This is a genomic window from Lacinutrix mariniflava (genome assembly GCF_001418015.1).
GTDB classification, from domain to species: Bacteria; Bacteroidota; Bacteroidia; order Flavobacteriales; family Flavobacteriaceae; genus Lacinutrix; species Lacinutrix mariniflava.
This window is the reverse complement of record NZ_LIQG01000026.1, coordinates 807402-865072: the sequence shown is the minus strand read 5'-3', so window position 1 is coordinate 865072 and position 57671 is coordinate 807402. Positions and strand designations below refer to the sequence as shown.

Below are 57671 nucleotides of genomic sequence, written 5' to 3'. Positions count from 1 at the left end.
TAATAGTGGCGAAATTTTCATAGAAAGCTAATATTTCTTGTTCCAAAACGTCTTGATCCATATCTGTTAAAACTTGAGAATGACTCCAACCTTCTAATGTATAAGGAACCTCTGCATTAAAAGTAATGGTCTCTTCAAAATAAGGAACACTCGTTTTTATATCCACCTTGTGTTCTTGTAAAAAATCGTAATCGAAAGCTTTGTAGGGTTTTTGTTTATCGCGAGAAAACATTTTTAATCTAAAGCTATCGTCTGGATCTATAGTAGTATAATTTTCGCCATCTATTTCTCCTAGCGGAAACAGTTTAATAGTGACTTCTTGTAAACCACTTTTTAAAATATTATCATTTATTGGTACCGCATGATTTGATAAACCCAAATTTTCGTAGTGTTTAAATACCATTATTCCATTAACGTATAACTCGTAATAACAACCACTTTGGTAGCCTTCTATGTAATATTGCGGCATTGCTGGGTAGTCTAATTGTTTTGCGTTTTCGTAGAGTTGAGTTATTGGTCTTATTTTCATAGTATCTGTATTTTTTTTATCTTGACCACAAGCTATACACATTATAGAAAGACTTAGTATGGTCAATATTCTTTTTATTTTATTCATATCATTATTTTTTTGCAAAACTAAACATTTCAAATAAATAGGCTCTACCTAAAGAAGCAGTGACATATCCAAATTTAGGAATATTTTTAGTTTCGCTGCTAGGATTAGAATTATACAAATCTCTATCACTATCAACTACTTTCACAACTACTTTCTGAAAATACTCACCTTTTAAACCATCGAAAAATAAAGTGTCTTCCATAAAAGGCCCTCTAACATTATCGACTCCTAACTTACGTGTAATTCCTGCTGCAGTTTGCAACTTTATTTTACCATGTATTGTTGTTTTAACTATAGGTAAAAATTTCCATTTAGATTTAAACTCTTTTTCCAGTTTACCTTCCGCTTCAATTTCCATACCAACAAGGCCTTCCATTTGTACAATATCACCATTTTTAAAAACATTTTCTCCACCACCTTTTTGTTGCTTAGCATTGTTAGTTAAGCTAAACTCGCGAGTTAGCGTGTTATATTTAATGTTTATATCGAATTTAACAACACCTTCTAATTTGGCTATTAACTCAAATTTTTTAAGTGCTGAAGGTAACTGCTCTGGCGCAAACTTATATTCTGTGTCAATGCCTAGAAAAGGATCTGCTTTTAAATTGTACTCAAAAATAATAGCTATTCGTCCAAAATCTTGCTGTTCTTTGTAAATACCAGCATTCATAGTTATTTTTGGCATTTGAAAACTTAAATCGTACTTATCTTTAAAGTTGTTTAATTGTTTTTGTGCCTTTTCTATTTTTCTAGCCACTTTTGCAAACTTAGCCATACCAGGTGAAACTTTGCCTCTTGTTAGATAAATCATTAATAAATCTAACACTAGGGTTAAAAGTGCTACCTTAAAAATCTGGTAATGCAATATGGCTTTATAAGGTTGAATATCAGCATAATTTATCACTTCTTCTCCATCATAAACGGCATGAAATCCTACGGCAATAATGGTATTCGAATCTTCAACAAAGTCATTGATAATATCTTGTACAACTTTCCAACTCTTCTTTGCTTCTGCATTATTTTTTATTACAAATTCTTCTATAAAAGGTTTTACTTTTTTATTAATCCAATCTACACCTTCACCAATGTATGACATATATGTACCATGCCCTTCTACTAATTTTATATTTTCTCCTTGAAAATATAACCTTTCGGCTTCAACAACATCGTAGTTAAGGTGCATTGCCCATTTTACATCTGGATGAACTAAAAATTTAGGAGTACGCACATAACGACAACTCTGTATTGAGATATCTAAAGGCTCTGGCTTTAATTGGAACGTTAAATACCTTAATAAAAAAGTGGTATTACTATACGAATTATAAGGATAGGCTATTGTAAATTTTAATTGATCTTTTGTTCTAGTTTCATTGCTATAAGGTTGCACATTACCAAAAATATTATTTTTAGTATTTGCTATTTTTTTTATCTTTCCCCAGATAGTATCTTCGTAATCTTTTTTATAATCGTATATTTTTACGCTTGTGGTGTTAAACACGTTATTAGGATGTGTGTCGTGGTCTTTGTGAGAGTATTCGTTTACACATTCATCTACACCAGTAAAATCTTCTCCACCAGATGAAACATCTATAATTATTTCCTTTGTGTTTTTGTTATTTCCAGCAACAAATTGATAATATGGTGTTTTATTATCTGTTAGAGCACCGCTATTACTTTCTTGTAATAAATATTGAGGGTTTGGTTCACCTTGCAGCGTAATTTTTATTTCTGTATACTTACACATTTCATAAGATTGAGAAACCACTGGAGGCTGCTTAACCTTAACTATATTGGTTAAATATTGTGGTTCGTGCTCGTCTGGACTAAAATTTTCTTTGTAATTTACAGTAAAGCTAATCTCGCGTGTGAGTACTTTTCTAGTGTCATGGCTTTTATATACAACGCCAGCCATATCTCTACGCTCTCTATTAGAATTAACAGGCGTGAGCTTAAGCTTCATTTTATATTCTTGTAAAGAATCTTGGTTGTTTTCACCAACAGCATGATTGCTTTTATTTGCCCAACGAAAATCGGCTATAAGCTCGTCTATAATTTCAAGATTATAATATAGCGATGGATTTTCAATTTTATATTGGTCTAACAAAGAAATTACTTTTACATAATTTTCTCCTTCGCTATTAACATCCATACTTTTGTCGCCGCAAAAAATCTCTAAATCTGCAACATAATCGAATACATTATGCAAACAGATATGTAAATCCATAACGTCTCCATAAATTAATTCTCCTTCTACTTGGTCGCAGTTTTCTTTTTTAACGCCTTTAGCGTCTACTTCTGCTTCTTTCATCACTCTTTTTTCTGCAAAAAATGAAGTGATTTCTGGTTCTCCTACAGCTACAATAAAAGCACCTTGCGATAAAAACTCTGCTGAAAAATTAACACCTTCAATCCAGATGCCATGTCCAATTTTATCTGTTTTGTAAACTAGATTACCCAAAAGAATATCGTTTTCAAGTACTCTTTTAGTGTCATTATCTAAATAAGGATTGGTTGCTCTATATTTAAGTCCAACGTAATTTGTAGTTTTTAAGGTGTGTAAACTAAATTTAGTTTCATCAAATCTAGGATTTGGTTTGCCGTCTTTTAAAAACGGTGGGCCATAAGCAGTCCCTTCGTTTAAAGAATTCAAAAACTCGTGTAATTGCAATTTATTTTCAGTGCCCTTAAACTCTAAGAAGTTTCTAGTTCCAAAATCTTTATAATCTTGCGCCACCCAATAGACATTATCTCTAGTAGCCTCTTCATTACTCGCTTTAAATACTTTTAAACTAAAATAAGCCTTTTTGTTTACTTCAATTTCGTAAAAATAGTAGCCACCATAGTTGGTACGAAACATGATACTATCTTCTGGCTTTGGCGTACGTTTGGTACTTGGAACAATTTCTTTTTGATAGGTTCCTCTACTTCTCTTAATTGGAACAATTTCTTTGTCCTCTTCTATGTCATTATTAGGTATTGAGTTTGGCATAGTTTAAGTAATTTGGATTGTATGAGTTGCTTCTTGCTCTGGAGCACCTTGAGGGTTTGCTAATGGGTTTAGTTGTGCGTGCACTTGCTCCTCTGCTTGTTGCATTTGCGAAGCACCAGGTACGGCAACTTGCCCATGAAATGTAATTTCTACACAAGGAGCACCAGCAATGGCACAAATAGCTTTACTATCTTCTGTTAAAATTTTACCCATGTTGCTTAGGGTTACTTTATCGTAAAAACCTTGCCATTGTGTAATGGCTGGTACACATGGTAAAAAACCTCCAGTTGTTGGTTGCAGCTTGCACTGCCCAAATGTTTTTACTAAAAAAGGTTGACCAATATCCATGGTTGTTGCAATCATTTTTTGGCTACCACTTGTTTCGTTTACAAATTCTTTATGAGTACTTACAATTTCTATTTGGTCTGGTGTATTACCAAACTTGCATTTACAAAGTGCTCCTTTACATACTATAGCTACATCACTCATAATTTATACAGTTTTAAAATAACCACCATTTTTTCTTCTTCTTTTTAACTTTAACATCAATTTCTTCCTCTTTAGGCTCTAAGTAAAAGTTAGAATTACCATCTTCCCTCTCTTTTAGCCTAATTAACGTATAATTTACATTATTTTGTGTAGAAACACATTTATAACTCGCTTTTATTTGTGCTAATGAAGCATCATTACTATAGTGCCATTTACTAACTTCTAGCGTGTTCTTTTGATCATCTTCACCTTTAAAATAAACACCTGCCATTTGTGCCTTTCTCTCTAAGTTACTACACGTTCCATAAAACTTGTTTAATGGTTTAAATGGATCGGTTGGAAAGCTTATTACCATTTCTTCCTTACTTAAAAATAAACCCATAAAAAGTAAACTATATAAGAAGTCGTTTTTTAAAGCTTCTGAAAATTGCTCTTTACTTTCCAAATTCACTGCCATTTGCGCTAAATAGGCATTGACTTGATCTCCTTTATATTCTTGTCTAATTTTAGGAATTCCTTGTTGCCATCTTTTCCGCAAGGCTTCAAACCCATAAAAACTAATAAATTCTCCTTTTCTTGTAACCAAACATTCAATTGGATATAACACTTTCATGCAAGCATCTGCCAATTGATCTACTACTTTTTTAGGCTCCACGCCGTTTATAAAAAACTTTTTCCTATTAATTTTTACTAAAAACTGTTGTTCTGTAAATTCGTTATAAGTACAGGTTGCTATATAATTTACACTTTTTTCTTGCTCAATGCCATAAGTGGTTTTAACTCCGAAATAGAAGGTTTTTCCAGCAAAATCGTATGTTGAAACATTTTCATTCATATAACTATCTAAAGATATCTTGTTAAATTTAAAATATTTGCTTTTTTTTTAAGGAATTAAAGTTTCTAAACGAGGTATTGTATTTTTAAATTTCACTCTACTTAATGTATACTTTTAAAGGTTCCTAATGTTACTTTTTGTAATTGTTTTTGATTACTTCCTACTTTTAAAAAGACATCCACATCTTTTTTTGCGTTGTACTTAAAAATAAGTTCACCTTGTTGTGTTTCAGGCTCAGTGAATAACTCATTAAAAACGTCGAACATTTCTTTTTCATCGAATTCAAATTCAGATTTTAATCTATAACCATCTGGACTTCTTGCCCAATTAATATAAATACTTTTAGGGATGGTTCTATTTCTAAGAGTAAAATTATTTGCTAGTTTCTTTACTAAAATTTCTAAATCATTATTATAATATATTAATTCCGTAAAGAAAGCGTGATCAACAATATCTCCTTCAATTTTAGGTTTCCAATTAAACGTTTTCGCTTTAGTTTCCCACGATTTAAAATCTATAGGTTTTGCAAGTTCTTGTGGAGACACTCTTCCTGCCGTAATTTCTGTGACAAAACGATCACGATCTTTTATACCATTAGGGTTAAAAGAAGCAAAATCTACTTCTGTTTCTTCTCCGTAAAATGTTGCTATTTGAATATTAAATCCTATACCATTTAACCATATACCTACAACTCCACCAGGCCCAACACCAACGACAATTTCATCGTAAGTTTTTTTTATTTTTTCTTTAGACTTATCTGAAATATCTAAAAAACCTTCTTCAAAAAGCTGTTCCATTTTAGCTTTAGGCAATTCGAAACTACCTCCATAAAATTTATCTTCTCTTAAAGACAACCACACAATATCTAATCTATGAGGTACTTCTCTTGATGTTGCTCTGGAATATACTGTTCCTCTATTTCCCCAACCATTATTAATAATTTTTCCATTTGGAACGGCAGCTCCACTTTTATCTCCGTAATGTAAACTCCCTCTATATATGGATGCTGGATAATTTTGTGGAGCACAATCGGAAACTGCCCATTCAAATTTTTTCGTTTTTTGTGAATTACAGGCGGTTATATTTAATTGAATAGCAGCGCATATAATTACAATTCCTATTCTGCGAAAAACGTGATTTGAAAAGAAATTAACTTTGAAAAAACTAGGTATTGTATTTTTAAATCTCACTCTACTTAATGTATACTTTTAAAGGTTTCTAAGGTTACTTTTTGTAATTGTTTTTGATTACTTCCTACTTTTAAAAAGACATCCACATCTTTTTTTGCGTTGTACTTAAAAATAAGTTCTCCTTGTTGTGTTTCTGGCTCAGTGAATAACTCATTAAAAACGTCGAACATTTCTTTTTCATCGAATTCGAATTCAGATTTTAATCTATAACCGTCTGGACTTCTTGCCCAATTTATATAAATACTTTTAGGGATGGTTCTATTTCTAAAAGTAAAATTATTTGCTAGTTTCTTTACTAAAATTTCTAAATCATTATTATAATATATTAATTCCGTAAAGAAAGCATGATCAACAATATCTCCTTCAATTTTAGGTTTCCAATTAAACGTTTTCGCTTTAGTTTCCCACGATTTAAAATCTATAGGTTTTGCAAGTTCTTGTGGAGACACTCTTCCTGCCGTAATTTCTGTGACAAAACGATCACGATCTTTTATACCATTAGGGTTGAAAGAAGCAAAATCTACTTCTGTTTCTTCTCCATAAAATGTTGCTACTTGAATATTAAATCCTATACCATGTAGCCAAACTCCAATAACACCTCCAGGACCAACTCCTATAATAATTTCATTATAAGTTATTTTTACATTTTCGTTAGATTTATCATAAAGATCTAAAAAGCCTTCTTCAAAAAGTTGTTCCATTTTAGCCTTAGGTAATTCGAAACTGCCGCCATAAAATTTATCTTCTCTTAAAGACAACCACACAATATCTAATCTGTGAGGCACTTCTCTTGGTGTTGCTCTGGAATATACTGTTCCTTTGTTTCCCCAACCATTATTAATAATTTTTCCATTTGGAACGGCAGCTCCACTTTTATCTCCATAATGCAAACTCCCTCTATAGATGGATGCTGGATAATTTTTTGGAGCACAATCGGAAACTGCCCATTCAAATTTTTTCATTTTTTGTGAATTACAGGCGGTTATACTTAATTGCAACAGCCCTATTATAAGTAATCTTATTATGTTAAAACCTGTTTTTTTAACCATGAAACACTTTTCTTTTTCGTTTACCATTTTCTATATTTGGGCTCATACCAGGACTTAGTACACTATAATCTGAAGAAAAATGTAAAAATTGATTTCGTAAAACAAATAAATTATCACTATCTTTTTTCATGTTTATATACTCTAGGTCATTAGCACGTTTTATCAATTCAGATTGACTATAAAATTTCATAGGAGTATCATTTTTTAAAACGTAGTCACTTAAACGTCCTTTTACATAAGTCAAAAGTTTTTTTTGTTCGGCTTCAAGCTCCTTTACTTTTTTATTATCAGCATCTCTGTTTGGATCCAACGCGTGAATATTATAAATTTTTTCAAGTTCATCTAGTTTAATAATAATCTCAGTCTGGGCATCACTTAATTTACCCATAAGTTCTAAAGGTATAAAGCTGTAATTCTTAGATAGTAATCTAGTACCAGAAAGCATGACTTTTTTCACCTTAATTACTTTACCGTCTTTATCTTTTTCTTTGCTTATGACAGTAGTCTCAAGTTGTGCGCTTTTATACCAACCTTGAGTTTCAAGGCGCGTTATTTCATTTTTAATTATAACTGGCGTATCGCTTAAAATAACACCTACCGATTCTTTACTATTAGTGTAACAACCTCCAACATCTGAATGGACACCAGGAAAATATTTTTGTATTCCTTTAGAAGTAGTTGTAAGCGCAAAATTTTTACGATGCTCATCTTCTGCAACAAAATGGACTACTTTTTTGGCTTTATTAATTGCTTTTAAATGTAGCTCTTCTACATCATCGTGCGCGTCTTCAAATATACCTTTATCGATACCGTCCATATCATGTGCAGAAACTGTGTCAAACAAGCCAGCAAAATTAATTGTCATTTTTTCTACTTTAGAAGTATCTATTTCCTCTCCTAATAAGCCAAATTTATTATCGAAATTTACATTTTTTGTAAAAAAATTTTTTTCTTTTAAAGCCCCCTTCTCTTGTGTTACTTCATGCACAAAATTTCGTGCTGTAGCTGCTCCTCTACTAAAACCGTAAACATTAAAGGTGAGTTCTTCAATTATTTTCCCACCTGAAATATCTTTTATATTAGTGCCTATAGTCGTTATACTACTTTTTATTTTTTCTCGTATTCCTGAAACTCCTTCTCCGTCTTTTGCACTTGTAAGATCATCATTATCTCCATCTTGAGTCCCTACGCCCTCAACATAAACCTTAGACACGAAATGTGTTGGTGAAATTTTTTGAATATCATAAAATTTTTCTAAACGAGCGACATTAGACAAGTCATTTTGAAAACTCCCACCCCAAACATTACCCATTGTACCATAAATCATTCCCTCATATTCATCGGCATGCTCATTTTCGAGATCAGATAACACTTCTTTGTCATACTTCCGTTTTTTGTAGAACCAACGTGCTCGAGTATTGTAACCATTATTTCCTGTACCATCAAAAAATACTGCTACTGTTATTTTTACTTTATCTTTGTTACTGCCAGATTCCTCCTCATCAACTTCTTCTGTTGGAGCATTTTGGTTCTGTAATGCATTAGGTGTATTTGAAAAATTGTTTTGCGGCAATACTTTTTCATAAGACGTTGAATAATCAGGAAAATCAACATCAGGCATTTCCCAAGATGCAGATTGTGGTCTTCCAAACACAACACCACCATCACCGGTTTCACCTACACTACCACCAGCGTTAGTGTTAATATTTTTTGCATAATAGCTAATGTCATTTTCCGCTATTTTATGCAAACCGCCTTTGGCTATTTTAACTATTCTATTTGCCATACTTTAAAATAAATTGCCTTGTTCTCCACTATTATTATTAATTTTTCCACCTGCTTGCTTATTTACATTACCGGAGGCACTGCTAATACTAATATCTGCAGCGGCTTGGTTTACAATGGCGTCTGCTTTACTTTTAATTTCTGCAGATGCCGATTCGAAAATATTAGTAGCCTCTAACATATAATTACCACCAATTTGGTTTATTTTATTTTTTCCTGCAGCCACACGAATATTTTCCGTTGCTCTTATGTCGATATTTTTAGCTTGTAAGATTAAATTTTCTGGTGCAGAAATAACAATAGAACTTCCGTTTGTATCTAATTGAATAATATTACTGTTTTTATCTGAAATGGTAATCATTTCACCACCTTCAGTATCTCTTAACTCGATACTGTGACCGCTTTTAGTGGTTATTCCTTTAAAATTATTTTTATCACTTTGCCAATGACTATGTTTGTTTGTATTTGTGTATAAAGAAGATTGCACAAAAGGACGTTCTACATTACCGTTTTCGAATGCGATTATTACTTGATCTCCAATTTCTGGAATAAAATGCAACCCTCTATCTCCGCCAGCATAAAGTGTAGCTACTCTTAACCAAGGTGTCGTTTTACTTTCTGCTTTTTGCCAAGGAAATTGTACGGTTATACGACTCATACCTTCTGGATCGTTAGTATCCATTACGGTTGCTATTTGCAACTCAGATTTATTTGTCCAACCAATATTAGTAAGTGGATAAATATCTATTTCTGTAGGTACTGCGACAAAAGTATTTGTGTATTTACCGTGTTTATCGCAGTGATGCAATACTTTGGTTATACGAAACTCTCCAAAAGAGTCTGACTCACTTTTTACATTTATTAATTTACCTAGCGTAACTCCCGTATTTGTGCTTAATCCTTGTAAAGTAACTTGACTTTGCTCTTTAACTTTTTTCTGTAATTGTACTGCTTTATCCAAACGCTCTTGCATATGTGCATCTTCATATGTTGGAAAAAAAAACTGTGATGCTTCAACTTGAACTTGCTGGCTAATTCCAGAAGCAAAAGCACTATAACCAGAACCAGATGATCCCGAACTAGATGATGCCGTTGTTTGGCTGTCTGAGTAATAATCATTATTACTATACTCAAATTTTAGAGATTGTGTTTCTAAGCCTAATTTAAAATCCTCTAAGTCATACCCATATCTTAAGTTAATAGGTTCACCTAAATTTGGCTTGCCAAAATAAAGCGTTTGGCTATTATATAGTAAATACTCTCCGTTAGTCGCTGCTAAATATTGAAGATATTCGAAAGCACTTTGTCCGTTTTGAACGCTGTAAAATAGGTTTTTATCATCTTCTGGACTAATATCTACTTCTAGTGCAGCTCTATCATATTGGCTTAGCACTCGATCTATAATATCTCCTAAGGTTTGCCCATTATATGAGTTCATGAGACTAAAATTATCTAAAATAAAGCTAGCACTCTTGCCTGTAATTACGATATAGTCTGCCAAACCTTTTTCATCATCTCCTTTTCTACCTTCAACATTCGTTATAATACCCTTAAAATATAAAACGTTGTTACCTCTATCTTCTACATCTTCAATCTGCAAGCTACAATTTCGTCCTAAAAACTCTTTAGAACTATTTAAAATAGATGTTTCGGAGCTATTATTTTCTAAATAATCTCCACGAACTTTAAAAGAAAAACTAGCATGTTCTCCTACTTTTTCATTGAGATAGAAATCATCTACGTGTAAAACATTTGTTTCACCTATAATAGCAGTAATATTAGCATGTAATGACATAGTATTTATTTTTTAATTTTGAATACACTTATTGTTTTCGAGGCCAATTATTTGTAAATTTAGTTCCCCTCACAATTAATTCTCTAGATGAAATTACCACTTTACATTTTAGAGGGTCAGTATTTTCTGCATCAAAAATCTCTCTAAATTCAATACAATACGCTTCCTTAAATTCTAATATTTTAAAACTAGAAATATTATCACGCTTAAAAAAAGTAACTTTACCATCTTTAGTTTCTTTACTTTGTGCTGCCCAATCGAAGAAATCTACGTCTATGGTAGATTCTATTAAAAGATCAATTTGCCCTCCTTGTGGCCGGCCGTCTGGAGCACCTCTTGAATCAATACTCTGCTTTACATAATATTCAGCTTTTAGAATATTAAAAGTTTCACCGTCTACTTCTAATTTTGCTATAAATGACATACTTTTAAGTAGTTTTAAATTAGTTTATTAAACTAATATACGTACTAAAGCACTAATTTCGATGTCGTGTAAACAAAAAAATCTAACAATTACTGTTATATTAATAGTTAAAGGCCGCTTTTATAAATTCATAAGTTTATGAATAAAACATACTATTAATTAATAAAATATTAACCTCTAGATTCAAGTTAGAGCTGCAACCTAAATATTTAAAGCCACTGGTTTTAAAATCAATATTTATATTCGCCTTGTATAAACAATTCACCTTAAAACAAAGGTGTCAAATTCAAAAGCCTACTGCAACCGGTGATGGATCACATTAGTTGATATTAAGAATTTAAAGCCTTCCGGTTTTTTAATAATTCGCTAGTAAAAGTGGAGATTAATTTCAATATTATGCTTTTTAAGATTAAAATAATTTACTGGCATCTTATTGAATTTATACTAAAATTTAAAAATTGCTGCACAAACAAACTGTTGTAAAACAAAAAAGCATCCCGATTTTCTTTTCCGTAAACGGAAGAAAAAAGGAAAGCTTCTCATCGGTTCAAGCTATTTAACTAGCTCTCTACCAGCTTGATGGACTACTACACCCATCAAAACAACACAACTAAATTTTTCGCCAAAAAAAGCTTCAAATTTCTTTGAAGCTTTTAAGCAATTTGCGGTCTGGACGGGACTCGAACCCGCGACCTTCGCCGTGACAGGGCGACATTCTAACCAACTGAACTACCAGACCGTTGCGTATTGCGAGTGCAAATATAAGACGCTTTATCAATACCACAAACATTTTTTTTGTTTTTTTTCAAAAAAAAATCAAATAAATTTTTGACGCTCTAACATATAGCTAGTTAGGATTGCATCAAAATTTTTATTTATATCTGCTTCAACGTACTTTATACGGTTTTGACCGCATTTTATTCGCAACTCATTAAAATAGTCACCAACTAAAGCTTCATAATTAGCTTTTACTTGGTCGCTATGCAAATTAATATACTCTCCAGTTTCAACATCAACAAAACGTTTTGGCTTATTATCGAAATCGAAAGCAAGTTCTTTACTTCTATCAAAAACATGAAAAAGCACTACTTCGTGTTTATTATGCTTTAAATGTCTTAGAGCTTCAAACAACTTTACCTCATCGGTAGACGTTTGAAACATGTCTGTAAATACAAAAATTAGAGAGCGTCTGTGTATCTTCTCTGCTATTTGGTGTAAGTATTGGTATGTTTCCGTTTGCTTGTTCTTAGACTTGCTTAAAGCCGCGTTGCTCAACTGTGCTAAAAGCATTTGATGATGGCGCTCACTTCCTTTTTCGCTAGAATAAAAATCATAAGCATCACTATAAATACTTAAACCAACAGCATCTCGCTGCTTTTTAAGAATATGCATTAACGAAGCTGCTGCTAATGCAGAAAAAGCAATTTTATTTAAATGGTCTATCGAGAAATTTTTCATTTCAGGATAATGCATCGAACTACTATTATCTAAAATAATATGACAACGCAAGTTTGTTTCGTCATCATAACGTTTTGTATATAACTTATCTGTTTTTGCGAAGAGTTTCCAATCTATATGACGCGTACTCTCTCCGGGATTATAAATTTTATGCTCGGCAAATTCAGCTGAAAATCCATGAAACGGACTTTTATGCATACCAGAAACAAAACCTTCAACAACTTGTTTTGCCAAGTGTTCAAGATTTTTAAATCCGCCTGCTTTATTTAATTCGTCTTGTAAATTCATATATCTCACTGTTGCTTTAAAGAGTAAAGAGCGCTTCGCTTATAGAAACAAGAACAAAGACTTGTTTGCAACTATTTAATAACCATAAGAGTTTTAACTCAATCTTTTTCCACTTATGCATGTATAGCTTAAAGAGCGCTTCTGTTGCAAATTCAAGAACATATACTTGCTTATAACATTCCATCAATTAAAAAAAGAGACAAGACAAAAAGTAATATTAACCTTTTACGCTCATCTCTTTTATCTACTCTCTATCTTCTTAAGTCTTGCAACTTGGTTCTTGCATCCTTCATCTACTCAATAATACCATCTACAATTCCGTAATCTAAAGACTCATCTGCTCCCATCCAATGGTCACGATTAAAATCTTTCATTACTTCCTCGTATTTTTTCCCACAATTATCTGCTAAAATTTTAGCACTTAATTCTTTTGTTTTAACAATTTCTTTAGCAGTAATCTCAATATCACTTGCTTGCCCACGAGCTCCACCACTTGGCTGGTGAATCATTACTCTTGCATGAGGCTGGATAAAACGTTTTCCTTTAGTTCCTACAGATAATAAAATAGAACCCATAGAAGCTGCCAGACCAGTACACACCGTAGACACATCACTTTTTAAAGATTTAATAGTATCGTACATAGCGAAACCAGATGTTACATAACCTCCTGGACTATTAATATATAAAGTAATGTCTTTAGTCTCTAAACTATCTAAATACATTAATCTATCGATAACGTGCTTTGCACTCTTATCATCTACCATTCCCCAAAGAAATACTTTTCTTTCGTCTAATAATTTACTATCTATTGCGTCTTGCGCTTTTGTTATTTTGCTCATTATAATTTACTTTTTTACTAAAATAAAAAAAGGTTTGCTATTACAGCAAACCTTTATCAATTCTTTATGAAAATATATTTCTATAGTAAAGCGTCGATAGCTTCAGCATATGCTGTTTTTGGTGCTACACCAACCTGCCTTCCAACAACTTCTCCGTTTTGAAAAACCAATACCGTAGGTATGTTTCTTACTCCGTATTTAGCTGCAAATTCTTGATTTGCATCTACGTCTAGTTTACCTACAATAGCTTTACCTTCGTACTCATCGCTAATTTGATCAATAATTGGTCCAACCATTCTACATGGTCCACACCAAGCTGCCCAAAAGTCAACTACTACTGGCTTATCGCTCTTTAATACTGTCTCTTCAAAATTTGCATCTGTGATTTCTAATGCCATAATATTTATAATTTAATTGTGTGTATTCACTGTTAATATACAAACTTAGTCAAAAATTCTGCCAAACCTTACAACCTTGCAATTTGTTTAACTTATGGCAGTATTGATAGTGCTTATTTTAGTTGGGCGCATAAACCAGGCTTTCACTACTCGCTCTCTGCGAGGAGCTCAAACATACCGTTCAATCCTTTGCGCGAGCATCCTGATGGCTTAAAAAGATTCCTACGCTTTTTTTTCTATTGAAAAAGCTCTGAATGACATTTCTATTTTTATTTAAGTATTCAACTTATAAAGCACCTGATCTTCTTCCAAAGCGCCCAACAATTCTTGAGTCACTTTTACTTTCTGCTTTCTACTTGGCATTTCTAATTTAATTTGTTCTCTATTATCGTACACCACAAAATCAAGCAAATGATTTCCTGGATGCATAGAAATTAGATCTTTTAAATTTCTAATTTTATCAGCATCTAATTCTTTAATATTTAATTGTATCGTTAATTTCCTAACATACTTATCCATGACATCATGCAACAACTGAAAACTATTAAATTGCAATCTAGGATCACTCTTTTTACCCGTATCTCTATTCACCCAACCATCTCTCACAAAACTCTTAACGTGTACAAAAGTATTTTGTAATAAAAACGGACGGTGTTTTAAATAGTCTTCTCCAAAAATTCTAAACTCGTAACTATCTGTATAATCCTCGATAGTAAATAGAGCCCAACCTTTTCCTTGTTTACTTACGCGATGTTGCACATCTGTAACTACACCTCCAAACGTTATATCTTTATTTACATGTGCTGCCAAGTCATAGAAATAACTAATGGTTCCTGTACAGAAACTCTTCATTTCTGTTTTAAAATCATCTAAAGGGTGACCAGAAATATAAACACCAACAACTTCACGCTCTTGTGCTAGTTTTTCCATAGTTCCCCAAGTTTCGCAAGGTGGCACTAATGGCTCATCTATTTGCACTTCGCTTCCTCCACCAAACAAACTCACTTGAGACGAATTTTCATTCTCTTGATGCTTTGCACCATATTTAATAGCCTTCTCCAAGAAGGTTAAATCACTACCTTCTTTTTGAAAATATTGTGCGCGATGCACATCTTCAAAACAGTCAAAACCACCAGCTAAAGCCAAGTTTTCGAAAGCTTTTTTATTAGCGGCACGCAAATCTATTCGCTTAGAAATATCGAAAATAGACAAATAAGGCCCATCGTCTTTTCGGTTATCAACAATCGTCATTACTGCTCCATGTCCAACACCTTTTATAGCTCCCATTCCAAAACGCACAGCATTGTCTTTGTTTACCGAGAATTTATAATAACTCTCATTTACATCTGGTCCAAGTACTGGCAACTTCATACGTTTACACTCCTCCATAAAGAAAGTAACCTGCTTAATATCGTTCATGTTATTAGACAATACAGCAGCCATATATTCTGCAGGATAGTGCGCTTTTAAATACGCAGTTTGGTATGCAATCCAAGCGTAACACGTAGAGTGCGATTTATTAAAGGCATAACTCGCAAAGGCTTCCCAATCCTTCCAAATTTTTTCTAATTTTTTAGGGTCATGTCCTTTTGCACTTGCTTGCTCGACAAACTTAGGTTTCATTTTATCAAGTACAGCAATTTGCTTTTTACCCATAGCTTTACGCAAGACATCGGCTTCACCTTTGGTAAAATCTGCCAGTTTTTGAGACAGTAGCATTACTTGCTCTTGGTAAACCGTAATACCATAGGTTTCTTTTAAGTACTCTTCCATTGCTGGTAAATCGTACTCAATATCTTCGTCACCATGTTTTCTTCTAACGAAACTTGGAATATATTCCATTGGTCCCGGACGGTACAAGGCATTCATGGCAATTAAATCATCAAAAACAGAAGGTTTTAAATCCTTAAGGTGTTTTTGCATTCCAGGAGATTCATATTGGAATACACCAACCGTTTCTCCGCGTTGGAATAACGCATAAGTCTCTTCATCATCCAACGGAAAACTATCTGGATCAAGCAAAATATCATGTTTTGCTTTTACAAGTTTTACAGTATCCTTAATTAAAGTTAGTGTTTTTAATCCCAAGAAATCCATCTTTAATAAACCTGCGTCTTCAACGACAGAGTTATCAAATTGGGTCACATATAAATCGGAATCTTTTGCTAAAGCAACAGGTACGAACTTGGTAATATCGTCTGGTGTAATAATTACACCACAGGCATGAATTCCTGTGTTTCTAACCGAACCTTCAAGCGATCTTGCAAGGTTTACTGTTTCGGCAGATAAATCGCTTCCTTCAGAAATATTTATAAGCTCGTTTATTTTTTCTAAATCTTCAGCTCTAAACTTTGCGCCTAATTCTTTTTCAGATAAACCAAAAATCTTACCCAACTTAGACATTGTCGGAATTAGTTTGGCAATTCTATCTGCATCAAAAAGCGGCAAATCTAAAACACGAGCAGTATCTCTAATCGATGACTTTGCAGCCATTGTTCCATAGGTAATAATCTGTGCTACTTGACTACTTCCGTATTTATCAATTACATAATCCATAACACGACTTCGACCTTCATCATCAAAATCAATATCAATATCGGGCATACTTACACGATCCGGATTCAAGAAACGCTCAAAAAGTAAATTATATAATAAGGGATCTATATTGGTAATCCAAAGGCAGTATGCAACTACAGAACCTGCTGCAGATCCACGACCTGGACCAACCGAAACATCCATTTTTCGTGCTTCACGAATAAAATCTTCAACAATTAAAAAGTAACCAGGATATCCTGTTTTTTCTATAACGCTTAACTCGAAATCTAATCGTTCTATAACAACATCAGAAAGCTCCTCGCCATAACGTTTCTTTGCTCCAACGTAAGTTAAATGACGTAAGAAAGCATTTTCTCCACGTTTACCTCCATCTGCTGTATCTTCTACGTGAACAAACTTTTCAGGAATATCGAACGCAGGCAATAAAACATCTCTAGCCAGTTGATATCCTTCAATTTTATCGACTACTTCTTGAATATTACTTATAGCTTCTGGCACATCTTTAAAGATGTTTTTCATGGCTTCACCAGACTTGAAATAATACTCTTGGTTTGGCAAACCGTAACGATAACCACGACCACGACCAATTGGTGTCGCTTGCTTTTCACCTTCCTTTACACATAATAAAATATCGTGTGCATTCGCATCGCTTTGCTTTGCGTAATAAGTATTATTTGAAGCTACAAGCTTTACATTATGTTTTCGAGCGAGTTTTATTAATACTGGATTAACACGGTTTTCATCTTCCTGATCATGGCGCATTAACTCCACATACAAATCGTCTTTAAAAGTGTCTTTCCACCAAATTAAAGCTTCTTCTGCCTGATTCTCTCCTACATTTAAAACTTTACTTGGCACTTCGCCATACAAGTTTCCTGTTAAGCAAATTAAATCCTCTTTGTATTGTTCAATAAGTTTTTTATCAATTCTTGGCAAATAATAAAATCCACTTACGTAAGCATGCGATGACAGTTTTGCTAGATTATGATATCCATTTTTGTTTTTTGCCATTAAAACAATTTGATAACCATTGTCTTTTCGACTTTTATCTAAATGGTCTTCACAAACAAAAAACTCACAACCAATAATTGGCTTTATTTTTTTAGCCGAACTTGTATTCCCTAATAGCTCAGCTTCTTTTATTTTTGCCTCAACGCCTTTATTATGCTTATTTGCTGCATTAACAAAGTGAAAAGCACCCATCATGTTTGCGTGATCAGTTAAAGCAACTGCTGGCATACCATGCTTTGCAGCTACAGTAATTAAATCCACAACACTCATTGTAGATTGTAATACCGAAAACTGTGAGTGGTTATGCAAATGCACAAAATCTACAGATTCTAAATCTGCTATATTTTCTTTTATTTCTTCTGAAGACAAATCGACTGCTTGAGCCTTTTGTAATCTCTCATTAATTTTAGCACTCTCCTTTTTAAGGTTAATATGCTTTAAACCTATTAATTTTATAGGCTGAGGATTCGCTTCAGAGAAATTTTTAAAATAATCTAAATCAACATCAAGCTGCTCTTTTGTAAATTGATGTCTTCTTATTAACTCTAAAAAGCAACGCGTGGTTGCCTCAACATCTGCAGTTGCGTTGTGCGCTTCACCAAAAGGCTGGTCAAACAAATACTGATGTAACTCTGTTAATGTTGGTAATTTAAACTTACCATAACGTCCTCCTGGAAGCTCACATAATTTTGCAGTGTGCTCTGTACAGGTATCTAAAACTGGTAGTTCTTGTAATTGGTTTGTAACGTCTCCACGCACAAACTCTGCTCCCATAATATTTAAATCGAACTTTACATTTTGTCCAACTACAAACTTGGTTTTACCTAATGCAATATTAAATTTCTCTAAAACTGTACTTAAAGCAACACCTTGCTCTTGAGCTAATTCTGTAGAAATACCATGTATTTTCTCAGCATCATAAGGAATATTAAAACCTTCTGGTTTTACTAAATAATCTTCGCTCTCGATACAGTTTCCCATCTCGTCATGCAATTGCCAAGCAATTTGTATACATCTAGGCCAATTGTCTGTGTCTGTATATGGTGCATCCCAACGTTTAGGTAAACCTGTTGTTTCTGTATCAAAAATTAAATACATAAGTAGCTGTTATTAAGTCGATTTAATGATAAATCTATGAGAAATTACTAGCTTGTAAAAGTACGCAAAATTGGTAGTTTTAAAAGTTAAAAATCACAAAATATTACACGCATAAAAATAGCAGCCCAAGGAGGCTGCTATTTTTAATATCTAAAATTAGTTAATGATTATGCAATCAATTCTAACTGAGCTTTCTCTGTATTAATGGCGGCTTGAATTGCATTTCTATGCTTCGCTATTAAACCGTCTATAGTCGGTGGCAAATTTCTTGCTGTTATTAAAGTGTTGTACTCTTCTAGACTTGCTTCTTCTCCACGAATTGCTTCGTTTAAGATAGCTTTTTCATCGTTAGACGTAAAAGTAGTCTTTAGATTCATCCAATTTCTGTGAAGCGTTCCTTTTAATGTACCCGAATCTGTTGGAATTTGTCCATATTGTAAGATTTCGGTACGTAACTCTTTAGCAAATTCACTCCTCTCGGTAGCTCTTCTTTTAAAGAACATTTTTAAATTATTACTCTCTACGTTTTGGGTAGCATCTATATAACCTTTTTCAGCGTCATAATTCTTTTCTAATAATTCGTTTAACTTGTTTGAAATTTCTTCTGTGTACTTCATAATATCGTTGATCATTTAAATTTCAATACCTTCTTTTAAGATGTGTATTGTTTCGCATCTTCCTTCTCAATATACAAGAAACAAGAAGCTATGTCAAGCGATTTAACAGACTTTATGAGTATTCACAGCTAGTTTAAGAGTTTTTAACAAAAAAAAGCGCAGACTAAAATTTAGTCTGCGCTTTATAATATGTTATAAATATGTTTACATACAGCTTAAGCCGTCTATAGTTGCTTGAATAGAACCGTCTCCATCACCACAAGCCGCTTTTTGAGTTGTAAGTGCTGTTTTATACGCATTACAAATATCTACATAACTAGCATCTCCCGGCCCAACACTATTAAAATTAACCAAAGTTGCCGCTACCACAGCAGAAGCTGTAGAACATGGCACACCAACGCTTCCTGAACCAGCCGCTGCACCAATTAGAGGTACTCTATGAAAAAAACCTTTATTTATATTTACTGAAGTTAATCCAGAACTATTATATGCATTAAAATAAAATTCTCCAGAAACATAACCAGCCTCAGTGCTCACTTCTTTAAGATCTATTTGTCCTGCAGCAGGATATAATGACACACTTGGATCTGGAAAATTATTTGAAGAGTAAAGAACATCGTCTATATCTAATAATGATCCAGCTGAAGATGACTCGGTAACATCATGTATACCTAAAGTTAAAGAATTAACTCTTAAACTAATAGTTTCAAAATTATTTGATCCCACAATTGTTAACTCACCAGCACTATTTACATTAGCTCTAAAAGTTACAGCTTCCCATAGGTTACCATCTTTCTCACCTTGAAATGAGGGCGTATTAAATTCTAGGTCTTCTCCACATCCAAAAAAGGTAAAAGTCACTAGAATTAGAGCAATAATTTTTTTCATAGTTTTTTTGTTTCGAGAACTCAAAAATAAAATAAAAAATCACAATGACATACAATTACATTAAAAACTTGGTGTTTAAATAAAATTTGTATATTTGCGCACTTATTAATAATAGAGGTCGCGAACCTCACAAATTAATTTTTATGCCTGTAAAAATAAGATTACAAAGACACGGTAAGAAAGGAAAACCTTATTACTGGATCGTAGCAGCAGATGCTCGCGCGAAAAGAGATGGTAAATACCTAGAGAAATTAGGTGCTTACAATCCAAACACTAATCCTGCAACTATCGAATTAGATGTTGACGGAGCAGTAAAATGGCTACAGAATGGTGCACAACCAACTGATACTGCCAAAGCATTATTATCTTACAAAGGAGCTTTATTGAAAAATCACCTTGCTGGTGGTGTTCGTAAAGGTGCTTTAACTGAAGAGCAAGCAGAGAAGAAATTCGCTACTTGGTTAGAAGAAAAAGGTGGTAAAGTTGATGCTAAAAAAGATGGTTTATCTAAAGCGGAAGCTGACGTTAAAGCAAAAGCATTTGCAGCTGAAAAAGCAGCTAACGAAGCAAGAATTGCAGCTAACGCTCCAGTTGTTGAAGAGGAAGCTCCAGCTGAAGAAGCAGCAGCAACAAACGAAGAAGAATAGAAAATTAATTTTTTATACTTTTAAAACTCCGATAATTTTTTATCGGAGTTTTTTTATGTGAAATAGTATTCTGAAATTGCAGAACATACCATTACACATATCCTGTTAGAAAATAGGATCTATATACTAATAAGATTTCCGTCTACGCGGAAACAATAAATAAATTTTTAGATGACTAAAGAAGAGTGTTTCTTTTTAGGTAAAATTGTAAAAAAATATAGTTTTAAAGGCGAATTGCTAATAAAGCTAGATACAGACGAACCTAATTTATACGACGATCTAGATGCTATATTTATAGATTTACGTGGTAATTTAATTCCGTTTTTTATTGAACGCTCTCAATTACACAAAAGTGAATTACTTCGAGTAAAATTTGAAGACGTCGATACTGAAGCAGATGCAGATGCATTAATGAAATGTGAATGCTACTTACCTCTAACTTTTCTTCCGGAATTAGAAGATAATAAATTCTACTTCCATGAAATTATTGGTTTTAAAGTAGAAGACAAAAAATTTGGACATGTTGGTGTAATTAAAGGCATTAACGACTCTACTTCTCAGTCGCTTTTTGAAATAGATAGAGATGGTATTGAAATTTTAATACCAATGAATGATGAGTTTATCTCGAAAGTAGATAAAGTGAATAAAATTATATATGTTGACACTCCAGAAGGACTTATAGATTTATATTTAGAAGAATAATCCCATACTAAATCCTTCCCAAAAGGAAGGACTTACACGCTTATGAATAAACCTTTCACATTCAAACAATTTGCAGTAAATCAAGACCAATGTGCCATGAAAATTGGTACAGATGGCGTTTTACTTGGCGCATGGGCTTCTATAGACAAACAACCTTTTGCTACGTTAGATATTGGAGCAGGAACAGGCATTCTTTCTTTAATGCTGGCACAACGCTGTGACGCAGAAGTTATAGATGCATTAGAAATAGATGAATTGGCTTACGAGCAATGTGTCGAGAATTTTGAAGGCTCACCTTGGAGCGATCGCTTATTTTGCTACCATGCGGATTTAGCAGAATTTACGGAAGAAATTGAAGATGAATACGATCTTATTATTTGCAATCCACCTTTCTATTCTGAAGATTACAAAACAGAAAATGAACAAAGAGATTTGGCACGTTTTCAAGATGCCATGCCTTTTGAGCATTTGGTTGCTAGTGTTTCAAAACTATTAATAGAAGATGGTACCTTTTGTACTATTATTCCGTTTAAGGAAGAAGCCAAATTTATAGCATTAGCTTCGGCTGTAAATCTAAAAGCAAATAAAATTACTCGCGTTCGAGGCACTAATACTTCTGAAATAAAACGGTCTTTAATCGCGATGTCTTTCCGCGAAAGCGAGATAGAAATTAACGAACTTATTATTGAAAACGCACGACACGACTACACTGAGGACTACATAAACTTGACTAAAGATTTTTATCTTAAAATGTGATATTTATATTGGGCAATGCAATGGTTTTCGTTATTTTTGTTAAACTAATAAAATAACACCTTCATTTTTGAGAATCCTCTAATTGTGAAGACATAAAATATATTTATGAAACCAGATTTATTCGAAGCACCAGATTATTACAATCTTGACGAACTTTTAACAGAAGAACATAAATTAGTACGTGATGCTGCCAGAGAATGGGTAAAGCGTGACGTATCGCCTATTATTGAAGAAGCAGCCCAAAAGGCCGAATTTCCAAAATCTATTATTAGTGGATTAGCAGAAATTGGAGCTTTTGGTCCTTATATTCCTGAGGAATATGGAGGTGCTGGATTAGACCAAATTTCTTATGGTTTGATTATGCAAGAGATTGAACGTGGAGATAGTGGCGTAAGAAGTACTGCCTCTGTACAAAGTTCTTTAGTGATGTATCCTATCTGGAAATACGGAAACGAAGAACAACGTAATAAATACTTACCAAAATTAGCTAGTGGAGAATGGATTGGAAGTTTTGGTTTAACAGAACCAGATCATGGCTCTAACCCAAGCGGAATGGTAACAAACTTTAAAGATATGGGTGACCATTATCTTTTAAATGGTGCTAAAATGTGGATCTCGAATTCGCCATTTTGTAACATAGCTGTTGTTTGGGCAAAAGATGAAAGCGGTCGTATTCATGGTCTAATTGTAGAACGTGGAATGGAAGGCTTTACAACACCAGAAACTCACAACAAATGGTCTCTTAGAGCAAGTGCTACAGGAGAACTTATTTTTGATAATGTAAAAGTTCCTAAAGAAAACCTATTACCAAACAAATCTGGATTAGGAGCACCGTTAGGCTGTTTAGATTCTGCTCGTTTTGGTATTGCTTGGGGCGCCATTGGTGCTGCTATGGATTGCTACGATACTGCTTTAAGATACAGTAAAGAGCGTATTCAATTTGGTAAGCCAATTGGACAGTTTCAATTGCAACAAAAGAAACTTGCCGAAATGATTACCGAGATTACAAAAGCACAATTGTTAGCTTGGAGACTTGGTGTTATGCGCGAAAACGGAACAGCGACTTCTGCGCAAATTTCTATGGCAAAACGTAATAATGTGGATATGGCTTTAACTATTGCTCGTGAAGCAAGACAAATGTTAGGTGGTATGGGAATTAGTGGAGAATACTCTATTATGAGACACATGATGAATCTTGAAAGCGTTGTTACTTATGAAGGTACTCACGATATTCATTTACTAATTACAGGTTTAGATATTACAGGTTTAAATGCCTTTAAATAAGACTTAACTAGCGATTTCCAAACGGAGTGGTTGCGTTAAATTAAACGGTATTTTGAAACTTAATTTTATTAATACAATATCTCTAAGTTAAACTGAAAACCAAAGACTACAAAAATGCGTTTCTATATGAAACGCATTTTTTATTTATGAAAAAAACCTTTTTAATATTTACCTCTATTTTGTTTTTCTGTTGTGGAAGTTCGAATAAACTAACTATAGAAAAACATAATGATTCTAGAAAAACATATTCAATTTTAGCGCTAGGAGACAGCTACACCATTGGAGAAAGTGTTTGTGAAACTTGTAGATTTCCAGAGCAACTTAAGAAGCATTTGGAAAACGATAATACTATCAAACTTGATATTATTGCAGAAACAGGCTGGACAACAAGTGATTTAAAACTTGCAATTACAAAAAAGAAGCCTGCAAATAATTTTGATTTAGTGACTTTACTTATTGGTGTTAATAATCAATATCAAAAAAAACCTTTTGCTCTTTATAAAAGCGAATTTCCAGAATTAGTTCGTACCGCAATAATAAAAGCAAATAACGATAAAAATAAAGTTATTATTATTTCTATTCCAGATTATGCTTTTACACCTTATGGAAAAGAGCGCACTCAAATTTCTAGAGAAATAAACCTCTACAATGCTTTCGCAGAAAACTATTGCAAACAAAACGACATCTCGTTTATTAATATTACAGACATTACAAGACAAGGTATTATTGAGCCTAATCTGGTAGCAAATGATGGTTTACACCCTTCACAGATTGCTTACCAGAAATTTGTAGAACGCTTACTACCTAAAGCAAAAGAAATACTTAAATAAGTTAAGTTTTTTCGCTAATTTCGTTTAAACTCCTTATATGTTTTCAGCTAAAAAGAAATTAGATCGCGCGTACAGAGAAGCTAAAATTGTCGATTTTGATAATGATAGTAAGATTGTACTTTTTAGCGATTGCCATAGAGGTGACAATAGTTTTGCTGATGATTTTGCGAATAATAGAAACATCTATTTTCATGCCTTAAAACAATATTACGCAGAAGGCTTTACTTACTGTGAAATTGGTGATGGCGATGAACTTTGGGAAAACATCTCTTTCGAATCTATTTTAAATGCTCACAAAAACGTCTATATGCTTTTGAAACTGTTTCATAAGGATAATAGATTACACATGATTTGGGGAAACCACGATATGGTTTACCGTGATCCAGAGTATGTGAAAAAACATTTATCTACTTATTTTGATCCTAAAACTGGTGAAGATGTCGAATTGTTTAAAGATATTAAATACCATGAAGGCATTATTTTAAAACATTGCCATACAAACCAAGAACTTTTTTTAACACATGGCCATCAAGCCGACTGGTGGAATTATACGTTTTGGAAATGGAGTAGGTTTATGGTTCGATTACTTTGGAAACCGCTAAATGTTATGGGTATTGCAGATCCAACTAGTCCTGCAAAAAACTACAAAGAACTTATAAAAGTAGAGCGTAGAACAAAAAAATGGATTACGGAAAACAATAATTTAATGACTATTGTTGGACATACACACAGACCACGTTTTCCAGAACCTGGAGACATTCCGTTTTTTAATGATGGAAGCTGCGTACACCCAAGAAGTATTACAGGAATGGAAATTGAAAATGGAGAAATCTCTCTTATTAAATGGCAAATTTCTACAAGTGATGATGGTAATTTAAAGATTGTTCGCGTCTTGCTAGAAGGACCTATTGCCTTAGTAGACTACAAAATTAACTAAATAACACATGCTTTTTACTCACATATTCTGCTCTAGCCATACTTAATCTAACTCTATTTAATTTTTCTTCCACAATAGATTTATCAATATATGTTTTACTTCTTCCAAGTACAGTATTTGTATTAGGATTTTTTAGATAAAAACACCAACTACCGCAGCTAAGTTGTTGCAATTCGAAAGCCGTATTTTTAACACTATTTTGTCTAATAGATGCTATTAATCTAAAACACAAGTTTTTTGAAACACAGGCTACACTGGTAAATTCGGTTGCGTCTGTACTATTGTACAGCACTCTAAAATCTGTAGATTTAAAGGATATAATTTCGAACGAGGCCATAATATTTAATTAGACCTTATTTACGAAAAAAAGATAGTTATGGTTTTGAAATGATTTAAAAAATTAACTTTCAGGAGCCAACACAACCTCCAAGCCCTCCATTTCAGGAGTCATTTGTATTTGACAGCCAAGACGTGAGTTGTCTTTAACATCGAAAGCCTCTGAGAGCATCGCTTCTTCGTCATCTTGCATTTCTGGAAGTTCTGTATCACTTGTAACATAACATTGACAAGAAGCACACATGGCCATACCTCCGCAAATACCTATTGTACCTTCTGGAGCAAGCTCGTAAGATCGAACAACCTCCATTAAATTCATAGCCATATCTGTTGGAGCTAGAATTTTATGTACTGTTCCTTCTCTGTCTGTTATTGTAATATTTATGTCTTGTTCCAAATGTTTTATTTTTAATCCATTAAGACTAAAGCAAGTTTTATGCCTTTTACTCTATTTTTTTAACCACTGCCTTTGGTGATTCTTTTCTTGTACCATCAAAACCATCGACTCCTGCAACTGTTGTGTATTTCATAACATAACGTTTTCCTGGATTAATAATTTTATAAGCCGATTGACACATTAATGTTGCTTCGTGGAAACCACATAAAATCAACTTTAACTTTCCTGGATATGTATTAACATCTCCAATAGCATAAATACCAGGAATATTGGTTTGATAATCTAAACTGTTATCTACTTTAATCGCATTTTTCTCGATCTCTAATCCCCAATTTGCAATTGGGCCTAATTTAGGAGATAATCCGAATAAAGGAATAAAGTGGTCGCATTCCAACTCAAACTCTTTTTCTATATGTTCGGCTTGTTTTACAACAACACCTTTTAATTTATCGGTGCCAAGGATTCCAACTATTTCTGCTGGAGTTACAAGGTTAATTTTACCTTCATTTTTTAGTTCTTGAACTTTATCTACAGAGTCTAAGTGTCCACGGAATTCATTTCGTCTGTGTACTAAAGTTACCTCTGAAGCTACATCACTTAAAAAGATACTCCAATCTAAAGCAGAGTCTCCACCACCTGCGATTACAACCTTTTTATCTCTATAAAATTCTGGATCTTTAATAATGTATTCTACACCTTTATCTTCAAATGCTGCGATGTTATGAATTAGAGGTTTTCTTGGCTCAAAACTACCTAATCCACCTGCTATTGCTACAACTGTCGCTTGGTGTTTTGTACCTTTATTTGTAGTGACAATAAAACTACCATCCTCTTGCTTATCTATTGTTTCTGCACGCTCTCCAAGCGTAAAACCTGGCTCGAATTGCTTGCATTGTTCAAGTAATTTATGCGTTAAATCTCCGGCAAGAATTTCTGGATAAGCCGGAATATCGTATATGGGTTTTTTAGGATATATTTCTGAACATTGACCTCCTGCTTGAGGTAATGCATCTATTAAATGGCATTTTAATTTTAATAAACCTGCTTCGAAAACGGTAAATAAACCTGTTGGTCCGGCACCAATAATTAGGATATCTGTTTTAATCATATTTTCCTGCGTAGGCAGGAATCTCTTGATTGCTACCTATTATTTTAAACCCGTATAAACAGGTATTCTTTAATATTTTTTGAAGATTACAAAGGTCTAATAATGATTTATGACATTACATGACAATTATCACCATTTTAGAAACTCATTAATTTTTACCAATACTATAATTAACAAGATTCTTGCTCTCGTATTAATTAAGCCTCGACATTAATAACTTGTTCTATTTGAGGTGCATACTTTTTAATTGTCATTTCTACACCAGATTTTAGTGTCATTTGGTTTACACTACAACCAACACAAGCACCTTCTAATTGTACTTTAACTACTTTATCCTCCTCGATAGATAACAATGAAATATCTCCACCATCGCTTTGTAAAAACGGACGAATTTCATCGAGCGCTTTCTCTACATTTAATCTTAATTGTTCACCTGTCATATTTACTTTTTTACAGCTGAACATCCAGCCATTGTTGTAATTTTTATTGCTTCAGTTTCTGGTAAATTTTCGTTTCTATTTACCACTTCTTGCACTACGTTTCGAGTAATGGTTTCGAACGCTTTTTCTAAAGGTGTTCCTTCCTGCATAGCTGCTGGCCTACCCACATCTCCTGCTTCACGAATGCTTTGCACTAATGGTAGCTCTCCTAAAAGTGGTACATTTAAATCTTCGGCTAAATGTTTTGCGCCTTCTTTTCCGAAGATATAATATTTATTATTTGGCAACTCTTCTGGTGTAAAGTAAGCCATGTTTTCTATAATTCCTAAAACAGGAACATTAATACTGTCTTGTTGAAACATTGCAACACCTTTTTTGGCATCTGCTAATGCTACATTTTGCGGTGTACTAACTACAACGGCTCCTGTAATTGGAAGCGACTGCATAATACTTAAATGTATATCTCCTGTCCCTGGAGGCAGGTCTAATAATAAGAAATCTAGTTCTCCCCAAGCAGCATCGAAAATCATTTGATTTAATGCTTTTGATGCCATTGGACCTCTCCAAACGACTGCTTGATCTGGTTTTGTAAAGAAACCTATTGATAATATTTTAACGCCGTAATTTTCTACAGGCTTCATTTTAGACTTACCATCTACTGTTACAGATAATGGTTTCTCTAATTCAACATCGAACATAATTGGCATTGATGGCCCATAAATATCGGCATCTAAAACACCAACCTTAAATCCCATTTTTGCTAATGTTACAGCTAAATTTGCTGTAACTGTAGATTTTCCTACTCCTCCTTTTCCAGAAGCAATAGCTACAATGTTTTTAATACCAGGAATCGTTTTTCCTTTAATTTCGTTTGTAGCAGCCTTAACTGGCGCATCTACTTTTATGTTTATTTTTACCTGCGCTTTTTCATACACTTTTTCGTGAATGGCCTTAAGTATTTCTACCTCGGTTTTTTTACGTGCTTGTAACGCTGGATTAGTAATGGTAATATCTACTATAACCTCATCGGCAAAAGTAACAACATTTTTAACTGCTCCACTATCTACCATATTTTGTCCTTCGCCAGGAACTGTTATCGTTTTAAGTGCGTTTAATATATCTTGTTTTGTAATTTTCATATTTTATTATAGGCAATAGAGAAGAGAAAAAAGAAGACATACTTCATTTTCTTATTCTGAATTTTATTTTTACCAACCTCTTATTCAGATTGATTCTAAGAGCAAAGATACTATTTAAAGACTGAAGAATAAAGTAGTTGATTTGAAGAATTTTATATGATACAATAATTAAAAACAATTATAAAAAACATCTAAAATTTGTAAGTTTTGCAACTTTTATAAAATAATAGCTAACATTATGCTATAGCAACTCTTTAGACGGATCCCAATACACCGTTTTTAAATCTTGAATTTGATTTTCGATAACAACTATTCCTTCACTCTCTAAGAGCTGTTGCATTAAATTTGTACCATCAAAATGATGCTTTCCTGTAAGCAAACCTTTTCTATTAACCACACGATGTGCAGGCACGTCTTTTTCGTGAGAACCATTCATGGCATAACCAACCATTCTTGCACTTCTTGGTGCTCCAAGATAATTACCAATAGCACCATAACTTGTAACTCTTCCATAAGGAATTAGCTTTGCTACTTGATACACTTTTTCGAAAAAATTGAGAGTTTCAGGCTTCATTTTGGCGGTTAATAATGTTATATAATTGTAAGTTGGTATTCCTTTTAAATAGACTTATAGTCCAAATTCACTTTTAAGGAATGGTACTTTAGATTACATTTCTTTAATAATATTAACTAAAGTAATTATAGAAATTACACCTGTAATCATACCAATAGTTAAATTCATTCCTTTTTGAGATTTTATTCTCTTACTATTTATTTTTTCGAAAAAGAAAACATAAATATAAAGCATAACAAAAGTTCCTGTTGCAGCTCCTGCTACGTATGCCGAAATACCTACTGGATCTAACTTAATCCATGTAAAAGACACAAAGGTAATAGCCATATAGGCTTGATATGGAATTGGAAATACATTTAATGCAGATAACAAAATACCTTGAAAAAAGCGACTCTTTTTACTTTTAACGTTAGTCTCTACATTAGGCTTATCGGTTTTTTTTGCAACAACCAAAAAGTAAACAGTAAGCAGTACAAAGAGTACAAAAGCCACGCGCTGCATAATATCTACAACATCTGGATGGTTACTTAAATACCTAGCAAAAACCAGTGCTATTAGTGTTTGCAAAACAACAATTACACAAACACCAGCAGAGAAAACCAAACCTCTGGTATGCCCTTCTTTTATGCTAACTTTAGCCGCAGTCATGTTTAGTAATCCTGGTGGAATAACACCAACAAAAGCTACTAATAATGCAATACAAAAAGTAATTGTTATCTCCAATTCTTATTTAATTTTGAACCTAATATACGTAATTGGTTTGTTTTGTTCCAAATAGATACTTTCGTAATGCGTTTGTATGCTTGTTACTTCTTCTGGACTTCCTTCTTGTTTATACACATTATGGTTTGCATATAACACCTCATGTCCAGCACCATGTAATAACCCAAGTGTATAACCGTGCATAAACTCGCTATCGGTTTTTAGGTTCATAATACCATCTGCTTTTAAAATCTTTTTATAGCGTTCTAAAAACACAGCATTCGTCATTCTATGTTTTGTACGCTTATATTTTATTTGAGGATCTGGAAAAGTAATCCAGATTTCGTCGACTTCATTTTCTGCAAAAGCATGATCGATAAGTTCTATTTGCGTTCTTAAAAAAGCAACATTAGGAATGTTTTCTTCAATTCCTGTTTTTGCGCCTCTCCAAAAACGTGCTCCTTTTATATCGACACCAATAAAGTTTTTGTTTGGGTATTTTTTTGCAAGATTTACAGAGTATTCTCCTTTACCACAGCCTAATTCTAAAATTAACGGATTGTTATTTTTAAAATATTTTTCGTTCCAATGCCCTTTCATTTCGTAATCTGGACCTACTAATTCTTCTCGTGTTGGTTGAAACACATTAGAGAACGTTTCGTTTTCGTTAAATCTCTTAAGCTTATTTTTACTTCCCACTGCTGTAAATTAATTTTTGGCAAAAATAAAGAATTTTTTGAAACCAACTATCTTCTAGGCAGAGCAATAAAGGGATTACTTGGTTTCACATTTATCTACAGTCAAAAAAAATGGCTTTATATATTTTAGAGCCTCAATTTTAAAAGCATACGATAATCATTATCTTTGATATTTATATATGAAGAAAAGAATTCTAGTCGCTCCACTAAATTGGGGAATAGGCCATGCCACAAGATGTATACCTATAATTAACTGGCTTTTAGATTGTAATTTCACTCCCATTATTGCGAGTGATGGTGACGCTTTACTTCTACTTCAAAAGGAATTTTCTAGTTTAGAATCTATTACACTCCCTGCTTTTAATATCCAATATCAAAAAAAAGGAAAGAATTTAGATTTAAAACTCTTTACGCAATTACCACATATTTTAAAAACACTTAGGGCCGAAAGACAAAGTATTAAACACATTATTAGCACTCATAAAATTGATGGCATAATCTCCGATTGTCGTTTTGGTATTTACAGTAAAAACATACCGTCTGTAATTATTACCCATCAACTAAATGTATTAAGCGGCAGCACTACTTATTTTAGTTCGAAATTAAATCAGCTTCAGCTTAAAAAATTTAAAGAAATTTGGGTTCCCGATTTTAAAAATGAACCCAATTTAAGTGGACGACTTGGGCATCTTTCAGAAAAAACGAAACTAAACATTACGTATTTAGGACCTTTAAGCAGACTTAATAAAACGGAAGCTAAAACGGAGTACAATCTTATGGTATTATTATCTGGCCCAGAACCACAGCGGTCTTTACTAGAGAATACACTAATAAAAGAATTACACTATTATAAGGGTTCCGTTTTGTTTGTAAAAGGAAAAATTGAAGCAAAACAAACTATAAATACCACTGGAAACTTTACTATTTATAATTTTATGACTTCTGAAGCATTAGAAAAAGCGATAAATAGCAGCGCTATTATTATCTGTCGTTCTGGTTATACAACAGTTATGGATTTAGCCAAATTAGGAAAAAAAGCTTTTTTTATACCCACGCCAGGACAATTTGAACAAGACTATTTGGCCAAACGTTTTAAGGCTTTAAATCTTGCACCTTCTTGCCATCAAAAAGCATTTAATTTATCTGAATTAGAGAAAAACGAAAACTTTAAAGGACTAAATTTGGAATACAACACTCCAAACCTCGATACTTTATTCAGTCTTTTCTAGCGTAAAAGAAAACTCGCTACCAACACCAAATTCACTTTCTATATATATTTTTTCGTCGTGTGCTTCTATTATATGTTTTACAATAGCTAAGCCTAAACCAGAACCTCCTTCTTTTCTTGAGCCACTTTTATCTACTCTATAAAAACGCTCGAACAATCTTGGCACATTCTCTTTAACGACACCCTCGCCATTGTCGGTAACACGAATAATTACTTTATTTTTAATAAGGTTTTCTACACTAATTTCTGTAGTTCCTTTTAATCTGCCGTACTTAATAGAGTTTACAACTAAATTTGAAAGCACCTGTTGTATTTTCTCTTTGTCGGCTTTAACCATAATAGGTTTTAAATAATCTCTATCGAAGGTTAGTGTTATTTTCTTTTTTGCAGCCTTCATCTCGAACAAATCGAACACATCTTCTATTAACTCAATAATATTAAAAGACTCTATTTCAATTCTAACATCACCTGCTTCGAGCTTAGTAATCATATCTAAATCTTTTACAATATAGATTAGTCTTTCTACACCTTTGTTTGCTCTATCTAGATATTTCTCTCTTATTTTTTTATCCTCTGCGGCACCATCAATTAACGTTTCTAAATAACCTTGTACCGTAAATAATGGTGTTTTAAGTTCGTGAGAAACGTTTCCTAAAAATTCCTTTCGGTATTCTTCTCGAATTTTAAGCGTTTCAATTTCTATTTTTTTATCTCTTGCAAACCTATCAATTTCTTGAGTAAGCGTTGCCATATCTGTAGTAACAGGTCTTTTTCTAAATGTAGTAGATTCTAAAAGCGTAAGATCTTCGTATATTTTATTTATACGTTTATAAATAAAATTTTGAGCACGGTATTGTATTACACAAAAAGCCAAACCGTAACAAAAACAGATAAATAATAAAATATGAAACCAGTTTATTCTATAAAAAGTATAAAGAAAAAGACACATTGCCAGTGCTAGTACAACTGTAATGTATAACGATGTTTTAAAAGCAAATTTATAAGTCTTTTTAATTTTCATTTATTCTACAAACTTATACCCAACACCCTTAACGGTTTTAAAAGAGGCGTCTCCAATTTTTTCTCTAAGTTTTCTAATATGCACATCTATTGTTCTTCCTCCAACAACAACATCGTTTCCCCAAACTTTATCAAGAATATCTTCTCTTTTGTAAACTTTTCCAGGCTTAGATGCTAATAAAGACAGTAATTCGAACTCCTTTCTTGGTAAAATAATTTCTCGTCCTTTAATAGATATTTTATACTCTTCTCTATTAATAATAATATCTCCAATTTTTAATACAGGAATACTAGCATCTTCAGTTTTTAAGCGTCTTAATAAAGCCTTTACTTTACTAACTAATACTTTTGGCTTAATGGGTTTGGTAATATAATCGTCTGCTCCGGCATCGAAACCTGCAACCTGAGAATAATCTTCTCCTCTAGCCGTTAAAAAAGTAATTATTGTATGTTTTAATTCTGGAATCTTTCTAATAAGTTCACAAGCTTCAATACCATCCATTTCTGGCATCATAACATCTAAAACAATAAGTTGAGGCTTTTCGGCTTTAGCTTTTGCAACGCCTTCTAAACCGTTATTTGCTGTAATAACTTGGTAACCTTCTTGCGATAAATTATACCCAACAATTTCTAGAATATCTGGCTCATCGTCAACAAGTAATATTTTAATGTCTTTTTTATTCATTGAAAATGTTTTAGTATTAATTATTATTCATGCCAAAGATAAAAATATTAAAATACTTCTATAAAAATTACAAATTAGTAACATTATAATAACATTGAAAAAAATTTCACTTCAAACGCAACACATTATTTTATTTTTACGTTATTTAATGGTTAACCCAAACACATAACTACCTATATATTAGAACGAAACAATAAATTATTTTTAGACTTTCACCTTAATATAATCATGAAAACAATTTACTATTTATTATTCGTGATTTTAACAAACTAACACTTTTTTTAGATAGGCTTTAGCCGAAAATTTTAATTACGGTACAACCGCCATAAATTTAACCGAAGCTAATACCGTTGCATAGTCTGTACTCACCGGAAGCAACATACACAGGTTTTACAACTATTAATACTATTGCAAATACGCCAATTAAAGTGGTTAATTTCTCTACTTTAGGACAGTAAGTTATACCTCAAACGGCAAACAACACTGCATTAAATATTTCTAGTTTAAACAGTAGCATTTACGTTTTATAAATAAGCCAAAATGAAGCAACAACTACTAAGAAATTAGTAATTAAACCACCCAATATTAAGTAATTGTTAAAAGGTACGTTTTTATTTACAGCATTCTTTTTTATACATATATTTGGCCTAATTAATCTATAATATATTTAACATGAAAAAAATTTACTCTTTACTTTTTACTTTAACTGGTTTGCTAACCGTAAACGCTCAATTACAAACTGGAGACATTGCTTTTACTGGTTATAATTCAGATAGCCCAGAAGGCTTCTCGTTTATAACTTTTGTAGATATCCCTGCTGGAACACAAATAAATTTTACTGAGAATGGATGGCAATCAAATGGTGAATTTAGAGATAATGAAGGAACTGCTTTTTGGACATCTCCAGGTACAGTTTTACCTGCTGGAACACAAGTTTTAATTAACGATGTTAATGGGAATGCTTCAACTGGTATAATTTTTACTGATGGTAATTTCTTTCTTTCTAGTGGTGGAGATCAAATATTTGCATACGATCCTAACAATACACCAGGAGGCGGAGATGAAACAGGTTTTTATGCTGGAATCCATATGAATGGAAACTGGGATACTAATTCTACTAGCTCAACTACATCGGCTCAACCAGCATCTTTAGTTGGTTTTTCTATTGCTATAAATCCAGAAGTAGATAATGCTATTTACGATTGTTCTACATTTGAAGGTACCGTAGACGAATTAAGAGCTGCAATTAACAACCCAGATAATTGGACTACTAATAATGCAATATTAACATTAACGCAATGTAACTTTACAATAACGACACTTTCAACGCAAAACTTCGAAAAGACTACTTTTTCTATGTACCCAAACCCAACTTCAAATGGTTTTGTAAACATTAAAACAAGTAACAACGAAGCAACACAAGTTGCCGTTTACGATATTTTAGGAAAGCAAGTTATTAATACTACTTTAAGCGCACAGCGTTTAAACGTATCTTCTCTTAAAGCAGGAGTTTACGCAGTAAGATTATCTCAAGGTAACACTGTAACTACTAAAAAATTAGTGATTAAATAATTACTATTTATTTAACATAATAAAAAGGCTGATAATATTTTATCAGCCTTTTTTTATATCTATTTTCGCGCACTATTAATTAAACCATAAAACAATTATGAAAAAAATCTACCTTTTGGGATTTTTATTAACTTCCCTCTTTTACACAAATGCACAAAACATTATTTCGAATTCCGGATTCGAAAACTTTACAGGAAACACTCCAGATTCATGGACACTAGAAACAGGTTACAGCACAGCTCCCGAAAGCTCTATTACTATTGAGGGTTCAAAATCATTAAAAGTTAATTTAACCACTACAGATTCTGAAAACACAGATCTCAATAAAAGTGTTACTGTAATAGGTGATAAAGTATATGATGTATCTGTAAGTGTTTACCATCTATCTACAGATAATGACGCAAGAGTAGCATTAGTTGTAAATGGCTTTGAAACCTATTCGGACCCAACAATTACAGACCAATGGCAAACAGTTTCTACTACCTATACGCAAGCTGCAAATGCTTCGATACAAGTAGGTTTTAGATTTCTAAGTTTATCTGGTTTTGATGGTTCGTCTACAATGTACATAGATAACTCATCTATGATAGAGAAAGCAACATTATCTACTCAAAATTTCGAGAAAGCAACGTTTTCAATGTTTCCAAACCCAACAACGGATAGTGTTAACATTAAAACAGCTAGTAATGTAGCAACACAAGTTTCAGTTTTCGATATTTTAGGAAAACAAGTTATTAATACTACTTTAAATACAGAACGTTTAGACGTTTCTGCTCTTAAATCTGGTGTTTACACGGTAAGATTATCTCAAGGTAATACTACATCTACAAAAAAATTAGTGATTAAATAATTACTGTTTTTTTTATACTTTTTAAAAGAGCGTTGCCATTGGTAACGCTCTTTTTATATACTTTTGTATTTCAAGTTTAAAAATGATAGACCAAAACCAAATTTTCAATATTAAAACCGAAGACGAGTTTAACGCTTTAGCTTTGCAAGTTTTTAGGTTTCAGTTTGAAAACAATCCTGTCTATCGTTCCTTTTGCGATTTACTTTTTAAACATCCTAGCGCTGTAGAAACAATTCGGGAGATTCCGTTTTTACCTATTCAGTTTTTTAAGTCTCACCGTGTTATTAGCTCGCAACAAGATATAAAAAAAACATTTTCTAGTAGTGGCACCACAGGCAGCATAACTAGTAAACATTATATTACAGATCTTGCTATTTACGAAGACAGTTTTAACACTGCTTTTAATGCCTTTTACGGCAACATTAAAGATTATGTTGTTTTGGCATTGCTACCAAGTTATTTAGAGCGCGAAGGTTCGTCTCTTATTTATATGGTAGATAGTTTGATTAAAGACTCTAACCACCCAGAAAGTGGGTTTTACCTGGATAATCTTTCCGCGTTAAGCGACACCTTAAAACGTTTAGATGCCAGCGGAAAAAAAGTATTACTTATTGGTGTTTCTTTTGCATTGCTAGATTTAGTTGAAGCCTATACTTTTAACCTCAACAATACCATTATAATGGAAACAGGAGGCATGAAAGGCAGACGTAAAGAACTAATTAGAGAAGAGTTACATGGTATTTTAAAAACAGGCTTTGGTGTAAATGCAATACATAGCGAATATGGCATGACCGAGTTATTAAGTCAAGGCTACTCTAAAGGTAATGGTGTTTTTAATTACCCAAATTGGATGCGCATTATTACACGCGATACCGAAGATGCTTTAACAATACTAGACAACGGAAAAACTGGTGGTATTAATGTTATCGATCTCGCAAATATTAATTCGTGCTCCTTTATTGCTACTCAAGATTTAGGTCGTGTAAATAAAGACGGTTCTTTTGAGATTATTGGACGTTTTGATACTAGCGATATTAGAGGCTGCAACCTCATGGTTTTATAAAAACTGCTAAAAATAAAACCGCCTTTGTAAATTCTCCGTATATATTTCGACAAACTGGATATGTAACAAGCTGTTAATAATTTATCGCTAAAAAAAATAGTAATAGCGAACAGCATGTGACCATAAAAAAGCAATCAAAATCGCATGAAATATATACTATATCTTTTTTTCTTCGGAATAATAACAACCCAAGCACAAACAGATTACAACACAAAAAAAGGTTTTGTAGCAGAAGGTTACGATGTGGTTTCTTATTTCGATAACAAAGCAGTAGAAGGACATAAAGACTTCACCACAACACACGATGGTGCAAAATATAAATTTGAATCCCTTACACATTTAAACACTTTTAAAGCAAACCCAAATAAGTATGTCCCTCAATACGGTGGTTATTGTGCTTATGCAGTTGCCGAAAAAGGAAAGAAGGTTTCTATAGACCCAGAAACATTTGAAATTAGAGACAATAAGCTTTATTTATTCTATAATTCTTGGGGAAATAACACCTTAGAATCATGGTTAGAAGAAGATGTAAACGGTTTAATAAAAAAAGCCGACCACAGTTGGAAAACTATTGGCAAAGAAGATTAACGCATTGATTGATAAGTAATAAAAAATGAAAATTAGTTTTTAGTTGGTTAACTAATTTTTTATAAAAAGTCCGAATGCATCTTTGCATTCGGGCTTTTTTAATTATTTGTAAGGTTTAATAAAAAAAGTAGACCAAGGTTGGAAGACTATTAGTAAAGAAGATTAATTTATTGATTTGTTAATTGAAAATCTTATAGTTATGAGAAAGAAAAATTAGTTTTTAGTTGGTTAACTAATTTTTACAAGTCCGATTGCAGTTTCTGCATTCGGGCTTTTTTTGTTATTAAATTCTAAGTTTTATAACAACCATCCATTTTAAATTTCTGCAACACTACCTTTGGTTTTAATTTCGTTATTTTACTACAACTATTACACTCTATAAATGAATACTCCTAATATTGGTATAGCACTTTCTGGTGGCGGTGCTCGAGGCGCTGCACACATTGGTGCATTACAGGCACTAAACGAAAACAATATATTTCCTACTATGGTTTCTGGCTCTAGCGCAGGTGCATTAATTGGTGCTATTTATTGTAGTGGCTATACGCCTTTAGAAATGCTAGCGCTTTGTAAGGAACATGCGTTTTTAAAAATATTTAAAATTGGTTTTACCAATAAAGGACTTACTGAATTAAAATATTTAGAAGCTTTTTTAAAAACGCATTTAAAAGCAAAAACGTTCGAAGATCTTAAAATACCGCTTAGCATTGGTGTTACTAATATAAACACGGGCATGTTTGAGGTACGCTCTTCGGGAGATTTAATTAAAACCATATTGGCATCCTGCTCTATTCCGTTACTTTTTAAACCCGTAAAACTTGATAAAGACGTTTATATTGATGGCGGCGTGTTAAACAACTTACCTATTGAACCTTTACAAGAAACCTGCGATAAAATAATTGGTATTAGCGTTTGCCCGCATGTTTACAAAGAGAAAGTTGTTGGTATAAAAGATATTGCGGAACGTGTGTTTCATTTAGGCGTTTGGAATACTATGGAACATCGTCTTAAACAATGCGATGTTGCTATAGAAATTGAAGGTGCTTTCCAGTTTGGTATTTTCGATTTAAAACATGCTTCTGCCCTTTTTGACACTGGTTACCAAACCACTATTGCTAAAATGAACATGATAACGGAAAATATTGCTTCAGATAAAAAGTGACCTTCCTAGAATTTAAGTATCTTATTATTAGCGTGTAAACAAATAATTAATTCTATCTTATTACTTTTAAAAATCTTTAATATTTTAAAAATACACGCAAAACACTAGAGTCTTTTGCTCAAAAAAAAAGTAATATCTTCGTTTATGGCAACACCATTTTAAATACAACAAGACTTGCCGATAAATCTAAAATTATTAAAAAGTAATTTAGACAACTATTAAAAAAGGAAAAATATGCTAAACGATCTGGATTTATTTTCTTCTACAGCTTTAATAAAACAAATAGAAGATTATAAAAAAGTACTAGAAGATGCGACTTCTAGCGATGGGCTTTCTAAAATAATAACTAAAGATTTTTTAGAAGTCGTTACTTATTATCAAGCTGTCGCTAACCAGGAATTTAAACACGTTGAAGATAATACAGAGGTAAATAAACAAGACGTTTACCTATTACATTATGCTATTTCCGAACATTTTAAAGATCTATTTCTACTGCATAGGGATGTGTTACTTCAATTACAAATAGCTGCGAATAAAAAAACAGAAGCACTTGTAAATGATACGGACTTAGAGCTTCATTTTAATAATTCTAAAGCATTACTTTTAAAAGCTACAGTATTTAACATTAAGCGTATAATAGAAGAGAACGACGCTATAAACGCTGTTAAATATCCTAAAAAACTTATTAATAGTATCAAGCATAAAAAGAATGCTTGGCCTATTTACAATCAGCAATTTGAAGATATAAAAGCACAGCTAAAAGATATTACAAAAAGTAATTTGCCTATTCAAAAAGCAATTCAATCTTTTAGTTCCATTAGAAAACACACTGTTGCTACTGTTTTAGAAAACACAGAAGCCTCTGCAAAACTTAAAAGTTTAATGGGAGAAGCCATTAAATCTATAAGCAAAATGGAAACAACTAGTGAAATTCCAGAATTAATAAGCTGGATTGACCGTTCTATTATTGAACGTGAACATAATAACGATGCCCAAACTAATTTTACAGTAATTCTTGAAGACAAAACAAAACCTTTAAGCAGTGCAATATTTCCAATAGCAACAGAAAATGGCACATTGCTAACAAGGCAAATAGACTTTAATAAAAACGTGAAAAAATGGTTTGACTATGAAATTATCCCACTATTTATTGATTTGTGGGAACAAAAAACAACTATGGGCTCTTTTTTTAACCATAGTTTACTTAATTTAAAAAGTAGTTTATTAGTTGAAAAAACTAACGACTCGTTAGAAGCTGTATCTTCTCAATTAAAAACATTAAAAAGTGCACACCAAACACTCACAAAAAATGATGTTGAAATTACTAAAATTGCAGATGAAATAAGTGCCAAAATTGACACTAAATTTCTAGCGACACACCTCTATAATAATGATGCTTTTTTAGAAGTTTCTATACAATCCTCTTTATCGCAATTTGCTTATAGTCATGGTAACTTTTTTACTAATGCACGAAAAAGTATTGCTAAAAAAATAGCCTCTTTTAATTCTAAATACGAAAACGGTGCTTTATTTTCTAACCAAAGTATAATAGACCAATCTATAGCCTGTATTTCTTATAGAATGTTTAAAGAAGCTAATGCGCATTACGACACACTATTTTTAAACAAAAACTTTATTGGCGATCTATTTATTATTCCTAGAGCATTGCTTGAAGCCGATTTTGTAAAAGCAAAAACCGACTGGGACAATGGTTTTAATAAAGCCATCGTTTTAAATGGGAAACCATTAAGCGGCAAGTCTACTTTTTTAGAGTTTGTCTCTCAAAAATATTTTAAAAAGAACACTGTTTTTTTAACCATTAATAGTACTATTTCTTTTAAAGGTCGAAAATTTAAAACTACAAACAATTTACAAGAAGCCCTTTTAAATATTAAGAAAAACCTATCTGGCGAAAGACCATTGTTGGTTATTGATGCTTTAGAATTATGGCAGGATAGCACGCATACTTTACTAGAAAACACAAGAGCTTTGTTAAAGTTTATAGAGTCTGAATCTAATAACGTGCTAGTTATTATTAGTCTCTCTAAACACATGCAAAATCTATTAGACCAACGTTTACCTTTCTCTAAAGGCTTTAGCACAACCATAACAACAAATAAGGCTTCTTTTGAGGAAATCTACAAAGCCTTATTATTAAGACATGGTGCTTCTCATAAAATATTAGTTTCAGATAAAAAAGAAACACTTTCTAAAAAAGAGATAGAAAAACAAGTGGCTAAACTAACAAGAGAATGTGGCTACAATATTGGTCAAGTATTACAGTCTTGGACTTATGGCACCACCATGATTGAAGAAAACCAAGTGCAATATCTAAACAAAAACTTACAGTTTAGAGACTTTTTTAGTTTAGAAGAGATTATTGTACTAAAATTTATTTTTCTAAATAAAGAGATTAACGAATTACAATTAAAATCTTTTGTAGGCTTGCAATTTGAAAACACCTATAAATCTAGCTTAAAAAGATTAACAAATTTAAAAGTATTATTACGAAATCAAGACGCGCAACTCTACATTAATCCAGTATTGATTAATGATATAAAAGATATATTAATTTATAGAGGCACACTAAGCTAATGGAAACAATGGAAAACATAAATACTTGGAGAGGTTTTTTAGCTTTACTTATTTTACTAATATTATGCTATTGGTTATTTAAGTTTCTAATACATATAACGATTCATTTTACACGAAAAAATGCAACTAGCAGAAGAATAACAAGACGATTACATAAAGTTTTAATTGTTTTTAAACCTTTGGCTGTCTTTTTATTGCTATTACATCTTATCTCAATAAACCCAATAAACCACAGTATATTATTGGTGGTTATAGGTGTATTCGGCTTTAAGCCCATTAATAATTATATAAATGGTATTATTTTAAAAATGAATCCATTAATAGAAATAGGTGCTTTATTAGAAACCAATACTTACCAAGGTGAAATAAAGAAAATGCTACCTTTTGGATTGGTTTTAAATACCGAAATTGGTGAGCGTTTTATTAATTACAGCAAAATTGAGAACAAAGGATTTGCTGTAAAATCGAACAACAAAAGTCTTTTACGTCAAACTTTATATATAAAATCTCAATTATCTAAAGAGAAAATATTAGATCTATTGTTTGATAATCCTATCTTGAATAATGCCGACTTTCCAAGTTTAAAAAACACCGAAGAAGACGAAGTTTATAAACTTCAATACTCTTTAGAAAACGGAGCTTCTTCACAAGAGTTAATTACCTTTTTAACTGAAAATAAAAGCATAGCAACTACAACTTATAAACCAACTAACTAATGGAAATATTATCATCATATAACATTATAATCGCGGTATCGGTAATTATTATCGTTTCGTTTTTATTTAACAGTCTCTCAAAAAAAACAAATGTACCGGCAGTATTAATGCTTATTGTATTTGGTGTAGGACTTCAGTATTTATTAAAATCATTTGATGCTGGCGAACTCAATTTTCTACCCATTCTAGAAGTTTTAGGTATTGTAGGTTTAATAATGATTGTACTAGAAGCCGCATTAGAACTCGAACTTAAACGCGAAAAACTAATGCCCATTCTAAAATCGTTTACCATAGCAATTATAGGTCTAATAGCCTCGGCTTGGGTTGCGGCATTAATTCTGTACAATTTTATTCCGGAAATGACAATGCAGTCTGCATGGTTATATGCTACGCCTTTATCTATTTTATCTAGTGCTATTATTATTCCAAGTGTTGGTGGATTAAAAGGCTCTAAAAAAGAGTTTCATATTTACGAAAGCACCTTCTCTGACATTGTAGGTATTATGATGTTCTATTTTTTAACAGGAAAATTAAATCCTGCTGAAGATTCGGGAGTTGTAGGTTTTGCAGGTAATATTATACTAACTATTGTAATTTCGTTAGTGGCTAGTTATGTTATTATATTAATATTTCAGAATATAAAGAGTCAAGTAAAACTCTTTTTACTAATTGCAGTGTTGCTATTATTATATGCTTTAGGTAAGAAAATGCACTTATCTTCTTTAATTATTATCTTAATTTTTGGATTGGTAATCGCCAATATGAAAGTGTTTTTTAAAGGTAAATTAAAGCAATTTTTAAAATATGATAAAGCACACCACATCTATCATGAGCTACACACCATTACTGCAGAAACAGCTTTTGTAGTGCGTACGTTCTTTTTTGTAGTCTTTGGTATTACTATAGTTGTAGCCTCTCTATTTAATTTAGATGTTGCCATTATTAGCATCTTAATTATTGCTTCTATTTATGTTATTCGTTTTGTAATTCTTAGAATTTTTGTTGGAAAAGATATTATACCGCAGTTATTTATAGCACCAAGAGGCTTAATTACAGTGTTACTTTTTTATGCTATTCCAGCAGAAGCACAAATCTCTACTTTTGAACCTGGTATTCTATTATTTGTAATTATAGGAACGAGTTTAATTATGACAGGCGCAATGATTTACGACAAAAAAAGAAGCTCTGAAGCTGTAAATACAGCAAACAAAAACAAGGTAGAAACAGCAAAATGGAAAGCACCATCTATAGACCAAAATAATAGTTAAAAAACAAAGTGTTAAGTACAAAAAAAAGCCTCTTAAATTCTAAAACTTAAGAGGCCTTTTTATATGTATTACAAGATTAAACCACCTTTAAAATATAGGTATTCTTCTTTCCTTTATTTAATACTACGTACTTATCGTGTATTAAATCGTTAGCAGTGATTTTGTAGTCTTCTTTTACTTTGTCTTTGTTTACAGACACAGCGTTTTCTTTAAGCGCTCTTCGTGCGTCGCTATTACTTTTTAGAAAGTTTGTTTTATCAGCTAAAGCTGCAATCATATCTAATCCTTCAGCTAAATCTGCTTTAGTAACCTCAGCTTGAGCTACACCTTCAAAAACATCTAAAAATAAGTTTTCGTCTAGTGTGCGAATGTCTTCATTAAAGTTTTTGCTAAACAAAATTTCAGAAGCTTTTTCAGCATTTAAAAAATCAGCTTCAGAATGTACAAACGTCGTAACTTCTTTAGTCAAACGCTTCTGTAATATACGTAAATGTGGCGTTTCTTTATGCTCTGTAATTAAAGCTTCGATAGTTTCTTTATCTAAAAACGTAAATATTTTTACATATTTTTCAGCATCATCATCTGTAGTATTTAACCAAAATTGGTAGAATTTGTAAACCGATGTTTTATCTGCATCTAACCACACATTACCACCTTCACTTTTACCAAATTTAGAACCGTCTGCTTTAGTAATTAACGGACACGTCATAGCAAACGCTTTCGCTTGGTCTTCACCATCGTGCATACGTCTTACCAACTCTGTTCCTGTAGTTATGTTTCCCCATTGATCGCTACCTCCCATTTGAAGTTTGCAACCCATTGTTTTATATAAATGATGAAAATCGTAACCTTGTATTAATTGGTAGGTAAATTCTGTAAAACTCATACCCACGTTTCCTTCGTCTCCAGACAAACGTTTTTTAACCGAGTCTTTAGCCATCATGTAATTTACTGTAATACGCTTACCAACGTCACGCGCAAAATCGATGAAACTAAAGTTTTTCATCCAATCGTAGTTATTTACTAAAACTGGAGCATTTTTATTAGAAGAGTTAAAATCTAAAAAACGAGATAATACACTTTTAATTCCGGCTACATTATGTGCCAAAGCTACTTCGTCTAATAAATTACGCTCATCGCTTTTTCCCGAAGGATCACCTATCATTCCTGTAGCACCACCAATTAAAGCAACAGGTTTGTGTCCTGCTTTTTCTAAGTGGACTAATATAATAATTGGTACTAAACTACCAATATGTAGCGAATCGCTAGTAGGATCGAAACCTATATAGGCCGCCGTCATTTCCTTATTTAATTGCTCTTCTGTTCCAGGCATGATATCGTGTAACATCCCTCTCCAACGTAATTCTTCTACAAATGTATTAGCCATTTTATACTTAATTTTGTGTATTGAGCTGCAAAGATAAAAATAGCTATATAATTTAAGATGCTATATTGAATATTTATTACCTTCGACTTATGATTTTAGTTACAGGAGGAACAGGCTTTGTAGGTGCACATTTACTTTTTAAATTATTAAATGAAAAGCAAACGGTTCGTGCTATTTATAGAAATGAGAAAAAATTTGAAACTATAAAGCGCATCTTTTCTTATTACACTACTAATACTGAAGCACTTTTTAATGCCATAGATTGGGTTGAAGCCGATTTAAACGATGTTCCAGCTTTAACTGAAGCTTTTAAAGACGTTACACATGTTTACCATTGTGCTGCGTTTGTCTCTTTTGAACCAGATAAGTTTGATTTATTACAGAAAACAAATATTGAAGGTACTGCGAATATTGTAAATCTATCTATTGCGTTTAACATCACAAAGTTGTGTTATATAAGTTCTATTGCTGCTATTGGAGAACCTAAACCTGGAGAAATAACAACCGAAGACACAGAGTGGAATCCAGAAGTAGATAATAGTGTGTATGCTATTACAAAGCATGGTGCTGAATTAGAAGTTTGGCGCGGTACTCAAGAAGGATTAGATGCTGTTATTGTTAATCCAGGCGTTATTATAGGTCCTGGCATTTGGAATTATGGAAGTGGTTCTATTATTAAAACAGTACACAATAATTTAAAATATTATACTTCTGGAAGTGTAGGATACGTTGCTGTTAACGATGTTGTAAATGCGCTTTTTTCTTTAATGCAAAGCGACGTAAAAAACGAACGTTTTATTTTAGTTTCTAAAAATTGGACTTATAAAAAATTCTTGATTTTTTGCGCTAAAGCCTTACAAGTAGATTCTCCTAAAAAGGAAGCTAAAAACTGGTTACTACAAATAGGCTGGAGATTAGATTGGTTAAAACATAAAACCACAGGTAAAAGAAGAATCTTAACCAAGCAATTAGCAGAATCGTTAGTATCACAATCGCAATTTAATGGAAGTAAAATAAAAGCGCATTTAACGTTTGAATATTCAAATTTAGAAGCCGAAATAAAAGAAACTTGCGAACTCTATTTAAAAGATATCTAACTTTATTTTTTTACCGGTGTTACTAACGTAGTCTTTTCGTTGTTCTTTCGTTTTTCAATATTAACCTTTGCCCTTTTTATAGAATCTTTAACTTCTTTTTCTTTTTTCTCTTTTACATCTATAGCTTTGTACTTATCTCGCACAACCACTAAGCTATCTTTAACTCGCTGATAAATAGCATCATATTTTTTAATATCATAAGCATAATAAGCATTGCTTTCTGAAAAAGAAAGACTGTCTATATTATTTTTTTTGTAGATATATTCGTCTGGAACAATACCACTATCCTCTATCTTACTTTTATTAACGCCTTTAGCGGATGACATAATAGCCATATCTACCAAGACATTAACCATAGCGTCTTCAGAAATAAGATTATCAGGCTTATTTGGTTTTTGAACGTTATAACATGAGCTTAATGTTAAAAACAGTACTAAAAATGAAACGTATTTTATTTTCATGTGTCTTATTTTATAGTTTTTTACACTCACTTGTAGTTCGCTATTTATGATTCTGTTTTGTGATACAGCTTTTACTAAACTTCTTTTATCTATCGAAAGTTAATTGCTTTGCATATTTAGTGTCATAAAACTTAAAGTTTTTATAAGCTAGTCCACCATTTACAAATGTTTGTGCTATTCGAGATTTAAACGTTGTCCCTTCAAAAGGAGACCAACCACATTTATATAAAATATTATCTTTTGTTACTGTCCACGGATTGTTTAAATCTACAACAACTAAATCTGCATAATAGCCTTCTTTAACATAACCACGTTTTTCTACATTAAATAATATAGCAGGATTATGAGCCGTTTTTTCTACAATTTTTTCAATTGAAATTTGTCCGCGATGGTGCATTTCTAATAACGCAGGCAGAGCATGTTGTACTAAAGGTCCTCCAGAAGGCGCTTTAGTATAGACATTATTTTTTTCGTCGAAAGTATGTGGTGCATGATCTGTGGCTATAACATCAATTCTATCGTCTAACAGAGCTTTTAGTAACTGAGCTCTATCCTTTTCAGTTTTAACTGCTGGATTCCATTTAATTAATGTTCCCTTTTCGTCGTAATCTTTATCGCTAAACCAAAGATGATGAATACATACCTCTGCCGTAATTTTTTTATCTTTTAACGGTATTTTATTACTAAACAATTCCGTTTCTTTTCCCGTAGACACGTGAAACACATGTAGTCTTGCTCCTGTTTTCTTTGCTAATTCAATTGCTTTAGACGAAGACAAATAACAAGCTTCTTCACTTCTAATTATTGGATGAAAGTTAATAGGAATATCGTCGCCATAGCGCTCTTTATACACTTCAGTATTTGCTCTAATTGTTGCTTCATCTTCACAATGAACAGAAATAAGCAAATCTGTACTTTTAAATATTTTTTCTAAAACCTCAGGATTATCAACCAACATATTACCAGTAGAAGAACCTAAAAATAATTTTAAACCTGCAACTTGCTTAGGATCTACTTTTAAAATCTCTTCTAAATTATCATTAGTACCACCAAACATAAAAGAATAATTAGCATAAGATGTTTCTTTAGCTATCGCAAACTTATCGTTCAACTTCTCTATAGTTGTTGTTTGCGGGTTTGTATTTGGCATTTCAATAAACGAAGTAATACCTCCAGCAATTGCTGCACGAGACTCTGTTTCTATATTTGCTTTGTGAGTTAAACCTGGCTCTCTAAAATGCACTTGATCGTCTATCATTCCAGGAATAACATACTTGCCTTCTGCATCATACACATTAACATCTGCCGACTTTGCACTTATAGACTCTGCTATTTGGGTAATAAACTCACCTTCAATTAAAATGTCTCCATTAAAAATGGTGCCTTCATTTACAATCTTGGCATTTTTAATAAGTGTTATTTTATCGCTCATTATTCTATTTATTAAATAAACTTTTAAATTTCATTGAAATAACCCCAAATATAGCTTCAGAAATAATACTTGAGCTTAATTTAGATTGTCCCTTTGTTCTATCTGTAAAAATTACTGGTACTTCTACTATTTTAAATTGCTTTAAATAAGCTTTAAATTTCATTTCTATTTGAAACGCATATCCTATAAATTTAATATCATCAAAATTAATACTTTCTAGCACACTTCTACGATAGCAAATAAAACCTGCAGTACTATCTTTTACGCGCATTCCAGTAATGGTACGTACATAAATAGATGCACCATAAGACAATATAATTCGGCTTAAAGGCCAATTAACAACATTAATGCCTTTAACATAACGTGAGCCTATACTTAATGCGGCACCTTTTAAGTGGCATGCATTATAAAGCCTTATAAGATCTTTAGGGTTATGAGAGAAATCCGCATCCATTTCAAAAATGTATTGATACGTTCTTTCTAAACACCATTTAAAACCATATATATAAGCCGTACCTAAACCTGATTTCTCTTCTCTTACCTTAAGAAACAATCTTGAAGGATATTTAAGCTGAAGTTCTCTAACTTTATCTGCTGTGCCATCTGGAGAATTATCATCCACAACCAAAATATGAAACGCCTTTTCTTGACTAAACACAGCGTCTACTATAGCTTCTATGTTTTCAATTTCATTATAGGTTGGTATAATTACAACAGCGTCTTGCATTAACAGCATTTAATTTCAGGCAAATGTACATATTTTGCCAATTAGTTTTTTATAAATATTTCTTAATAAATGATGCATCGCATTAAGAATTTTATAATAATTTTACAACATGCTAAGAGAAGCCCTTTCAACCGAACTTTATACAATTTCATTAATAATTTGTCTTGTTCTTGTTGCAATCGCTAAACTCTTGTTTCCAAAGCGCTTTCAAGATTTTCTAATGCTATTAATAAACTTTAGATATTTAAAAGTGTACTCGAGAGAACAAAAGTTTATTGATATGTTCGAGGGCTTACTATTTACTAATCTTATTATAGGTCTATCGGTTTTTATTTTATTATGCTTTAACCTAAGCACAAATCTACCGCAAGCCGATTACTTAATACCTGCTAAACTAGCTTTTGGTATTGGCATAATAATACTTGTTAAAATATTATTAGAGCGTTTAGTAAGTAGTATTTTAAACATGGATTCTATAATCGATAACTACCTTTTTCAAAAAGTAAGTTATAAAAACTTCTTAGGCCTACTGCTAATTCCTATCAATGCTATTCTTATTTATTCTTGGTATCCAACCCAAATAAGCACGACACTATTTATCCTTATTTTGATGTTAATTAATGTCTATGGTATTCTAATATTTATAAAAAATAATCTTAAAACTATAAAAAAGAATTGGTTTTATTTTATTTTGTATCTTTGCACACTTGAAATTTCACCTTATCTAGTTTTATATAAGATATATACACTACAGTAAGGTCCTAAAAACGCTATTAGAATATGAAAGTGAAAACAATTTTAGTATCCCAACCAGAACCTAAAATAGAAAATTCGCCATATTTCGATTTGTCTGAAAGACAGAAAGTTAAAATAGATTTTCGTCCATTTATTCATGTTGAAGGTGTCCCTTCTAAAGAAATTAGACAACAAAAAATTGACCTTAGTAAGTTTACTGCTATTATATTAACTAGTAGAAACGCCGTCGACCACTTTTTTAGAGTAGCCGAAGAAATGCGTTTTAAAGTTCCAGACAGCATGAAATATTTCTGCCAGTCTGAAGCTGTGGCTTATTACCTTCAAAAGTATGTTGTATATAGAAAACGTAAAATTTACGTTGGTAAACGTACATTTACAGAACTCTCTCCTTTAATTAAAAAATATAAAGATGAGAACTTTTTACTTCCTGCTGCTGATAAATTAAAAGCAGAAGTTCCTGAGGTTTTAAACGAGTTAGGTGTAAAGTGGAAAGAAGCTGTTTTTTACAAAACTGTAATTAGCGATTTATCCGATTTAGAAAATGTAACTTATGATATATTAGTATTCTTTAGCCCAAGTGGAATTGATTCTTTATTTCATAATTTCCCAGATTTTGAACAAAAAGACACGAGAATAGCTGTATTTGGAAACACAACAATTAAAGCTGTAGAGGCAAAAGGACTAAGAGTAGATATCTCTGCTCCAACGCCAGAAACTCCTTCTATGACAATGGCTTTAAAGAAGTACATTACAGAGGCTAACAAAAAATAAAAAAATTATACTATTAGATATAAAAAAAGGCTTCTCAATTGAGAGAGCTCTTTTTTTATTTAGTATTACTAATTAAATTTAGTAAGCATAACGTTGTGGTCCACCACGTCTTATTTCTTCGCTAGCATTATCTTCAAACTGTTCAAAGTTTTTTCTAAACGCATTTGCCAATTTAAAAGCGGTATCATAATATGCTTTATCGTCATTCCATGTTGTTCTTGGACTCAATACTTCGGTTGGAACACCAGGACAAGATCTTGGTTGTGCAACTCCAAATACAGAGTGTATATGGTAATCATCGTAGTTATACAATCCTAAATCACCGTTTAAAACAGCAGTAATCATAGCACGAGTATATTTTAGTTTCATACGTTTTCCAACACCGTAAGCACCACCAGACCAGCCAGTATTTACTAACCATACATTTACGTTAGCATCTAACATTTTCTTGCTTAACATCTCAGCATATTTTGTTGGATGTAATGGCATAAAAGGCGCTCCAAAACAAGCAGAAAAAGAAGGTTGAGGCTCTTTAACTCCAGCTTCGGTTCCTGCAACTTTAGCAGTATAACCAGAAATAAAATGGTAAGCTGCTTGAGCAGGTGTTAACTTAGAGATTGGAGGCAAAACACCAAAGGCATCGGCCGTTAAAAAGAATATATTTTTAGGATTTTTTCCTATAGATGGTACTTTTATATTTTCAATATGGTGAATTGGATAACTCACTCTTGTATTTTGAGTAATAGAAGTGTCTTCAAAATCGACTTCTCCTTTATCATTCATTACTACATTTTCAAGAATAGCTCCTTCTTTTATAGCTGCATATATCTCTGGTTCTTGCTCTTGAGAAAGATTAATTACTTTAGCATAACAACCACCTTCAAAATTAAAAACTGTATTTTCTGCAGTCCATCCATGCTCATCGTCACCAATTAAACTTCTATCTGGATCTGTAGAAAGCGTTGTTTTCCCTGTTCCTGATAGTCCAAAGAAAATTGCAGTATCATCATCCTTACCAACATTAGCACTACAGTGCATTGGTAAAGTATTTTTAAATACAGGAAGAATAAAGTTTAAAGCAGAAAATATTCCTTTTTTAATTTCACCAGTATATCCGGTACCACCAATTAAGGCTATCTTTTTTTCAAAATTTAGTATTGCAAAATTATGCTGTCTTGTACCATCCTCTTTGGCATCTGCCATAAAACCTGGAGCATTTACAATAGTCCACTCCGGTTCGAAGTTTTCTAACTCCGCTTCAGTAGGACGTAAAAACATGTTATAAGCAAACATGTTACTCCATGGACGCTCATTAATAACACGAATATTAAGTTTATAATTTTCGTCTGCACAAGCATAACTATCTCTTACAAACACTTCTTTTTCAGATAAATAATCAACAACTTTATCGTAAAGTTTATCGAATTTATCCGGATCAAAAGGAATATTTATGTCTCCCCACCAAACGCGATCTTTAGTAATATCGTCTTTTACAATAAAACGATCCATTGGAGAACGACCTGTAAACTCGCCTGTATTAACAGCTAAAGCACCGGAAGATGATTTTACACCTTGACCTTTCTCTATCGTAATATCTTGTAACTCTTGAGGAGATAATTGGTATTGAACATTAGCATTCTTAATACCGTATTTTTCTAACGAAATCGATTTCGCAGATTGTGTATGGTCTACCATAATTTAGATTATTGTTTAGAGTGTAAAATTACACATAAATATGAGATACTGATAAAAATACATGTTATTTATCTCATTTTTTTACAAATTTAATAAATAAGACTGCCCAAGATGTAATAAGTAATAATCCGCCAAGTGGCGTAACAAAACCAATAACGCTAAAATCAAAACCAGTTAAACTATTTGTAGCTAAGCAGTATATTGATCCTGAAAAAAGCAAAACACCAAAGCCCACTAAATAGAATAGTATTCTTTTCGTTTTATCCAAAATGCTATCCATATTACCTACAAGCAGTAATAATAACGCATGATACATTTGATATCGCACTCCTGTTTCAAAAGTCTGTAATGAGGAAGTTGAAATTTTAGGCTTTAAGCCATGTGCTGCAAAAGCACCAATAACTACAGCCAAAAGGCCCAGAATAGAACCTAATACAAGTATCTTTTTGTTCATATATCTTTATTATTTGAGTTTAAATAACGCTATCATTTATTACATTCGCATTATAAACACAAAATTACTTAACAATTCTTAATATGAGAAATATTTTAGTTATTGGTTCAGGAAAATCTGCATCATATTTAATTAAATACCTTTTAGACAAATCTGAAACTGAAAACCTCCATATAACTGTAGGTGATTTAGATAAAGAAAACGTATTAAAACTTACTAATAATCATAAAAACTCTACCGCTATAACCTTAGATGTTTTTAATGAAAAATCAAGAGTTGATGCTGTAAAAGCTGCAGATATGGTAATTTCAATGCTACCAGCACGTTTTCATATAGAAGTTGCAAAAGACTGTATTACCTACAATAAAAACATGGTAACAGCATCTTACGTTAGTGATGAAATGCAAGCTCTAGACGCGCAAGCCAAAGAAAAAGGCTTAGTTTTCATGAATGAGATTGGTGTAGATCCAGGAATCGACCACATGAGTGCCATGCAAGTAATAGACAGAATTAAAGCCGAAGGTGGAAAACTAATTCTGTTCGAATCTTTTACAGGAGGTTTAGTTGCACCAGAAAGCGATAATAATTTATGGAATTATAAATTCACTTGGAATCCTAGAAATGTAGTATTGGCAGGACAAGGTAGTGCAGCCAAGTTTTTACAAGAAGGTACGTACAAATATATTCCTTACAACCGTTTATTTAGACGTACAGAATTTTTAGAAGTCGATGGTTTTGGTCGTTTTGAGGCTTATGCTAATAGAGACTCCCTAAAATATCAAGATATCTACGGCTTAGACGATGTAAAAACATTATACCGTGGAACTATAAGGCGTGTAGGCTTCAGCCGCGCATGGAATGTTTTTGCTGCACTTGGCATGACCGACGATAGTTATACAATAGATGATAGCGAAAACATGAGCTATCGCGACTTTGTAAATTCCTTTTTACCTTACAGTCCAACAGATTCTGTAGAAATAAAATTTAGACACGCGCTAAAAATAGATCAAGATGATATTATTTGGGATAAATTTGAAGAAGTCGATATCTTTAGCCCAACAAAAATGGTAAATCTTGAAAAAGCAACACCTGCTCAAATATTACAAAAAATATTAATGGATAGCTGGACATTAGATCCTACAGATAAAGATATGATTGTGATGTATCATAAATTTGGATACGAATTAAATGATAAAAAATATCAAATAGATGCCACTATGGTAACTTTAGGAGAAGACCAAACCTACACTGCAATGGCAAAAACAGTAGGCTTACCAGTCGCTATGGCTGCAATGGCAATACTAAATAAGAAAATTACTACTCCAGGTGTTTTAAGACCTATAAACAAAGAAGTTTACCAACCTATTTTAGAAGAACTTGAAAATTATGGCGTGATTTTTAAAGAGAAAAAAGTGCCTTACTTAGGTTACAATCCTTTGCACGTCTAATACTATAATAATAATGTGGGCGTTACCACACTCATACCTACAAGGTTAAAAAAACCTTGTAGGATTGTTTAGGTCAGGCTGTACGTTATATCTTTTTTTGCCATATATGGCAGCAAAAAAAGGATGCCACTTCCATCCTTAACGCACTTACCAAAGTATCGTTTTAAACAAAAGGTTTCAGTTTCATACTATTTCAGTACTTTTATGTTTTATTTTATGATATAATTTTAAATTAGTCATAACAAATTCAAACATAATCCCTTTTCTGTACTCACCGAAAAGAGAAAAAGAACACTTATTATGAAAGTTATAAATCAAAACATACACATAGATGGTATCGATAAAAAGATACTTCGGGCTTTAATGGCAGATGCCAGAACATCGGTTTTAGAAATTGCACGTCAAGTTGGTATTTCGGGAGCAGCAATACATCAACGGCTAAAAAAGCTAGAAAAATCAGGATTAATTACTGGCTCTAAATTTATTATCAACCCAAAAGTGTTAGGCTATACAACAATGGCCTTTATTGGTGTTTATTTAGATAAAGCTGTTAGTAATCCTCAAGCAGTAAAACAGTTAAAAAAAATACCTGAAGTTTTAGAATGCCATTACACAACAGGTAACTGGAGTATTTTTATTAAAATACTATGTAAAGATAACGAGCACTTAATGCACTTACTTAATAACGACATACAATCTATAGAAGGTGTTTCGAGAACAGAAACCTTTATTTCTTTAAACCAGCAAATAGAGAGACAAATTAAAATATAGGCAAGCAAAATTTATACAGTATTTACGATAGATTACTTTGGTTATGCTAATTCCAAATTATCTAAATATAATTTAGCATTAACAGTCTCATCTTAATATCTACTTACTGCACTATTAACATTATCTAATAAAAAAAGCGCTCTTATTAATAATAAAAGAGCTTTCCTTAATAATTTAGTAAGTTATATTATTCAATAATTAACTTCTTAACGGTAGTGGCATCTTCAGCAGCAATAGTCATAAAATATAATCCTGAAGATAATTTAGAACTTAAATCTAAGTTCTTATCTGTAGTAGCTCCATTTAAATTTTGAGTTAAAATTTTATGTCCGTTAATGTCCGTAATTGTAATACGCTGTAAAGGAACTCCAGTGTTTTTAATTTTAATGTTTCCGTTAGACGGGTTAGGCAGCACAGAAACTTCATTATCTAAAGATGTAAACGTCTCCGTTGTTAACGTATCTAGCACATCTATATTAATATTATGAAATGCAAAATCGGTATTATCTGTCACATCAGGTTGTATAATTTTAAACTCAGTAATATTTGCTGCATTACTCGCATTAGTTATAGTAATTGCACCAGATCCAACTAAATACTCTTGGTTTGCTGAAATCTCATTGTCGTCTTGATTTACAAGTGAAATAAACCCATCCTCCACCGTATCATAATCCATACCATTTAATTTAAAATTAGTAGGATTACCGTTTTTTGTAAGCGTTATAATAAATGGATTTGTTGTCGTTCCATTACCTAGATAAAAAATTAAATCTGGCACACCCGGAGATAACTCAATAATAGTCTCAGCTTCTGTGCCAGCAACGTCAATTACCAAAACATAAGTATCAGATCCCATTGTAAGTGTTTCAGTAATACCAACACCATCATCCACAGCGGTATCAATAGTAAAGTTTAAATTCTGTCCAAATGCAGAAAAACTAAACAGCACCATTAAACACCAAAACTGTCTGCTTATTCTAATAATTCTTTTTAATGTGTAGTTTTTTTTCATGATAATAAAGTTTATTTGTTAAAACCAAAGGCAAGAAACAACAGCTCAAGCCTTTGATTAATTTATTGATTATTAACTTCTTGGCGGAAAAAACCCTTCTAAAGCAATAATATAATTTACTCCTGTAAAAGGTTGCATGTTATTTACATCTTGATTGCTTCCTGTACTACCAACAATAATTGAATCTGTTGCCATTTGAGCATTTGCACCACTTGCATATACACCTCCTTCTGCACTGTACGTACCTGTTGGATTTGCTCCAACAGTTACTCCACGAAGAATAGGACTTACAGCTTGTAAAGTAGCACTGTGCTTGTGCGCTGGCAATTGACCTTCTGTTAGTTTATTAGTAGCCGTACCACCTTTTTGCCCTAATCTTACAGCAGGTAATCCAGGTCCAGCACCTTGATGAACCGGTACCCTTCCTCTTAAATCTGGCAATCCAAAAGTAGTTCTTCCATCTCCTCCATAATTGGTTCCTAATATTGAAAATAATGCAGAATACTGCGAGATCGCCAATAATTGTCCGTCGCATAATGCCCAATTTCTTGGTGCGAAATTTCCTCCAAACATCATAATTTGTCCAATAAACTGTTCCATAATTTTAAATTTTGTTGATTAATAACTGTCTCAAAATTAAATCATTAACTCAAAATAAAGAACAGAGTATCTACTTGAAGATAAAATCAGGTACTTCTACGCGATTTTAAAATACACCCTTATAAGTATTGTTTTATTCAGTAACTTTAAATTCTATTAATCAACAAAAACTTAAAAATTATGAAAGCAAAATCAATCAAATTTAATCACGCCATAACCTATGCAAAGAAATGGCAAGGCGAAAACGAAACACATGCTAAAGGCTTTTTAATTCCTTCTAACGACTTAATTGCTTGTTTAGAGGAGATGAACATATTAGTAAACGATGGCTCTGGTAAATACACATTAAATGATGATACTAATTCTGGAGTTCGCGCATATATGGCTATAAAAAGACCTGATGGGACACCTGCCACTGCACAAACGGAAAAACTCCTTCTTGTAGGCACAATACAAGATTGCAACGGTATACATAGAGACATTGTCCATGATGAAAAGTCATCTGGATGCACGGACAGAAAAGTAGAAATTGCCGTCGCTAATTTAAATGGTGGAAGTGGTATTTTTGATTTTACTGCACCTTGCCCAGATAACTGTGACCCTAACAGCCCTCTAGTTAATCCTTAAAATTTAAATGAAATTAATTGATGAATTATTTAAAAACCTTGGAGTACTACTACTATTAATTAATGCCATTCTATATAGTTATACTTATTACAAAACCAAAAAGAATACAGCACTTGCATACTTTGCTACTTATCTCATTCTCACTTTTTGCATATTAAGTTTAAGTATAATTATTGTTGAATATTTTGGAGTAAAAAACAACTTATTTTTATCGCATTTTTACTTTCTTTTTCAATTTATCTTTTTATCACTTTTTTATAAATGTTTATTTACTAAAAAACAGAAAAATTGGGTTAATATAATTTTTGGGTTGGTGGCTTTAGTTTTAAGCATTCAATATTTTAATAATTCATCATTATTTACAAAATTTAATTTATTAGAAATCCTACTAACCTCACTTCCTCTAGTGCTATATTCAATTATTCACTTGTATAATTCACTAGGACGAACAAGAAAGTACATGTATATAAATTCAGCCGTCTTAATATATCTATCAGTAAGCGCCCTTATTTTTATACTCGCCAATTTAATTATCACAATTGATGATGCCTTATCAATTAATGTGTGGTTTTTAAACAAAGTATTTTATGTAGGCTATTTAATATTAATTTTAATAGAATGGAAAACGAGTTTATGGAAAACGAAAAATTAATAATTCAGGCTTTAGTTTATGGTATCATTTTCTTGGTTTTAATAACCACTGGATTAATTTTGTTTTTTCATTATTCGAGACAAAAAATAGTTCAAAAAGAATTAGAAAAAGCTGCGTTAAAACTAGAAAGTCAGCACAAAATATTACAAACATCAATTG

The 57671-nt window shown here is 32.4% G+C and carries 56 protein-coding genes and 1 tRNA gene (2 of these 57 cut by a window edge); 23 read left to right on the top strand and 34 right to left on the bottom strand.

The annotated features are described in order from the left end of the window. From ASC44_RS10825 to ASC44_RS10750, 16 genes are all read right to left on the bottom strand, one after another. Positions 1-616, bottom strand: the 5' portion of a protein-coding gene (locus ASC44_RS10825; protein WP_152973316.1) for a hypothetical protein. It extends 344 nt beyond the left edge of the window; only the first 616 of its 960 coding nucleotides appear in the window; it begins with the start codon at positions 614-616; its stop codon lies beyond the left edge, outside the window. Positions 617-620: 4 nt separating this feature from the next. Then, on the bottom strand, positions 621-3605 hold the full coding sequence (locus ASC44_RS10820) for a hypothetical protein (protein WP_055447616.1): 2985 nt from the start codon (positions 3603-3605) through the stop codon (positions 621-623). A 3-nt stretch (positions 3606-3608) separates the two neighbouring features. Continuing rightward, complete coding sequence (locus ASC44_RS10815) at positions 3609-4094, bottom strand: DUF4280 domain-containing protein (RefSeq protein WP_055447615.1); 486 nt, start codon at positions 4092-4094, stop codon at positions 3609-3611. Positions 4095-4107: 13 nt separating this feature from the next. Continuing rightward, entirely contained in the window at positions 4108-4929 is an 822-nt protein-coding gene (locus tag ASC44_RS10810) for a hypothetical protein (RefSeq protein ID WP_055447614.1), read from the bottom strand. Positions 4930-5030: 101 nt separating this feature from the next. Beyond that, on the bottom strand, positions 5031-6119 hold the full coding sequence (locus ASC44_RS10805; protein ID WP_055447613.1) for a DUF2931 family protein: 1089 nt from the start codon (positions 6117-6119) through the stop codon (positions 5031-5033). 5 nt (positions 6120-6124) lie between these two features. Next, positions 6125-7081 carry a DUF2931 family protein gene (locus ASC44_RS10800; RefSeq protein WP_241491427.1) on the bottom strand — a complete coding sequence of 319 codons (957 nt, stop codon included), beginning with the start codon at positions 7079-7081 and terminating at the stop codon, positions 6125-6127. 79 nt (positions 7082-7160) lie between these two features. Next, positions 7161-8954, bottom strand: a complete 1794-nt coding sequence (locus ASC44_RS10795) for a T6SS phospholipase effector Tle1-like catalytic domain-containing protein (RefSeq protein ID WP_055447611.1) — start codon at positions 8952-8954, stop codon at positions 7161-7163. A 3-nt stretch (positions 8955-8957) separates the two neighbouring features. Then, positions 8958-10748: a type VI secretion system Vgr family protein gene (locus tag ASC44_RS10790; RefSeq protein WP_055447610.1), complete on the bottom strand. Its 1791-nt coding sequence runs from the start codon at positions 10746-10748 to the stop codon at positions 8958-8960. A gap of 28 nt (positions 10749-10776) precedes the next feature. Continuing rightward, positions 10777-11172, bottom strand: a complete 396-nt coding sequence (tssD, locus tag ASC44_RS10785) for a type VI secretion system tube protein TssD (RefSeq protein WP_055447609.1) — start codon at positions 11170-11172, stop codon at positions 10777-10779. 665 nt (positions 11173-11837) lie between these two features. Next, positions 11838-11911, bottom strand: a tRNA-Asp gene (locus tag ASC44_RS10780). 77 nt (positions 11912-11988) lie between these two features. Next, a complete protein-coding gene (locus ASC44_RS10775; protein ID WP_055447608.1) occupies positions 11989-12918 on the bottom strand; it encodes a DUF58 domain-containing protein in 930 nt (309 codons plus the stop codon). Between the two features lie 293 nt (positions 12919-13211). After that, on the bottom strand, positions 13212-13757 hold the full coding sequence (locus tag ASC44_RS10770) for a ClpP family protease (RefSeq protein WP_193787267.1): 546 nt from the start codon (positions 13755-13757) through the stop codon (positions 13212-13214). Between the two features lie 80 nt (positions 13758-13837). Then, entirely contained in the window at positions 13838-14155 is a 318-nt protein-coding gene (gene trxA / locus ASC44_RS10765; RefSeq protein ID WP_055447606.1) for a thioredoxin, read from the bottom strand. A 273-nt stretch (positions 14156-14428) separates the two neighbouring features. Beyond that, entirely contained in the window at positions 14429-18820 is a 4392-nt protein-coding gene (dnaE, locus tag ASC44_RS10760; protein ID WP_055447605.1) for a DNA polymerase III subunit alpha, read from the bottom strand. 167 nt (positions 18821-18987) lie between these two features. Beyond that, a complete protein-coding gene (locus tag ASC44_RS10755; protein ID WP_055447604.1) occupies positions 18988-19437 on the bottom strand; it encodes a ferritin-like domain-containing protein in 450 nt (149 codons plus the stop codon). A gap of 204 nt (positions 19438-19641) precedes the next feature. Next, the gene (locus ASC44_RS10750; RefSeq protein ID WP_055447603.1) at positions 19642-20325 is read right to left on the bottom strand and encodes a DUF6252 domain-containing protein; all 684 of its coding nucleotides are present in this window, start codon (positions 20323-20325) and stop codon (positions 19642-19644) included. 143 nt (positions 20326-20468) lie between these two features. Here ASC44_RS10750 and ASC44_RS10745 point away from each other — a divergent pair, with 143 nt between their 5' ends. The 6 genes from ASC44_RS10745 (at position 20469) to ASC44_RS10720 (ending at position 25481) form a co-directional block, all read left to right on the top strand. Continuing rightward, complete coding sequence (locus ASC44_RS10745; protein WP_055447602.1) at positions 20469-20972, top strand: 30S ribosomal protein S16; 504 nt, start codon at positions 20469-20471, stop codon at positions 20970-20972. Between the two features lie 171 nt (positions 20973-21143). After that, on the top strand, positions 21144-21674 hold the full coding sequence (gene rimM, locus ASC44_RS10740) for a ribosome maturation factor RimM (protein WP_055447601.1): 531 nt from the start codon (positions 21144-21146) through the stop codon (positions 21672-21674). A 42-nt stretch (positions 21675-21716) separates the two neighbouring features. After that, positions 21717-22430: a tRNA1(Val) (adenine(37)-N6)-methyltransferase gene (locus tag ASC44_RS10735; RefSeq protein WP_055447600.1), complete on the top strand. Its 714-nt coding sequence runs from the start codon at positions 21717-21719 to the stop codon at positions 22428-22430. A 105-nt stretch (positions 22431-22535) separates the two neighbouring features. Next, on the top strand, positions 22536-23714 hold the full coding sequence (locus ASC44_RS10730; RefSeq protein ID WP_055447599.1) for an acyl-CoA dehydrogenase family protein: 1179 nt from the start codon (positions 22536-22538) through the stop codon (positions 23712-23714). 146 nt (positions 23715-23860) lie between these two features. Continuing rightward, complete coding sequence (locus tag ASC44_RS10725) at positions 23861-24544, top strand: SGNH/GDSL hydrolase family protein (protein ID WP_055447598.1); 684 nt, start codon at positions 23861-23863, stop codon at positions 24542-24544. A 37-nt stretch (positions 24545-24581) separates the two neighbouring features. Further along, positions 24582-25481 carry a metallophosphoesterase family protein gene (locus ASC44_RS10720; protein WP_055447597.1) on the top strand — a complete coding sequence of 300 codons (900 nt, stop codon included), beginning with the start codon at positions 24582-24584 and terminating at the stop codon, positions 25479-25481. Here ASC44_RS10720 and ASC44_RS10715 read toward each other — a convergent pair. The 8 genes from ASC44_RS10715 to trmB form a co-directional block, all read right to left on the bottom strand. Further along, a complete protein-coding gene (locus ASC44_RS10715; RefSeq protein WP_055447596.1) occupies positions 25474-25818 on the bottom strand; it encodes a YegP family protein in 345 nt (114 codons plus the stop codon). The genes ASC44_RS10720 and ASC44_RS10715 overlap by 8 nt on opposite strands. A gap of 63 nt (positions 25819-25881) precedes the next feature. Then, entirely contained in the window at positions 25882-26214 is a 333-nt protein-coding gene (locus ASC44_RS10710; RefSeq protein WP_055447595.1) for a 2Fe-2S iron-sulfur cluster-binding family protein, read from the bottom strand. A 46-nt stretch (positions 26215-26260) separates the two neighbouring features. After that, positions 26261-27322 (bottom strand): NAD(P)/FAD-dependent oxidoreductase, encoded by a 1062-nt coding sequence (locus ASC44_RS10705; protein ID WP_055447594.1) that lies wholly within the window; start codon positions 27320-27322, stop codon positions 26261-26263. Between the two features lie 197 nt (positions 27323-27519). Further along, positions 27520-27762 carry a NifU family protein gene (locus ASC44_RS10700; RefSeq protein WP_055447593.1) on the bottom strand — a complete coding sequence of 81 codons (243 nt, stop codon included), beginning with the start codon at positions 27760-27762 and terminating at the stop codon, positions 27520-27522. Positions 27763-27764: 2 nt separating this feature from the next. After that, the gene (locus ASC44_RS10695) at positions 27765-28901 is read right to left on the bottom strand and encodes an Mrp/NBP35 family ATP-binding protein (RefSeq protein ID WP_055447592.1); all 1137 of its coding nucleotides are present in this window, start codon (positions 28899-28901) and stop codon (positions 27765-27767) included. A gap of 241 nt (positions 28902-29142) precedes the next feature. Then, positions 29143-29475, bottom strand: coding sequence for an MGMT family protein (locus ASC44_RS10690; protein ID WP_055447591.1), 333 nt, complete (start codon positions 29473-29475; stop codon positions 29143-29145). A 93-nt stretch (positions 29476-29568) separates the two neighbouring features. Continuing rightward, on the bottom strand, positions 29569-30198 hold the full coding sequence (locus ASC44_RS10685) for a LysE family transporter (protein ID WP_055447590.1): 630 nt from the start codon (positions 30196-30198) through the stop codon (positions 29569-29571). Between the two features lie 3 nt (positions 30199-30201). Further along, positions 30202-30876: a tRNA (guanosine(46)-N7)-methyltransferase TrmB gene (trmB, locus tag ASC44_RS10680; RefSeq protein WP_055447589.1), complete on the bottom strand. Its 675-nt coding sequence runs from the start codon at positions 30874-30876 to the stop codon at positions 30202-30204. Positions 30877-31054: 178 nt separating this feature from the next. Here trmB and ASC44_RS10675 point away from each other — a divergent pair, with 178 nt between their 5' ends. Next, positions 31055-32104 (top strand): glycosyltransferase, encoded by a 1050-nt coding sequence (locus ASC44_RS10675; RefSeq protein ID WP_055447588.1) that lies wholly within the window; start codon positions 31055-31057, stop codon positions 32102-32104. Here ASC44_RS10675 and ASC44_RS10670 read toward each other — a convergent pair. Next, a complete protein-coding gene (locus tag ASC44_RS10670; RefSeq protein ID WP_055447587.1) occupies positions 32087-33124 on the bottom strand; it encodes a sensor histidine kinase in 1038 nt (345 codons plus the stop codon). The two genes, ASC44_RS10675 and ASC44_RS10670, sit on opposite strands and share 18 nt — an antisense overlap. Then, complete coding sequence (locus ASC44_RS10665) at positions 33125-33808, bottom strand: response regulator transcription factor (RefSeq protein ID WP_055447586.1); 684 nt, start codon at positions 33806-33808, stop codon at positions 33125-33127. 672 nt (positions 33809-34480) lie between these two features. On the opposite strand from ASC44_RS10665, the gene ASC44_RS10660 reads away from it, so the two are divergent. The 8 genes from ASC44_RS10660 (at position 34481) to ASC44_RS10625 (ending at position 43622) form a co-directional block, all read left to right on the top strand. Continuing rightward, positions 34481-35380, top strand: coding sequence for a T9SS type A sorting domain-containing protein (locus tag ASC44_RS10660; RefSeq protein ID WP_055447585.1), 900 nt, complete (start codon positions 34481-34483; stop codon positions 35378-35380). 97 nt (positions 35381-35477) lie between these two features. Further along, entirely contained in the window at positions 35478-36230 is a 753-nt protein-coding gene (locus ASC44_RS10655) for a T9SS type A sorting domain-containing protein (RefSeq protein WP_055447584.1), read from the top strand. 82 nt (positions 36231-36312) lie between these two features. Next, on the top strand, positions 36313-37293 hold the full coding sequence (locus ASC44_RS10650; RefSeq protein ID WP_055447583.1) for a LuxE/PaaK family acyltransferase: 981 nt from the start codon (positions 36313-36315) through the stop codon (positions 37291-37293). A gap of 144 nt (positions 37294-37437) precedes the next feature. Beyond that, positions 37438-37881 carry a YHS domain-containing (seleno)protein gene (locus ASC44_RS10645; protein WP_055447582.1) on the top strand — a complete coding sequence of 148 codons (444 nt, stop codon included), beginning with the start codon at positions 37438-37440 and terminating at the stop codon, positions 37879-37881. Between the two features lie 382 nt (positions 37882-38263). Then, a complete protein-coding gene (locus tag ASC44_RS10640; protein ID WP_055447581.1) occupies positions 38264-39043 on the top strand; it encodes a patatin-like phospholipase family protein in 780 nt (259 codons plus the stop codon). 234 nt (positions 39044-39277) lie between these two features. Beyond that, positions 39278-41638 (top strand): hypothetical protein, encoded by a 2361-nt coding sequence (locus tag ASC44_RS10635; RefSeq protein WP_055447580.1) that lies wholly within the window; start codon positions 39278-39280, stop codon positions 41636-41638. 8 nt (positions 41639-41646) lie between these two features. Then, the gene (locus ASC44_RS10630) at positions 41647-42354 is read left to right on the top strand and encodes a hypothetical protein (protein WP_152973315.1); all 708 of its coding nucleotides are present in this window, start codon (positions 41647-41649) and stop codon (positions 42352-42354) included. Continuing rightward, on the top strand, positions 42354-43622 hold the full coding sequence (locus tag ASC44_RS10625) for a cation:proton antiporter domain-containing protein (RefSeq protein ID WP_055447578.1): 1269 nt from the start codon (positions 42354-42356) through the stop codon (positions 43620-43622). Before ASC44_RS10630 ends, ASC44_RS10625 begins: the two co-directional genes overlap by 1 nt. 76 nt (positions 43623-43698) lie before the next feature. Here ASC44_RS10625 and tyrS read toward each other — a convergent pair whose 3' ends face one another. After that, positions 43699-45009, bottom strand: a complete 1311-nt coding sequence (gene tyrS / locus ASC44_RS10620) for a tyrosine--tRNA ligase (RefSeq protein WP_055447577.1) — start codon at positions 45007-45009, stop codon at positions 43699-43701. An 89-nt stretch (positions 45010-45098) separates the two neighbouring features. Here tyrS and ASC44_RS10615 point away from each other — a divergent pair, with 89 nt between their 5' ends. Continuing rightward, on the top strand, positions 45099-46106 hold the full coding sequence (locus ASC44_RS10615; protein WP_055447576.1) for an NAD-dependent epimerase/dehydratase family protein: 1008 nt from the start codon (positions 45099-45101) through the stop codon (positions 46104-46106). A 2-nt stretch (positions 46107-46108) separates the two neighbouring features. On the opposite strand, the gene ASC44_RS10610 is transcribed toward ASC44_RS10615, so the two are convergent. The 3 genes from ASC44_RS10610 to ASC44_RS10600 form a co-directional block, all read right to left on the bottom strand. Then, positions 46109-46567, bottom strand: a complete 459-nt coding sequence (locus tag ASC44_RS10610) for a DUF4296 domain-containing protein (protein WP_055447575.1) — start codon at positions 46565-46567, stop codon at positions 46109-46111. An 85-nt stretch (positions 46568-46652) separates the two neighbouring features. Further along, positions 46653-47999 carry a dihydroorotase gene (locus ASC44_RS10605; protein ID WP_055447574.1) on the bottom strand — a complete coding sequence of 449 codons (1347 nt, stop codon included), beginning with the start codon at positions 47997-47999 and terminating at the stop codon, positions 46653-46655. A gap of 4 nt (positions 48000-48003) precedes the next feature. Further along, a complete protein-coding gene (locus ASC44_RS10600) occupies positions 48004-48726 on the bottom strand; it encodes a polyprenol monophosphomannose synthase (RefSeq protein ID WP_055447573.1) in 723 nt (240 codons plus the stop codon). Positions 48727-48835: 109 nt separating this feature from the next. On the opposite strand from ASC44_RS10600, the gene ASC44_RS10595 reads away from it, so the two are divergent. Both ASC44_RS10595 and ASC44_RS10590 read left to right on the top strand, forming a co-directional pair. Further along, positions 48836-49483: a DUF4271 domain-containing protein gene (locus ASC44_RS10595; protein WP_055447572.1), complete on the top strand. Its 648-nt coding sequence runs from the start codon at positions 48836-48838 to the stop codon at positions 49481-49483. A gap of 23 nt (positions 49484-49506) precedes the next feature. Continuing rightward, the gene (locus ASC44_RS10590) at positions 49507-50253 is read left to right on the top strand and encodes a uroporphyrinogen-III synthase (protein WP_055447571.1); all 747 of its coding nucleotides are present in this window, start codon (positions 49507-49509) and stop codon (positions 50251-50253) included. Positions 50254-50331: 78 nt separating this feature from the next. Here ASC44_RS10590 and pckA read toward each other — a convergent pair whose 3' ends face one another. Next, entirely contained in the window at positions 50332-51948 is a 1617-nt protein-coding gene (gene pckA, locus ASC44_RS10585; protein WP_055447570.1) for a phosphoenolpyruvate carboxykinase (ATP), read from the bottom strand. Positions 51949-52021: 73 nt separating this feature from the next. Continuing rightward, positions 52022-52402: a DUF423 domain-containing protein gene (locus ASC44_RS10580; RefSeq protein ID WP_055447569.1), complete on the bottom strand. Its 381-nt coding sequence runs from the start codon at positions 52400-52402 to the stop codon at positions 52022-52024. A gap of 83 nt (positions 52403-52485) precedes the next feature. Here ASC44_RS10580 and ASC44_RS10575 point away from each other — a divergent pair, with 83 nt between their 5' ends. Both ASC44_RS10575 and ASC44_RS10570 read left to right on the top strand, forming a co-directional pair. Then, complete coding sequence (locus ASC44_RS10575) at positions 52486-53850, top strand: saccharopine dehydrogenase family protein (RefSeq protein WP_055447568.1); 1365 nt, start codon at positions 52486-52488, stop codon at positions 53848-53850. 300 nt (positions 53851-54150) lie between these two features. Further along, positions 54151-54621: an Lrp/AsnC ligand binding domain-containing protein gene (locus ASC44_RS10570; RefSeq protein ID WP_055447567.1), complete on the top strand. Its 471-nt coding sequence runs from the start codon at positions 54151-54153 to the stop codon at positions 54619-54621. 187 nt (positions 54622-54808) lie between these two features. On the opposite strand, the gene ASC44_RS10565 is transcribed toward ASC44_RS10570, so the two are convergent. Together ASC44_RS10565 and ASC44_RS10560 are read right to left on the bottom strand one after the other, a co-directional pair. Next, positions 54809-55633, bottom strand: coding sequence for a T9SS type A sorting domain-containing protein (locus ASC44_RS10565; protein ID WP_055447566.1), 825 nt, complete (start codon positions 55631-55633; stop codon positions 54809-54811). A gap of 72 nt (positions 55634-55705) precedes the next feature. Beyond that, complete coding sequence (locus ASC44_RS10560; protein ID WP_055447565.1) at positions 55706-56233, bottom strand: phage tail protein; 528 nt, start codon at positions 56231-56233, stop codon at positions 55706-55708. A gap of 180 nt (positions 56234-56413) precedes the next feature. Between ASC44_RS10560 and ASC44_RS10555 the strand changes: the two genes are divergently transcribed. The 3 genes in view from ASC44_RS10555 to ASC44_RS10545 are tightly spaced (at most 7 nt apart) and all read left to right on the top strand, a layout consistent with a single transcriptional unit that may run on beyond the window. Beyond that, on the top strand, positions 56414-56860 hold the full coding sequence (locus ASC44_RS10555; RefSeq protein WP_055447564.1) for a hypothetical protein: 447 nt from the start codon (positions 56414-56416) through the stop codon (positions 56858-56860). Positions 56861-56867: 7 nt separating this feature from the next. Further along, on the top strand, positions 56868-57512 hold the full coding sequence (locus tag ASC44_RS10550) for a hypothetical protein (RefSeq protein ID WP_055447563.1): 645 nt from the start codon (positions 56868-56870) through the stop codon (positions 57510-57512). Next, positions 57479-57671, top strand: the start of a protein-coding gene (locus tag ASC44_RS10545; protein ID WP_241491426.1) for a sensor histidine kinase. The gene runs 611 nt beyond the window's last position; 193 of the gene's 804 nt are visible here — the first part of the coding sequence; the start codon lies at positions 57479-57481; its stop codon lies off the right edge, out of view. Before ASC44_RS10550 ends, ASC44_RS10545 begins: the two co-directional genes overlap by 34 nt.

Bases quoted from the DNA above. Each gene is read 5' to 3' on its own strand.
- ASC44_RS10820 (WP_055447616.1), bottom strand. From the start codon at position 3,605: ATGCCAAACTCAATACCTAATAATGACATAGAAGAGGACAAAGAAATT.
- ASC44_RS10815 (WP_055447615.1), bottom strand. From the start codon at position 4,094: ATGAGTGATGTAGCTATAGTATGTAAAGGAGCACTTTGTAAATGCAAG.
- ASC44_RS10810 (WP_055447614.1), bottom strand. From the start codon at position 4,929: ATGAATGAAAATGTTTCAACATACGATTTTGCTGGAAAAACCTTCTAT.
- ASC44_RS10800 (WP_241491427.1), bottom strand. From the start codon at position 7,081: ATGAAAAAATTTGAATGGGCAGTTTCCGATTGTGCTCCAAAAAATTAT.
- ASC44_RS10795 (WP_055447611.1), bottom strand. From the start codon at position 8,954: ATGGCAAATAGAATAGTTAAAATAGCCAAAGGCGGTTTGCATAAAATA.
- ASC44_RS10790 (WP_055447610.1), bottom strand. From the start codon at position 10,748: ATGTCATTACATGCTAATATTACTGCTATTATAGGTGAAACAAATGTT.
- tssD (WP_055447609.1), bottom strand. From the start codon at position 11,172: ATGTCATTTATAGCAAAATTAGAAGTAGACGGTGAAACTTTTAATATT.
- ASC44_RS10775 (WP_055447608.1), bottom strand. From the start codon at position 12,918: ATGAATTTACAAGACGAATTAAATAAAGCAGGCGGATTTAAAAATCTT.
- ASC44_RS10770 (WP_193787267.1), bottom strand. From the start codon at position 13,757: ATGAGCAAAATAACAAAAGCGCAAGACGCAATAGATAGTAAATTATTA.
- trxA (WP_055447606.1), bottom strand. From the start codon at position 14,155: ATGGCATTAGAAATCACAGATGCAAATTTTGAAGAGACAGTATTAAAG.
- dnaE (WP_055447605.1), bottom strand. From the start codon at position 18,820: ATGTATTTAATTTTTGATACAGAAACAACAGGTTTACCTAAACGTTGG.
- ASC44_RS10755 (WP_055447604.1), bottom strand. From the start codon at position 19,437: ATGAAGTACACAGAAGAAATTTCAAACAAGTTAAACGAATTATTAGAA.
- ASC44_RS10750 (WP_055447603.1), bottom strand. From the start codon at position 20,325: ATGAAAAAAATTATTGCTCTAATTCTAGTGACTTTTACCTTTTTTGGA.
- ASC44_RS10745 (WP_055447602.1), top strand. From the start codon at position 20,469: ATGCCTGTAAAAATAAGATTACAAAGACACGGTAAGAAAGGAAAACCT.
- rimM (WP_055447601.1), top strand. From the start codon at position 21,144: ATGACTAAAGAAGAGTGTTTCTTTTTAGGTAAAATTGTAAAAAAATAT.
- ASC44_RS10735 (WP_055447600.1), top strand. From the start codon at position 21,717: ATGAATAAACCTTTCACATTCAAACAATTTGCAGTAAATCAAGACCAA.
- ASC44_RS10730 (WP_055447599.1), top strand. From the start codon at position 22,536: ATGAAACCAGATTTATTCGAAGCACCAGATTATTACAATCTTGACGAA.
- ASC44_RS10725 (WP_055447598.1), top strand. From the start codon at position 23,861: ATGAAAAAAACCTTTTTAATATTTACCTCTATTTTGTTTTTCTGTTGT.
- ASC44_RS10720 (WP_055447597.1), top strand. From the start codon at position 24,582: ATGTTTTCAGCTAAAAAGAAATTAGATCGCGCGTACAGAGAAGCTAAA.
- ASC44_RS10715 (WP_055447596.1), bottom strand. From the start codon at position 25,818: ATGGCCTCGTTCGAAATTATATCCTTTAAATCTACAGATTTTAGAGTG.
- ASC44_RS10705 (WP_055447594.1), bottom strand. From the start codon at position 27,322: ATGATTAAAACAGATATCCTAATTATTGGTGCCGGACCAACAGGTTTA.
- ASC44_RS10700 (WP_055447593.1), bottom strand. From the start codon at position 27,762: ATGACAGGTGAACAATTAAGATTAAATGTAGAGAAAGCGCTCGATGAA.
- ASC44_RS10695 (WP_055447592.1), bottom strand. From the start codon at position 28,901: ATGAAAATTACAAAACAAGATATATTAAACGCACTTAAAACGATAACA.
- ASC44_RS10690 (WP_055447591.1), bottom strand. From the start codon at position 29,475: ATGAAGCCTGAAACTCTCAATTTTTTCGAAAAAGTGTATCAAGTAGCA.
- ASC44_RS10675 (WP_055447588.1), top strand. From the start codon at position 31,055: ATGAAGAAAAGAATTCTAGTCGCTCCACTAAATTGGGGAATAGGCCAT.
- ASC44_RS10670 (WP_055447587.1), bottom strand. From the start codon at position 33,124: ATGAAAATTAAAAAGACTTATAAATTTGCTTTTAAAACATCGTTATAC.
- ASC44_RS10665 (WP_055447586.1), bottom strand. From the start codon at position 33,808: ATGAATAAAAAAGACATTAAAATATTACTTGTTGACGATGAGCCAGAT.
- ASC44_RS10660 (WP_055447585.1), top strand. From the start codon at position 34,481: ATGAAAAAAATTTACTCTTTACTTTTTACTTTAACTGGTTTGCTAACC.
- ASC44_RS10655 (WP_055447584.1), top strand. From the start codon at position 35,478: ATGAAAAAAATCTACCTTTTGGGATTTTTATTAACTTCCCTCTTTTAC.
- ASC44_RS10650 (WP_055447583.1), top strand. From the start codon at position 36,313: ATGATAGACCAAAACCAAATTTTCAATATTAAAACCGAAGACGAGTTT.
- ASC44_RS10645 (WP_055447582.1), top strand. From the start codon at position 37,438: ATGAAATATATACTATATCTTTTTTTCTTCGGAATAATAACAACCCAA.
- ASC44_RS10640 (WP_055447581.1), top strand. From the start codon at position 38,264: ATGAATACTCCTAATATTGGTATAGCACTTTCTGGTGGCGGTGCTCGA.
- ASC44_RS10635 (WP_055447580.1), top strand. From the start codon at position 39,278: ATGCTAAACGATCTGGATTTATTTTCTTCTACAGCTTTAATAAAACAA.
- ASC44_RS10630 (WP_152973315.1), top strand. From the start codon at position 41,647: ATGGAAAACATAAATACTTGGAGAGGTTTTTTAGCTTTACTTATTTTA.
- ASC44_RS10625 (WP_055447578.1), top strand. From the start codon at position 42,354: ATGGAAATATTATCATCATATAACATTATAATCGCGGTATCGGTAATT.
- tyrS (WP_055447577.1), bottom strand. From the start codon at position 45,009: ATGGCTAATACATTTGTAGAAGAATTACGTTGGAGAGGGATGTTACAC.
- ASC44_RS10615 (WP_055447576.1), top strand. From the start codon at position 45,099: ATGATTTTAGTTACAGGAGGAACAGGCTTTGTAGGTGCACATTTACTT.
- ASC44_RS10610 (WP_055447575.1), bottom strand. From the start codon at position 46,567: ATGAAAATAAAATACGTTTCATTTTTAGTACTGTTTTTAACATTAAGC.
- ASC44_RS10605 (WP_055447574.1), bottom strand. From the start codon at position 47,999: ATGAGCGATAAAATAACACTTATTAAAAATGCCAAGATTGTAAATGAA.
- ASC44_RS10600 (WP_055447573.1), bottom strand. From the start codon at position 48,726: ATGCAAGACGCTGTTGTAATTATACCAACCTATAATGAAATTGAAAAC.
- ASC44_RS10595 (WP_055447572.1), top strand. From the start codon at position 48,836: ATGCTAAGAGAAGCCCTTTCAACCGAACTTTATACAATTTCATTAATA.
- ASC44_RS10590 (WP_055447571.1), top strand. From the start codon at position 49,507: ATGAAAGTGAAAACAATTTTAGTATCCCAACCAGAACCTAAAATAGAA.
- pckA (WP_055447570.1), bottom strand. From the start codon at position 51,948: ATGGTAGACCATACACAATCTGCGAAATCGATTTCGTTAGAAAAATAC.
- ASC44_RS10580 (WP_055447569.1), bottom strand. From the start codon at position 52,402: ATGAACAAAAAGATACTTGTATTAGGTTCTATTCTGGGCCTTTTGGCT.
- ASC44_RS10575 (WP_055447568.1), top strand. From the start codon at position 52,486: ATGAGAAATATTTTAGTTATTGGTTCAGGAAAATCTGCATCATATTTA.
- ASC44_RS10570 (WP_055447567.1), top strand. From the start codon at position 54,151: ATGAAAGTTATAAATCAAAACATACACATAGATGGTATCGATAAAAAG.
- ASC44_RS10565 (WP_055447566.1), bottom strand. From the start codon at position 55,633: ATGAAAAAAAACTACACATTAAAAAGAATTATTAGAATAAGCAGACAG.
- ASC44_RS10560 (WP_055447565.1), bottom strand. From the start codon at position 56,233: ATGGAACAGTTTATTGGACAAATTATGATGTTTGGAGGAAATTTCGCA.
- ASC44_RS10555 (WP_055447564.1), top strand. From the start codon at position 56,414: ATGAAAGCAAAATCAATCAAATTTAATCACGCCATAACCTATGCAAAG.
- ASC44_RS10550 (WP_055447563.1), top strand. From the start codon at position 56,868: ATGAAATTAATTGATGAATTATTTAAAAACCTTGGAGTACTACTACTA.